The 48254-nt window shown below is 57.4% G+C and carries 47 protein-coding genes, 1 tRNA gene and 1 riboswitch; of the genes, 14 read left to right on the forward strand and 34 right to left on the reverse strand.

Annotated elements, in window-relative coordinates; genetic code table 11:
* Window positions 1-52: 52 nt before the first annotated feature.
* The gene (locus tag M7Q83_RS02610) at window positions 53-448 is read right to left on the reverse strand and encodes a VOC family protein (protein ID WP_298335072.1); all 396 of its coding nucleotides are present in this window, start codon (window positions 446-448) and stop codon (window positions 53-55) included.
* Between the two features lie 250 nt (window positions 449-698).
* Here M7Q83_RS02610 and M7Q83_RS02615 point away from each other — a divergent pair, with 250 nt between their 5' ends.
* The gene (locus M7Q83_RS02615) at window positions 699-1322 is read left to right on the forward strand and encodes a hypothetical protein (protein ID WP_298335074.1); all 624 of its coding nucleotides are present in this window, start codon (window positions 699-701) and stop codon (window positions 1320-1322) included.
* Here the strand turns inward: M7Q83_RS02615 and M7Q83_RS02620 are convergent.
* The 5 genes from M7Q83_RS02620 to M7Q83_RS02640 all read right to left on the reverse strand — a co-directional run bounded on the left by M7Q83_RS02620 (window position 1319) and on the right by M7Q83_RS02640 (window position 6271).
* On the reverse strand, window positions 1319-2329 hold the full coding sequence (locus tag M7Q83_RS02620; protein WP_298335075.1) for a zincin-like metallopeptidase domain-containing protein: 1011 nt from the start codon (window positions 2327-2329) through the stop codon (window positions 1319-1321). The two genes, M7Q83_RS02615 and M7Q83_RS02620, sit on opposite strands and share 4 nt — an antisense overlap.
* 428 nt (window positions 2330-2757) lie before the next feature.
* Window positions 2758-3579 (reverse strand): ECF transporter S component, encoded by an 822-nt coding sequence (locus M7Q83_RS02625; protein WP_298335077.1) that lies wholly within the window; start codon window positions 3577-3579, stop codon window positions 2758-2760.
* Window positions 3576-4925: an ABC transporter ATP-binding protein gene (locus M7Q83_RS02630; protein ID WP_298335079.1), complete on the reverse strand. Its 1350-nt coding sequence runs from the start codon at window positions 4923-4925 to the stop codon at window positions 3576-3578. Before M7Q83_RS02630 ends, M7Q83_RS02625 begins: the two co-directional genes overlap by 4 nt.
* 3 nt (window positions 4926-4928) lie before the next feature.
* Window positions 4929-5759, reverse strand: a complete 831-nt coding sequence (locus M7Q83_RS02635) for an energy-coupling factor transporter transmembrane component T (protein WP_298335081.1) — start codon at window positions 5757-5759, stop codon at window positions 4929-4931.
* On the reverse strand, window positions 5756-6271 hold the full coding sequence (locus M7Q83_RS02640; RefSeq protein ID WP_298335082.1) for a hypothetical protein: 516 nt from the start codon (window positions 6269-6271) through the stop codon (window positions 5756-5758). The genes M7Q83_RS02635 and M7Q83_RS02640 overlap by 4 nt, the downstream gene beginning before the upstream one ends.
* A 33-nt stretch (window positions 6272-6304) precedes the next feature.
* A riboswitch (cobalamin riboswitch) is annotated at window positions 6305-6490 on the reverse strand.
* A 755-nt stretch (window positions 6491-7245) separates the two neighbouring features.
* On the opposite strand from M7Q83_RS02640, the gene M7Q83_RS02645 reads away from it, so the two are divergent.
* Both M7Q83_RS02645 and M7Q83_RS14180 read left to right on the forward strand, forming a co-directional pair.
* The gene (locus M7Q83_RS02645) at window positions 7246-8373 is read left to right on the forward strand and encodes a YqaJ viral recombinase family protein (protein ID WP_298335084.1); all 1128 of its coding nucleotides are present in this window, start codon (window positions 7246-7248) and stop codon (window positions 8371-8373) included.
* Between the two features lie 71 nt (window positions 8374-8444).
* Window positions 8445-8648 carry a helix-turn-helix domain-containing protein gene (locus M7Q83_RS14180; protein WP_366526359.1) on the forward strand — a complete coding sequence of 68 codons (204 nt, stop codon included), beginning with the start codon at window positions 8445-8447 and terminating at the stop codon, window positions 8646-8648.
* An 8-nt stretch (window positions 8649-8656) separates the two neighbouring features.
* Here M7Q83_RS14180 and M7Q83_RS02650 read toward each other — a convergent pair whose 3' ends face one another.
* Window positions 8657-9136, reverse strand: a complete 480-nt coding sequence (locus M7Q83_RS02650) for a hypothetical protein (RefSeq protein WP_298335086.1) — start codon at window positions 9134-9136, stop codon at window positions 8657-8659.
* A gap of 80 nt (window positions 9137-9216) precedes the next feature.
* Between M7Q83_RS02650 and M7Q83_RS02655 the strand changes: the two genes are divergently transcribed.
* Window positions 9217-10926 (forward strand): UvrD-helicase domain-containing protein, encoded by a 1710-nt coding sequence (locus M7Q83_RS02655; protein WP_298335088.1) that lies wholly within the window; start codon window positions 9217-9219, stop codon window positions 10924-10926.
* A gap of 68 nt (window positions 10927-10994) precedes the next feature.
* On the opposite strand, the gene M7Q83_RS02660 is transcribed toward M7Q83_RS02655, so the two are convergent.
* The 3 genes from M7Q83_RS02660 to M7Q83_RS02670 all read right to left on the reverse strand — a co-directional run bounded on the left by M7Q83_RS02660 (window position 10995) and on the right by M7Q83_RS02670 (window position 12701).
* On the reverse strand, window positions 10995-11219 hold the full coding sequence (locus tag M7Q83_RS02660) for a helix-turn-helix domain-containing protein (protein ID WP_298335089.1): 225 nt from the start codon (window positions 11217-11219) through the stop codon (window positions 10995-10997).
* 151 nt (window positions 11220-11370) lie between these two features.
* The gene (locus M7Q83_RS02665; RefSeq protein WP_298335090.1) at window positions 11371-12507 is read right to left on the reverse strand and encodes a site-specific integrase; all 1137 of its coding nucleotides are present in this window, start codon (window positions 12505-12507) and stop codon (window positions 11371-11373) included.
* Between the two features lie 118 nt (window positions 12508-12625).
* Window positions 12626-12701, reverse strand: a tRNA-Gln gene (locus M7Q83_RS02670).
* 96 nt (window positions 12702-12797) lie between these two features.
* On the opposite strand from M7Q83_RS02670, the gene M7Q83_RS02675 reads away from it, so the two are divergent.
* A complete protein-coding gene (locus tag M7Q83_RS02675) occupies window positions 12798-12896 on the forward strand; it encodes an AURKAIP1/COX24 domain-containing protein (RefSeq protein ID WP_081901091.1) in 99 nt (32 codons plus the stop codon).
* Between the two features lie 42 nt (window positions 12897-12938).
* Here M7Q83_RS02675 and M7Q83_RS02680 read toward each other — a convergent pair whose 3' ends face one another.
* The 12 genes from M7Q83_RS02680 to kynU form a co-directional block, all read right to left on the reverse strand.
* On the reverse strand, window positions 12939-13769 hold the full coding sequence (locus tag M7Q83_RS02680) for a 4-(cytidine 5'-diphospho)-2-C-methyl-D-erythritol kinase (protein WP_298335093.1): 831 nt from the start codon (window positions 13767-13769) through the stop codon (window positions 12939-12941).
* Window positions 13753-14610 carry a 16S rRNA (adenine(1518)-N(6)/adenine(1519)-N(6))-dimethyltransferase RsmA gene (gene rsmA, locus M7Q83_RS02685; RefSeq protein ID WP_366526360.1) on the reverse strand — a complete coding sequence of 286 codons (858 nt, stop codon included), beginning with the start codon at window positions 14608-14610 and terminating at the stop codon, window positions 13753-13755. The genes M7Q83_RS02680 and rsmA overlap by 17 nt, the downstream gene beginning before the upstream one ends.
* Window positions 14611-15225 carry a septal ring lytic transglycosylase RlpA family protein gene (locus M7Q83_RS02690; RefSeq protein WP_298335095.1) on the reverse strand — a complete coding sequence of 205 codons (615 nt, stop codon included), beginning with the start codon at window positions 15223-15225 and terminating at the stop codon, window positions 14611-14613.
* Window positions 15226-15373: 148 nt separating this feature from the next.
* Complete coding sequence (locus M7Q83_RS02695) at window positions 15374-16162, reverse strand: TatD family hydrolase (RefSeq protein WP_298335097.1); 789 nt, start codon at window positions 16160-16162, stop codon at window positions 15374-15376.
* The gene (gene metG, locus M7Q83_RS02700; RefSeq protein ID WP_298335099.1) at window positions 16162-17661 is read right to left on the reverse strand and encodes a methionine--tRNA ligase; all 1500 of its coding nucleotides are present in this window, start codon (window positions 17659-17661) and stop codon (window positions 16162-16164) included. The genes M7Q83_RS02695 and metG overlap by 1 nt, the downstream gene beginning before the upstream one ends.
* A 39-nt stretch (window positions 17662-17700) precedes the next feature.
* Window positions 17701-18540, reverse strand: a complete 840-nt coding sequence (gene rsmI, locus M7Q83_RS02705; protein WP_298335101.1) for a 16S rRNA (cytidine(1402)-2'-O)-methyltransferase — start codon at window positions 18538-18540, stop codon at window positions 17701-17703.
* Complete coding sequence (locus tag M7Q83_RS02710) at window positions 18537-18854, reverse strand: hypothetical protein (protein ID WP_298335103.1); 318 nt, start codon at window positions 18852-18854, stop codon at window positions 18537-18539. Before M7Q83_RS02710 ends, rsmI begins: the two co-directional genes overlap by 4 nt.
* 5 nt (window positions 18855-18859) lie before the next feature.
* The gene (gene ychF / locus M7Q83_RS02715) at window positions 18860-19936 is read right to left on the reverse strand and encodes a redox-regulated ATPase YchF (RefSeq protein ID WP_298335105.1); all 1077 of its coding nucleotides are present in this window, start codon (window positions 19934-19936) and stop codon (window positions 18860-18862) included.
* Window positions 19937-20393: 457 nt separating this feature from the next.
* Complete coding sequence (locus tag M7Q83_RS02720) at window positions 20394-20687, reverse strand: hypothetical protein (protein WP_298335107.1); 294 nt, start codon at window positions 20685-20687, stop codon at window positions 20394-20396.
* Between the two features lie 61 nt (window positions 20688-20748).
* Window positions 20749-21231, reverse strand: a complete 483-nt coding sequence (locus M7Q83_RS02725) for a hypothetical protein (protein WP_298335109.1) — start codon at window positions 21229-21231, stop codon at window positions 20749-20751.
* A gap of 19 nt (window positions 21232-21250) precedes the next feature.
* Window positions 21251-22384 carry an aminotransferase class V-fold PLP-dependent enzyme gene (locus M7Q83_RS02730; RefSeq protein ID WP_298335111.1) on the reverse strand — a complete coding sequence of 378 codons (1134 nt, stop codon included), beginning with the start codon at window positions 22382-22384 and terminating at the stop codon, window positions 21251-21253.
* A 56-nt stretch (window positions 22385-22440) separates the two neighbouring features.
* Window positions 22441-23658, reverse strand: coding sequence for a kynureninase (kynU, locus tag M7Q83_RS02735; RefSeq protein WP_298335113.1), 1218 nt, complete (start codon window positions 23656-23658; stop codon window positions 22441-22443).
* A 320-nt stretch (window positions 23659-23978) separates the two neighbouring features.
* Between kynU and M7Q83_RS02740 the strand changes: the two genes are divergently transcribed.
* On the forward strand, window positions 23979-24977 hold the full coding sequence (locus tag M7Q83_RS02740; RefSeq protein ID WP_298335115.1) for a DUF4921 family protein: 999 nt from the start codon (window positions 23979-23981) through the stop codon (window positions 24975-24977).
* Between the two features lie 332 nt (window positions 24978-25309).
* Here M7Q83_RS02740 and M7Q83_RS02745 read toward each other — a convergent pair whose 3' ends face one another.
* From M7Q83_RS02745 to M7Q83_RS02755, 3 genes are all read right to left on the reverse strand, one after another.
* On the reverse strand, window positions 25310-26176 hold the full coding sequence (locus M7Q83_RS02745) for an ROK family protein (protein WP_298335117.1): 867 nt from the start codon (window positions 26174-26176) through the stop codon (window positions 25310-25312).
* Window positions 26177-27544, reverse strand: coding sequence for a glucose-6-phosphate dehydrogenase (gene zwf / locus M7Q83_RS02750; protein WP_298335119.1), 1368 nt, complete (start codon window positions 27542-27544; stop codon window positions 26177-26179).
* Window positions 27545-27695: 151 nt separating this feature from the next.
* Window positions 27696-29486, reverse strand: coding sequence for a glycoside hydrolase family 15 protein (locus tag M7Q83_RS02755; RefSeq protein ID WP_298335121.1), 1791 nt, complete (start codon window positions 29484-29486; stop codon window positions 27696-27698).
* A 129-nt stretch (window positions 29487-29615) separates the two neighbouring features.
* On the opposite strand from M7Q83_RS02755, the gene M7Q83_RS02760 reads away from it, so the two are divergent.
* Window positions 29616-30782: a hypothetical protein gene (locus tag M7Q83_RS02760; RefSeq protein ID WP_298335123.1), complete on the forward strand. Its 1167-nt coding sequence runs from the start codon at window positions 29616-29618 to the stop codon at window positions 30780-30782.
* Between the two features lie 24 nt (window positions 30783-30806).
* On the opposite strand, the gene M7Q83_RS02765 is transcribed toward M7Q83_RS02760, so the two are convergent.
* Window positions 30807-31811, reverse strand: coding sequence for an adenosine kinase (locus M7Q83_RS02765; RefSeq protein ID WP_298335125.1), 1005 nt, complete (start codon window positions 31809-31811; stop codon window positions 30807-30809).
* Window positions 31812-31862: 51 nt separating this feature from the next.
* Here M7Q83_RS02765 and M7Q83_RS02770 point away from each other — a divergent pair, with 51 nt between their 5' ends.
* Entirely contained in the window at window positions 31863-34556 is a 2694-nt protein-coding gene (locus tag M7Q83_RS02770) for a M1 family metallopeptidase (RefSeq protein WP_298335127.1), read from the forward strand.
* Window positions 34557-34696: 140 nt separating this feature from the next.
* Window positions 34697-35356: a class I SAM-dependent methyltransferase gene (locus tag M7Q83_RS02775; RefSeq protein ID WP_298335129.1), complete on the forward strand. Its 660-nt coding sequence runs from the start codon at window positions 34697-34699 to the stop codon at window positions 35354-35356.
* Here M7Q83_RS02775 and M7Q83_RS02780 read toward each other — a convergent pair.
* The 4 genes from M7Q83_RS02780 to M7Q83_RS02795 are packed head-to-tail and all read right to left on the reverse strand — an operon-like array spanning window position 35342 to window position 38766.
* Window positions 35342-36328 (reverse strand): hypothetical protein, encoded by a 987-nt coding sequence (locus M7Q83_RS02780; RefSeq protein WP_298335131.1) that lies wholly within the window; start codon window positions 36326-36328, stop codon window positions 35342-35344. The genes M7Q83_RS02775 and M7Q83_RS02780 overlap by 15 nt on opposite strands.
* Window positions 36325-36990, reverse strand: coding sequence for a class I SAM-dependent methyltransferase (locus tag M7Q83_RS02785; RefSeq protein WP_298335134.1), 666 nt, complete (start codon window positions 36988-36990; stop codon window positions 36325-36327). The genes M7Q83_RS02780 and M7Q83_RS02785 overlap by 4 nt, the downstream gene beginning before the upstream one ends.
* Window positions 36987-38216 carry a glycosyltransferase family 4 protein gene (locus tag M7Q83_RS02790; RefSeq protein WP_298335136.1) on the reverse strand — a complete coding sequence of 410 codons (1230 nt, stop codon included), beginning with the start codon at window positions 38214-38216 and terminating at the stop codon, window positions 36987-36989. The genes M7Q83_RS02785 and M7Q83_RS02790 overlap by 4 nt, the downstream gene beginning before the upstream one ends.
* A complete protein-coding gene (locus tag M7Q83_RS02795; protein ID WP_298335137.1) occupies window positions 38209-38766 on the reverse strand; it encodes a hypothetical protein in 558 nt (185 codons plus the stop codon). Before M7Q83_RS02795 ends, M7Q83_RS02790 begins: the two co-directional genes overlap by 8 nt.
* A 365-nt stretch (window positions 38767-39131) precedes the next feature.
* Between M7Q83_RS02795 and M7Q83_RS02800 the strand changes: the two genes are divergently transcribed.
* On the forward strand, window positions 39132-40379 hold the full coding sequence (locus M7Q83_RS02800; protein ID WP_298335139.1) for a CBS domain-containing protein: 1248 nt from the start codon (window positions 39132-39134) through the stop codon (window positions 40377-40379).
* A gap of 136 nt (window positions 40380-40515) precedes the next feature.
* Here M7Q83_RS02800 and M7Q83_RS02805 read toward each other — a convergent pair whose 3' ends face one another.
* Together M7Q83_RS02805 and M7Q83_RS02810 are read right to left on the reverse strand one after the other, a co-directional pair.
* A complete protein-coding gene (locus tag M7Q83_RS02805; RefSeq protein WP_298335143.1) occupies window positions 40516-42102 on the reverse strand; it encodes an NRAMP family divalent metal transporter in 1587 nt (528 codons plus the stop codon).
* A gap of 190 nt (window positions 42103-42292) precedes the next feature.
* Entirely contained in the window at window positions 42293-43027 is a 735-nt protein-coding gene (locus M7Q83_RS02810; RefSeq protein WP_298335145.1) for a class I SAM-dependent methyltransferase, read from the reverse strand.
* Between the two features lie 369 nt (window positions 43028-43396).
* Between M7Q83_RS02810 and M7Q83_RS02815 the strand changes: the two genes are divergently transcribed.
* Window positions 43397-44002, forward strand: a complete 606-nt coding sequence (locus M7Q83_RS02815) for an SOS response-associated peptidase family protein (RefSeq protein WP_298335147.1) — start codon at window positions 43397-43399, stop codon at window positions 44000-44002.
* Here the strand turns inward: M7Q83_RS02815 and dxs are convergent.
* Entirely contained in the window at window positions 43947-45848 is a 1902-nt protein-coding gene (dxs, locus tag M7Q83_RS02820; protein WP_298335149.1) for a 1-deoxy-D-xylulose-5-phosphate synthase, read from the reverse strand. The genes M7Q83_RS02815 and dxs overlap by 56 nt on opposite strands.
* Window positions 45849-46077: 229 nt before the next feature.
* Here dxs and M7Q83_RS02825 point away from each other — a divergent pair, with 229 nt between their 5' ends.
* The 3 genes from M7Q83_RS02825 to M7Q83_RS02835 all read left to right on the forward strand — a co-directional run bounded on the left by M7Q83_RS02825 (window position 46078) and on the right by M7Q83_RS02835 (window position 47331).
* Window positions 46078-46413 (forward strand): lycopene cyclase domain-containing protein, encoded by a 336-nt coding sequence (locus tag M7Q83_RS02825; RefSeq protein WP_298335151.1) that lies wholly within the window; start codon window positions 46078-46080, stop codon window positions 46411-46413.
* Window positions 46410-46727: a lycopene cyclase domain-containing protein gene (locus tag M7Q83_RS02830; RefSeq protein ID WP_366526363.1), complete on the forward strand. Its 318-nt coding sequence runs from the start codon at window positions 46410-46412 to the stop codon at window positions 46725-46727. Before M7Q83_RS02825 ends, M7Q83_RS02830 begins: the two co-directional genes overlap by 4 nt.
* A gap of 136 nt (window positions 46728-46863) precedes the next feature.
* Window positions 46864-47331 (forward strand): sterol desaturase family protein, encoded by a 468-nt coding sequence (locus tag M7Q83_RS02835; RefSeq protein ID WP_298335155.1) that lies wholly within the window; start codon window positions 46864-46866, stop codon window positions 47329-47331.
* A gap of 310 nt (window positions 47332-47641) precedes the next feature.
* On the opposite strand, the gene M7Q83_RS02840 is transcribed toward M7Q83_RS02835, so the two are convergent.
* Window positions 47642-48254 (reverse strand): zinc ribbon domain-containing protein (locus M7Q83_RS02840; protein WP_298335157.1); only part of this gene is annotated, 613 nt, incomplete at its 5' end.

Raw genomic sequence — 48254 nt, forward strand, 5'->3', positions numbered from 1 at the left:
TCTGGTAGCTATCAACGTACCTGCAGGGTGTGTATGTTATAGAGGCTAACTGCTAGAGGTTGGCGACGAGCTCGATCTCGAAGCCGTCGCTATTTTCGAGATAACTGGCGTGATTGTCGGCTCCCCCGGCACTGGGCTGGCCCTCGGAAAAAAGAAGCGTCCAGCCGTGCCGGGTGGCTCGTGCTGTGAGATCGGCAAGCTGGCCGAGGTCGCCAGCGTGAAACGCGAGGTGGTTGAGGCCAGGGCGGCATCGGTCGTAGTGGTCGCTCGTCAGGTCCCGTGATTGCTCAACAACGATGTAGGTGTCACCCAGTCGCCAGCTCTTGCCTTCGGCCCAGTCCTGATAGGGCGTGTAGCCAAGCGCGACAAGCAGCCAACCGAGGCTATCGACGGCTCGGCCGAGGTCTGGGACCCACAGCTCGACGTGGTGCAGCTCTCCGTACGTCATGCGGGCGTGGCCGGGTGCTCTAAGCACATAGCGGTAGGGAGCTCGACAAGGAGGGCTGGATGGGCGTCACGGTCGGCTTCCAATCCAGAACCCGGCATCGGCATCCGCTGGATCCCCTTCCGACTGATCTCTTCCAGGTCCACACTCAAGTCCACACGGACACCCTAAGGGTCGAGGCAAGAATAACTTCCCATTTTTGGGGATCCGGCCACCTGGGGCTGATGGTGTAGTTGCGGTTGGGCTGAGTGTCGTGAGGGCGGAGAGATGGACCCTTCATCTCCTTGTCGCTGACCTTGGCGCCTGTTGGATAGTTGATCTGGACAAGACGGGCGTCGACCCAGAGCGTAGATCTCTAGCGATTACCCTCGGCTCAACTCTGATTGAGTTCACCAATGCCTCGATGGTTGTCATGCTAGAACCAACTCAAAGGATCGCGGGCATCGAAGTAGCTAGCCTCGGTGACCTTCTCGCGATGAAACTAGCGACGATTACAAGACGCAAAGCGTTGCGGGACTACGACGATATTCGCGCCATTGAACAAATTGGCGGTCGGAGAGTCGAAGAGGGGCTGGCTTTAGCTGCCAGGCGCTACATGATACCAGACGACGCAGGTTTGCTAGCTATCGTAAGAGCGCTTGCCAAGGTTGATCAATGCAGCCCTGACCCACTTGTGCCTACATCGCACTCCGACCTCGTCGGATACTGGTCGCGCCGATTGCCAGAGATTACAGCATCGCTGAGCCGATGGGCGGTTCCGGAGTTATCAGATGAGATCGCTGCTGGCGTGCTGGACGATAATGTAGACATTGACGGATCGCATGAAGGCGAAACACCCTCTGTTGGCAATAGCAGGCGCAAGCCCCGCAGATTCTAAAGATGCATCATTACTCTGCCTAGCCCCCCTGCGGTCAAGACCTTCTCAGGATCGACCTCGACGGTTTCGGTCTCGTCCTCTGAGAGCGCGAGCCCGAGCACATAGTCGCTGATCTTCTGGGCAGCGCTGATTGCAGCCAACAGCTCCGTCTTTCGTTCTACCTCAGGCAGCGTACCAAGCCAGCTCTTGATGTAAGCGGCCTGGTTCTCGAGTTCGTCGCGATCTCCTTCGCACAGCTCACTTGGATCGATGGCGACGCCGAGCACGCACGCGCTCATCGATGCACCGATCTCGGCTTTCAACTCCTCCTTGGCGTAACCCTCGCTCCCAAAGGAGTGACCCTTAGGGCGGTTCAGTCTGGTCGCATGTCCGGTCGCATGCGCAATTTCGTGCAAGAGAGTCATGTTGTAATCAACCGCTGTCGGGAACGAGTCAGGCGGTGGGAGAACTATTCGATCCTGACTAGGGACGTAGTAAGCCCTCGTTCCCCGGTGGCTGAGAGGGACACCCATTCTCTCTACTGTGTCGACCAGCCGTTGGTCACGCTCGAACGAGGGCGAAGAGTCGAATACTGGAAGTTCCGGTATCCCCTCAATCTGGGATGCATGGAACACCGTGTAATAGCGCACGAACAAGTGGGGTTTCTCAAGCTCTACTCCATTCGTCGCGCCTACATCTTGGCCGTCTCTCTTTGCCTCACCGGTAGTCCCCCACTTCTCGATCGGTACTCCGTGCTCGCCCTTGCGTACACTCCAGCCCTGATCCTTTGCCTGTTTGAAGGTGCACCACCTGGGATCTGGCCCCGGCCGCAAGAGCGAGAGGCACCAGTAGTTGACTCCACGGTAGTTCTTGTTCGTCACGGCGTTCACCGGCGAGCCCTCATCATGGATCGGATCCCATGGCTGTTGCCAAGGTGCGGTGTCGGATTCGATACGGGCGAGGAGTTCCTCAACCAACCGCTCACGGATATTGATGCGTTCTGTCTGGGTTTCGGTTCTTGGTGCCATGTGGATGTATATGCATCGAGCGTGATGGACTCACCTTCGCCCCCCTGTCGGCACCGAAGAGGCAACGCGTTCGTGCATAGAAATAGACGATCACCAAGGAGGTCCGGATGCAGTTTCCAATCCGCTCGCAGAGCACAAAACCACGATTCATGGAGGCACCCCTCAACCCGCCTCGCATGAGTATCTACCCCGTAGCGGGAAAGGCAAGAGTGCCTTGGGATGAAGAACTGTCAGCGATGGCAAGGCACTGAGCAGAAGGCGTGCGCCCCTTGGCTCGCAAAGAGCCGACATCTTATCAAGACTGAGGAGACTGCCACCCCAATCCCTCAAGGGGTAGAGCTATTGCCATGCTCAAAAGGCCAACGCTCTGGGATCACTGCACGAACTGGCGCTCCAGCCCGTCCCATGCTTAACCGCACGTAACAGGGTTAATGAAACAACTCAGAGCTAGGTGTACCGATACGACTCTGGCTTTCCTTCCCGGGTGTTGATCGATGAACACGCGCTGACATCTGGGCCCTCAATCGTCCCAGCGCGATCAAGATCGGAGTTCCTAGAACCATCACCATCAAGGCATTCCCGCCCGCACGGAAAGAGTCCCACACAAAAGAGGTCGTCAAATAGAAACGAACGAAATGAGACAGCGCTAACGAAAGCGACATGCCTGGGTGGAATCCGAGTCCAGGAGCTGCCTGGTAATAGGTCCAGTCCCAGATATCCATCGCGATGCCAAAGCCATAGCCCGCAACAATCCCAATCATCGCCAAGATCGCGACGTCGCACCAGTCCGGCTTGTGGTCACGGCGGTGGGCGAAGAACCCCGCAAAGGCCCCAACCCAACCGGCGGCGAACAGCTGATAAGGGAGCCAGGGGCCAATACCGCCGGTGACCACCGCAGATACAAGCAAGGAGCTCGCTCCAACAAGAAACCCGTACCTTGCACCAAATACGTACCCAGCACACAAGATCAAGAGGAAAATCGGGCTAAACCCTCCGATCCCTGTCACGAGAAGAGCGCGAGCTGCAGCGTCGATTGACGAAAGTGCCACAAGAAGGGCAAAGGAGCGCACATCGAGAGACCGTGATCCCATCTCGATCAATATAAGCGCACCGCAGGTCCCAATACCGAGCGCCGCTATCGCTGCCACACTAGCATCGGATACAAAAAAGGGCCAAGCGAAGAGTGCGCACCCAATCCCTGTTGCCACCACCCAGCCGAGCAAGGTCAGAACGCGCCGCTGGGCTATCACGTGCTGTCCTCCTCCTCGGGAACGAGCGTACCGCCAGAGATCTTCCAGACGCGACGTGCCAGCTGATGAGCTAGCACCCGGTCATGGGTCGCAACGACGGTGGCAGTGCCGTAGTCGGCAAGCTGAGCAAGCATAGCGACAAGAGACATCCGTGCCCGTTCATCCATGCCGCGAGTCGGTTCGTCGAGAAGGGCAAGACGAGGCTGACCAGCTAACACAACTGCAAGTGCAGCGCGCTGGCGCTCCCCTCCCGATAGATCACGTGGATCGCGTTGCCCTAGATGAGCAAGGTCGAGGATCTTAAGGACATCGAAAGGGGAGGTCTCAAGGTGCAACCACTTAAGAGTCTGAGAAATTTCGTCGATCACACTTGCCCGGTGTAAGAGCACTCCGGGTTCCTGCGGAAGGTAGGCAATCCCCTTATCAGGGGCAAACCTCGTCCCTCCCGTCAGAGGGTGCAGCCCCCCAATCGCACGAAGCAGAGTGGTCTTTCCCCTACCGTTGGCCCCGGTGATGACCGTCATCTCACCCTTGTGGCCTACGAGATTGATATCGCTAAGCAACGGGGTCCCCTCTACCGAAATCGCGGCGCCACAAAGTTCCCAAACCACTTCGGCTGAGTCTGGAACCGGAAGCCTTGGAGGGACAACCATGGTGTTCATGGAGTCATCCTCCACGAGCACTCCCGCATGCATGCCAATGATACGATCGGCATTGAGGTAGCCCTCGAGACGATGCTCTGCAATAACGACACGCGTCCCTGACTTTGCAATCGCGACGAGAGTCTCTATCAAGATACGTGCTCCATCGTCATCGAGTTGCGACATGGGTTCGTCAAGAACCAAGGTGCCTGGGTTGGTCGCAAGTGCCGCCGCGACTGCTACCCGTTGTTGCTCGCCTCCGGACAGAGATCTGATACGCCGATCGATCAGGTGAGCTATCCCTACCGCCTCGAGAGACTCGGTAATCCTCGCACGGATCAAGTCTCGATCGAACCCCAAGTTCTCAGGGCCAAAGGCTATCTCGCGTGCCAAGGTTCCTCGCACAAAACCCGTCTCTGGCTCCTGGAAGACAAAACCCACCTGCTTTGCAAGTTCGCGTGTGGGCGTAGCTATTACATCACTCCCATTCACGGTGACTCGACCCGAAAAATCGCCCCCGTGAAAGTGAGGGATGAGTCCATTGATGAGGCGTAGCAGAGTCGACTTTCCAGATCCTGAGTCCCCGATCACAGCCGTGATACCATGACCGATTTCTCCGGAGACCCCATCAAGAGCCAACGCTGGTTCCACGCCCCAACCCGGGTAGCGATAACTGACATTCTCAAAGTTGATTCCAGGGTTCATCGTTTAACCTGGCGCAATTGCGAAAGCTGCCACCCCTAGCAGGATGGAGGGGATCCATACGAAGGGAGACAGCGAAGGAAGCGACGGAGTCGGATAGGGATACCAGGTCACTGGCATATGGGCGAGCCGAACGGCGAGAACAAGTCCACAGCAACCCACAACAACGGCTGCCCCAACCAGATTACGCCACTCGGGCTCTTGAACGACTAACTGGGTTCGGGGTCCGGTTCCAAACCCGCGTGCTTCCATGGACTCTGCAAGTCGAGCTGAGCGCTCAATAGCGCCAAGAAGTACCGGAACGATGATGTCAATCATCGCGCGAACACCTCTTGGGCGCCATCCACGGAACTGCTGGGCTTCCTTGATTGAACGGTAGCTTGCCGCCATCGCGGGAACCATGTTAAGAGCAGCGCCGAGAGCAGCACCAACGCGCGAGAGCGATCGAGGAAACGAGTCAGCCAGGTCGGTGGGATCCACCACCACCGAAAGGGTGGCTGCGGCTGAGATAGTCGCAATCAGTGCCAGCGCAATCGAGCCTCCTTGTAGGAAGCCTTCAACGGTGATGGCCCCAGAGACAAGCGGTACCCATGCTGGAACATACCCGATGACGGTCGCACCCTCGTGCACAAGAACCCCGTTGATCACCACCGAAACGATACCCATGATCGCGAGTCCAATGGCGAAGGGGCGGAGATGACGTTCACTCACGTGACGGCGTACCAGTACGCACCAAGACACCACAATCACGAGTGCCGACGACAGCGGGTTAGAGATGGTAAGCGCCACGATGAGCGCGCCTACAACCCAAACCAGAAGGGCTGTCGGTCGTCTCACAGCCTGCCTGGACCCGCCGGATTTGGCGGATTCTTCACGTTAGAAACGTACCGAAGGCCAAGCGACTCGCCTCGCGTCAACTGAATATCGCTAATCCCTACCGACGAGGAGACCCACTTGCCCTTTGCCTTAGCAACATAGACATTCCAATAGTCAGCGTTTGCAGGGAGGCACTCCGTATAGTGAGCCGGGACGTGATCGGCCTGACACAATGCGACCCCGAAGTTGTACTTCTGAGTCCCAAGCTCGATGTGTGCCTTCTTGAGTAACGTCAACGCTGCAATTGGAGATGTTCCTATCTCCGTGCAACCACTAATAACCTTGTGGGACGAGGGTTCCACCACAACCTTGACAGCTTTGGATGCCGGAACCTGAGCACAAGAACTAGAGCCCCCAAAATCGATCGTCGAGGCCAAACTCGACGATGCCGACCCACAGGCAGCGAGCCCAAGACCCGCACCCGCGACGATAAGTCCGTAGCGAATCCCTCGCGCCAAGACGCCATTAGCCATTCCAACTACCTCCTCTGGGGTGTCCACGCCCCATCTAAGCGAGTAAGCAGCGGTCAGTATCCTGACTCCGGATCAACACTTCTCTCGGTCTTCCAATCTCAACGAGACCGTGACCACATCTTGAGAGACGCTCCCCGTCCACAGTGGCGGCACCGTGCCGGATTTACACCGGCTTCCTGGTTCCGCTGCCCAGTATGCGCCTCTGAATCTAGCCCGTTTTTCCTTCGGCCATTCACTACGCACAAAATTTGATCGATGACCGGTCCTGTGGTTGATGAAAGGCTGAGCACTGGACCAAGGAACTGACTCGAACCCTTGAGAAGAGACGGCCTACTCTGGCAGAGCTGCTTCCCTCGTCTTGGTTGGCGAGGTGGCTCCCCAGCTGTTTGTGGCGGCGTTTATTGATCATTCTGCATAGTGAACCGCAATCCCTCTCTTACTCCGGTTCCTCCCGCGAAGCAGGCCTTTGCCGTTCTTCTAGGAAGAGCGGACTCGGGTTGCATCGCTGCGCAGCCGGTGGTCTTCTTTACGCTGTAGCAGGGACGGCCGCTATCCGATGCTTTGCTGGGGGCGCAGGTAGATTTTCCGTCATCAACTCCACATCCTTAGGACTCCCCACCGGATTTATTATCGTGGGTTCTCCATACAAGCGTTCTGATCGTTCAGGAGAGCCATAAGGCGACGTGGAGTACATCGCCTTATGGAACGCCATACGCGAGGTAGTGAGCGTCACCATCGCTCAGGACGTGATCACTTTTGCGCAGTACAAGAAACGCACTGGTTCATGGGGCGGAGAACATGGTGAGGGCAATCAAGGGCATGGACGAGGGCCAGGCACGAAGGTTTCGTCTGTAGACGCCAGGTGGTGCATACATATAGAGCAACGAGCCCGGGAGGTTTCATATGTCCGTTTTCATGGTATCCGACGCCCATCATATCGCTACAGAACTCGAGTTTGGCAGAGGGGTCCGGCCATGAACACAGTCTCTATGCGCGCACCAACCCAGCAATTGTTGGACTCCGATCTACAGACCCTCAAGATCGAAGTAGGCGACGACTGGGGCCTGGACCGCAGCCAGGGGATTGGAGGGTCGGAGTCAGGGTCGGTGCTAGGTCTCAACAAATATCGCGGCACTCTTGAACTACTGGAGGAGAAGATAACTGGCAAGGCACAAGAGTTCACCCAAGCCCAAGAGCTCAGAATGGCGTGTGGTCACGCGCTTGAGCTATTGACGTTACAGACCTTCGCGAAAGAGGTGTTGGAGGTCCCCTATTGCGAGAATCTTGAGGATCTTGACCACGCGGATGGCCTGACACGGCCTGATCGGTATCTGTACTTGAATCCACGGTATCCCTTTGCCTTCGCCCACATCGATGGGCTCTATCGCGCAAAGGGTGAGATCGGCATCGTCGACGCGAAGGTCTCCTTTCGTTCTCCCTGGTCGGAGGCTCCCGAGTACTACATCACTCAACTCGCCCACTACAGCGCCGTGCTCGGTGTGAACGTGGGTTACATAGCCGGGATGTTCATGGATCAGCCCTTCCCGGCTCCCCAGCATTATCGCATCGACTTCCTACCGTCCCAGCTCGAGTTGGTCATGAAGGCGGAGCGCATCTTTTGGAATGGCGTCACTGCGATTAGGAATGGGGCTGTGCCCTCGGAGTTGCGCCTCGGTGCCTTCGAGCAGAGGCTTGGCATGATGGGCGAGGAGTTCATGGCTGGAATCGAGGTTCCAACACTCGACGACAGAGCCAACTCCTCGACGGTCACTGTGAACAATGAGGAGCTTGCATCCCTACAGCGCTATGCAGAGCTCAAGAACCAGGTGCGCCTAGCGTACAGAGAGATCGGTGAAATCAGCGATGGGCTCAAAGAAGCTGTAGATGCACCCAACATCTCGTTCGTACTTGCCGACGGCACTCCTGTCGCGAAAAAGACGACGACCATCACCAACGTTCTCGACAAAGGAGCATTGGCCGAAGCGGGGATACCGGTTGACGCGTTCTACACACCCTCAGAGCAGGTGCGACTCACGACGACCAAGGCACTTACGAAACTAGAGCTCCAAACTGACGTAGCTCCGATGCGGATGCGTGCCTAATGAGAAGAATACCATGCGCGTCTGGGCAAGAAGAAAAACAAAAACCACAAACCGGCCTATATATAGCTTGCATGGAACCAAGTACACAAGCTGCCCTTACCTCCGAACCTCCTGCGCTCTTCACTTGCCGAGAAGCGTGTCAACTCCTGCGCATATCCAAATCAACGCTCTATCGTTTGATTGGAGATGGAGAACTTGTGCCAGCCCATATCGGGCGATCAGTGCGTTTCACACGCTCAGAGCTTCATCGCTTTGTCGCCGGGCTAGATCGCTAACCAATGTGTTACTCCTCTTCGTCGGCCCCAGCCGATGGACGACCCTTGTTGGGGGGATAGATGCCGGCCTTGATTAACACCCTTGCGGGAACACCCATCTCCCTCCATGATTCATACGAAATCCCACGGGTGTCGGAGAACACCTTCGCGATCCCGAGGAACTTGTTCTCCAGCTCATCAAAGGCCTCATTCTCGGCCCGCCCGGCGAGGATCTGTTCGAGTTTTCTACGGTTCTCAACAAGTACCAGCTTCTCGACCCCTGGGGGTGATGATGCAATCTTTGTGTTCAATTCAGCCAGCTCGGCCTTTATGGCCTCTGGGTCATTCTTGCGGGGTCCACGCTTATGGTACTTACCAGTCGCGATCTCGCGCAGATACCTCTCGACAACACGAGAATGTGAACGTCCCTCGGCCATGCGTTGCTTTTCTTCACTGGATAACTTACGCTCACGTCTCGCATCGCCATTCAAGTTGTGGATCTCACCCATCCTTATACTCCCTCATGTCCGACATGGCACCTCATTCGCCTCTAAGGCTACCCCGATCATAACCCTCTCATGGAACGTGTGTGTTGGTTAAGTCAAATATTGAACAACAAGCCATCCTGGATGCTGGAATGAGTGGAAAGGAGCGCATCCTAGCCATCAACGCATTGGCAGGCACTGGGAAGACAACTACCCTCACTTTGCTTGCGAATGGGCCACTTGCAAAGACGAACATCCACTACATCACCTTTAACGCACGAGCAGCAACAGACGCGCGCAAACGGTTCGGATCCAACACGATTGCTAGTACGGCTCATTCGCTCGCATGGCAGTCGCGCTGTCCAGGTACAACATCGCCAATGTCAGCGATCTTTGCCTCACGGTTGGTACACGGGGGCCTATATGGGGCCCTGGTGCAGGTGAGCGAGAACGAGACTCGCCTGCGTCAATCCTTTACCAACGTATCGCGAGCGTTGCGGCTAGAGCGATCTGGATGGCGTGGAGGGATCTCGCCGGTACTCCAGGTGATCGACGAGTTTACTAAATCTCCAGATATGGAGATTTCCACCAGGCATATCCCTAAACCGATTCAGATCCTTGCAAAGCGGATGCACGCTACGAGCCACTTAGACGTGTTGATCAAGGAGGCTCAGCGGTTATGGGAACGCCAGATCGACCCACAATCAACGATGCCCGTTTCGCACAGCGTCTATCTCAAACTGGCATCCCTTGATCCTGAACCTATCGATGCTGAGGTCGTCTTCTTCGACGAAGCACAGGACGCCTCTGCACCAATGTTGCGCATCCTTGAGGCCCATGCTGGCCGTGGTGGACGACTGGTGCTCGTCGGCGACAAGTATCAACACATCTATGGATGGGCTGGGGCCATGAATGCGATCGACGAGCTGGCGACCAAGTATCCTGATGAGTCACTAGTGCTGCCGCTCTGTCGATCATACCGATTCGGTCAAGACATCGCCGACTCAGGGAATGTCTTCCTCAATGCAATGGGGGCTGGCTACTCCCTCATCGGCATGGGACCTCCAGGGGAGGCCGTTGGGTATGCAGACACGACGACGGTCCTCTTCCGCTCAAACCTGCGGTTGATCATGGAGATTCTCTCCCTTGTAAAAGCTGATTCTGGGGTTAAGTTCCATGTGGTAGGTGGCACCAAGGACATCGGTTACATGTTGAACGATCTGGCTGGCCTCTTCGAGGGCAGGCTCGCCAAGAGCGGAGAGTTGTGCGGCTTTGCTGACTGGGAGGAGCTCACCGAGTTCAGCGAGACTCCGCTGGGGTCTGGATATCGCCCACTTGTCAATCTTGTAGAGCGCATGGGAGGAGCGGTTGGCGGTGTATTGCGAGTACTCAACATGAACGAGAGCAATGCAAAGAAGGCTGAAGTAGTTCTTGCGACCGCGCACAAGGCAAAGGGGGCACAGTGGGGATCCGTTACGCTCTCTCGAGAGTTTCGCAATGTCTGGGAAGCCTCGGTTTCAACACACGGCGATAATGTTGCCTATACACTCCCTGATCACGAGGAGATGGCCCTCCAGTACGTGGCTGCTACTCGTGCTGAGACTCTGCTAGCCGATTCTGGGCTTGTACCGTTCGTGAACGAACATCTCCGCCTGATGCACTTTGGAGGCACGCCAGAAGGCGCACGGATCATTCCAAAGGCTCGGCGCCAGCCAACTCATGTGGGGCAACCACGAGATTCACATACCACAGACGTGAGTGATTTGGCTAACGCCAAGACCAACAGGTACGCGGGTTCGTTGTTTGACGGCTAACTGTCCAACGTAGGACCACATCACACCTGCCGTCTGGAGACCGCAGATGTGATCTGTACTCTGGCTTATTAAGGAGCAAGCTCACCGGATCCAGTTTGGCTACCACAGAATTGGATCAACGAATCACGAGAGAAGCGCCATGCCTTGCCAAGTTTGACCCCAGGAAGTCGCCCAGCATGGGCAAGGCGTTCCACCGTCTTGTAGTGCAAGCCCAGTAGCTCACCGGCCCCGCGAGAGTCTAGTAATAGGGGGACTTCGGAAGTATTAGTGGCATCTGAAGGCATTGTAGTCATCTGGTGTAACCTCGTCTAACTCAGCGTCACACGTCATCCTTCGCGCGTAACATTCGCTCCTATAGACATACATAGGCCGATTCTTGGAGAACAATTGTTAGAAGATATATAAATCTTGATTCTCGTCCACATCACCACAGGGGCCATAGAGTCACGGCTTCAAAAGCCGTCCCATGATCTCCCCCGCCTCGCGATCCTTGGCCTCGAGGACATGACTATAGATTCCTAATGTCATCGAAGCATTGGCGTGTCCAAGCCTTCCGGAGACCGTGCGGATGTCTACCCCAGCAGCGATAAGTTGAGTGGCCGTGAAGTGTCGAAGGCTGTGAAAGTGGATACCCTCGATATCGAGTTTCTTGGCAACTCTCCGAAATGCAGCGCTGATACTGTCAGGGTGCAGAGGCTTTGACCCATCAACATCACCGAAAAACAACCAAGGGTTGTCAGCTCGCTTGATCATAAGCTTGGTACAAGCATCGGTGAGCATCTGCTGTTGAACCAAAACAATGCTGCTCCCAACACTATCGAGCAATACTCTACGCTCTCGCTTGGTCTTCGTTGGTCCGACCACAACCCCTGTTGCTGGCGTGTAGTTGAGGCCACGACGAATCCAAAGGAGGGAATGAGGGAGATCAATATCGTTCCAGTGCAAACCAAGCAACTCTCCACGGCGAGCCCCGGTAAGTGCGGCGAGTCCAATAATCGCTGTGAACTGGGGATTAGATTTGGCCATCTCTTCCATGATGGCCTGCAACTCTTCAACAGACGGGGCCGTGACCGGGGCTGGTGCTACACGGGGAAGTGTAGCCAGTCGTGCAACATTGCGTTCTATCCAACCCCACCGAATCGCCTGTCCAAGCGCAAGTCTAATAACGGCATGCGCGTGACGGATGGTCGACGCGGAGTAGCCCTGCGCATGCAATCCCGCATATAGGTCATCTAAGTCCTTGACCGTCAGAGCGTTTAGTGGAATACTGCCTATGGCGGGGATGAGCCGATGGTACGCATGCCACTGGTAATCGTCGTAGGTGCGTACCGCAAGGTCTTTACCTCTACAAAAGCGCAGCCACTCCTCCAACAGGTACTCCACTGTGGCCGAACTCGGAGTGGTAACTTCCTGTCCGACGCTAGAGACCATCTCGTTGAGAGCCTTCTCCGCCTGTCTACGCGGCCCGTGGAAGACCTTAGTCTTGCGCCGCTCCCTGCCAGTAGCGGGATCTTGACCTAAGTAAACCTGCAATCGCCAGGTATCCGGTTGGCCCTTGTGGGGAGTGATACTTCCGCGCATGTGATCACACTACCAGCAAGCAGTCGCTCCACGGATACCTATCCGTATCACATCCGTATCACGCAACCTTTAGAGCGTATAGTGCTCTGCGCAATACTGCCTCTGAGCTGGGGGTTTCTGGCTGGCGGGCCAGGGCTCGAACCTGGAACCTCCTGATCCAAAGTCAGGCGTTCTGCCGATTGAACTACCCGCCACTGCAACCTGATACCCTACCATACGCTCGAATCGATGCCGACCAATCCGCGACAGGAGACAGAGGGCTACGCCAGAGCGACTAGCATCTCTGACTCATGGGATCATTGATTAAGAAGCGCCGCAAGCGCATGCGCAAAAAAAAGCACAAGAAGATGTTGAAGAAGACGCGCTGGCAGCGACGCGCTGGTCGTTAACTGATTCACGGTTTAATAACCCCTCTAGCAATGCTAGAGGGGTTATTCTTTTGACGTCGTTGTAGCTCGGCGAAGGCGTGGCAATGTGTGGCATCCGATCGCTACCACCTCTCCCACCGCGCTCGACAACATTGTGGCATGTGCCGCGGGATCACCTCGCTCCGCCACAAGACCAAGCTCTGCAAAACTCCCCTCCATGAACAGCGTTGAGCCTGAGCCAGCGAGCAGGACCGGTCGAAGGAACCTCGCATGCAACTCCTCACCCAACGCACGCAGTTTCGGCTCTACTTCGCAGGCTGCCAAGAAGAGATCATTATCACCCCCATCGCTACCCACTCGATCAAAGGCCCCATAGACAGCAACCGTAGAGATCGAGAAATCGGGTAGAAAGAGGACATAATGTCGTTCAATCTCCTCTAGCGCTTCGACCTGGTCGCCGATCCCTCCCACACGCACATGTCCCCCGACCAAGGAAGGCGGGACATCGGCTCCGAGGCGCGCAACCTCACGAAGGTCCCCACGATAACCAAAATGGCGCAGTATGGCAGCCGCGTCACTGGAACCGCCACCCAAACCCGCCCCGTAAGGAATACGTTTGTTCACCACGACATGAGCCGACACGCCCAAGAAATCAAGGGCACGCACAACAGAATTCGTACCATCAACCCCGACCTCGTAGCGGCTGGCTCCACCCAAGAGAGGATCGGCAACCATCGTCACCACGCTTGGTTCTTGCGTTACGCAGATGGAGAGCCCGTCCCCAAGAGAGAGCGAGACCATATCGGCTTCCACTTCATGGTATCCATCGGCCCGGCGAGAGACGATTTTGAAGCGAGTCGTCAGCTTCGCAGGTGCCTCAAGCTGGAGCGCCAAGGCCAGCCTCCTCAAGGGCCCGTCCGATAGCGATCCACTCATCGAGGAGCAAGGACTCGGGACGGCGCGTCACCGCAATGCCTAGTTCCCCAACAACAGCTCCCTGTTCCGGGGTCAACACTCTTCGCAACATCTGACGACGATGACCAAAGGCCAGACGAACAACCCAAACGATGGTTGCATACAGCCGTGGATCGACTACTGAGAGAGGATCCCGCACTCGGTCGAGACGAATCACCTTCGAGCCCACCTTTGGTGGGGGCACGAAGACCGAAGGCGGTACCGTGAGCACCGCACGGGTGCTCGCCATGAGTGCCACGTGAACGCCAAATGCCGAGCAACTGCGGCTTCCCACGGGCGCCAACAATCGGTCGGCCATCTCGGCCTGCACCATCACCACCATCGACTCAACATACCATGCGCATTCGAGTACACGAAGGAGGATTTGGGAGGCGATATTATACGGCAGGTTGCCGACGACGACAGTTGGGAGAAGATCGATCCCCGGATGAACAAAGTCGAAAGCCAGGATATCACCGTTGATGACCTCAACGTTCGTGATTCCCCGCTCCAACAGTGTCGATTGCAACTCGGCCGTGAGTGCACGATCTGCCTCGATCGCCACCACTTGCTCAAAGAACTCAGCAAGAAAGACGGTCAACGACCCCGCACCAGGACCAACCTCAATCACCCGAGCATGCTGCCTTCGAGAGGACTCATGAGCTATCTTTCGAGCGATGTTGGCATCGACGAGGAAGTTTTGGCCGAGTGCGCGGGAAGGCTCGAAGCCTTGCGAGAACAACCGGCGATGTAGTTCAGATTTCGATACACCTGTGGTCAATTATGGCCAGTGTAGTACCGCCGGTGTGAGTCCTTGGCCAAGCGGCGCAATGTTCGCAAATGAGGCGGGAGAGAGATCAAGAATGCGACCACCCACGTACGGACCCCGATCGTTGACTACGCACTGAGTTGAGGCACCGGTATTGGCATTGGTCACCGTCACAACGGTCCCAAACGGCAAACCGGGCGACGCGCAAGTCCCCGCGGGTGAAGCATACCACGAAACAACACCTGTCTGGCTGTACTCAGGAGGAGGAGGTGGTGGTGGAGGTGGTGGAGGAGGTGGTGTCGCCACCGGCAGGGGAATCGGCGGCGGGCCGGGAGGTGGGGTTAGGGGTGCAACCAGCTGCGTCATTCCTGCAGTAGCATCTGCAATTGACCCCAAGCCGGCAACAACGGCCAGACCATTCTCATTCAAGAGTGTGACCTCAGATGTCGATGAATACAAAACTGGGAGCGATCCGCTGCCAACACTCGATGAAGTGTGAACAGTGGTTAGCTGGCGCCCAGCGGTGAGATCACTCGTCAGAGAATAACTCCCTGACGGCGTCGCAACCGCCCAACTGGTCGCGACAAGCGAAGCAACACCGACACCAATCGGCACTACCCTACTCACGCGAGCCAACTTCCTGCGAAGTCTCAGAGCGAAATCCTTCCACTCGGCAATAGGACGGCAGATTTGCCTAAGCGAATCTGCATGTAGCTCAAGAGCCTTGGTCAACCTAGCCTGAAGAAGTTACTCCTACGTCACTTCTCAGCTGATTTTATCGATCTTTGTGCTGTAATTGAAATACTTCTATGGTATTCTGCCACGTCCGGCCCGCGAATTTCGTGGGTTCGATGCCTCGAAGTTCGGCAAGAAACGAACCGGTGATCGCCACGTTGCCAATGTGATTCGGCCGGCCCCGAAGGGGTACCGGTGCCAAGTAGGGTGCATCAGTCTCGACCAAAACCCGTTCCAAAGGAGCGACCAAAAAAGCCTGACGGACGTCCTCGGCGTTCTTGAAGGTTGCAATCCCTGAGAACGACAGATAGGCACCATAGTCGAGCGATCTTCTCGCCTCAAGAGGGCCGCCAACGAAGCAATGCATAATCAGGCGGTCTGGAACGCCTTCATCATCGAAGATCCGGAATGTATCCTCCCAGGCATCGCGGGTGTGGATGACAAGTGTCCGATCAAAGCGTTTCGCTAGAGCGATCTGGGCCCGGAACGCCGCTTCCTGGTGTTGTGGATTCGAGTACTCATAGAACAGATCGAGTCCACACTCGCCAACCCCACAGACGATCTCGGAGTTCTCTTTGATCATCCCTTCGAGAGTCTCGAGGCTCTCCTTGCTCGCCGAGTCCGCATCGTGTGGGTGAATCCCCACCGCAACCCCGATGGTCAACTCAGGGTGTTCTTGGCGCAGTTCGCGGGAGAGCCGTACCATCTCCGTGGACGATTCGACCGAGGTGCCGACCGCCACGAAGCCACCTACTCCCTGTTCCCTCATTGCATCGAGTTCATCGCTCCAACCCTGGGCACTCGGGTGGGCGTGTGAATCGAACCACATCAACGAACTCCTTTGACTAAGCGCGGAAACAACGGTTCAGCACGCGCAAGTTCGCACACCTCTCCGCCAGTGATCCATTCGAGAGGTCCTAGCTCACGCCACCCCAACCGCACGAGCACTCCCGCGCTCGCGTCCGGGACTGCAGGCATGAGAAGCGCCGTGACGAGTCGAAGCGCCTCCCTGACCACACCGAGACACCATACACTTGCAGGGTCGTCCACAGGTTGGCGCCACGGCTCGTACTGCTCAAGCAACGAGTTGGAGAAGCGCACCATCTCCATAGCCGCACCAATGGCAGCGTTTGGACGGAACTCATTCCACGCAGCCACTCCTTCTAACCACATCGCTTGTAAGCGATCAATTCTCTCATCTAAGGCTGGAACGGGTGGGGTCCTGCCCCCCAATTTTTGCACAATCAGAGCGACCGTTCGTGAGACGAGATTACCAAGATCATTCGCAAGATCAGCGTTATAGGTCGCACGTAAACGCTCGAGTGAGACGTCACCATCCGATCCGAAACTAGTAGCAGAAAGTAAGTAATAACGAAGCGCATCAGAGGATAGCTCACGGACGACACTCAGTGGATCGATTTGATTGTGGCTTGACTTCGACATTTTCGCGCCATCCACTAAGAGCCATCCACTCACGAGCAGCTGTGATGGGGGCTCGATACCCGCCGCCAAACACATCGCTGGCCACCAGACAGCGTGAAAACGAATGATATCCTTACCTAACAGGTGATGAACCGCCGGCCACCAATCCGCGAACCGGGTGTCATCTTCTCCATAGCCGATAGCAGTAAGGTAATTAATCAGAGCATCATACCAAACGTAGAACACGTGCTGATCATCCCATGGTACCTGCACACCCCAGGTAATCGATGTCCGCGTAATCGAGATATCCTTGAGCCCCTGTCGGAGAAAACCAAGAACCTCGTTGACTCGAAATTCCGGTGTCACCTGAATCTTTCCCGATTCGTAGAGTGCAATCAACTTATCAGTAAATGCGGAGAGTTTAAAGAAGTAATTCTCCTCACTCATCTCGGAGACTGGTCGCTCGTGCACGGGACACCGGTTGCCGTCAAGGAGTTCGCTCTCCTCGTAGTAGGCCTCACAGGCAACGCAGTAGAGACCGACGTAGTAACCCTTCTCGATGAAACCATTCTCGTAGATAGCAGTCAAGAACTTTTGGACGGTCTGATGATGACGATCCTGTGTTGTCCGGATGAAATCATCGAAAGAGATCGCAAGCTCTTTCCACGCACCCACGAACCGGGTAGCGGTCTGGTCGACCCAGGCCTGCGGCGATATCTGGTGCTCCTCGGCTGACTGCTGAATCTTCAACCCATGCTCATCAGTTCCCGTCAGGAAAAGGACCTCGTCCCCGAGCAACCGATGCCAACGAGCAAAGGCATCTGCATTGATCGCGGCGTAGGCGGTGCCCAGGTGCGGATCACCGTTCACATAGAAGATGGGTGTCGTAATATAGAAGCGACTCATTCTGGCAATTCCAATCCATCGTTGCTGTCGAACGCTAGTTTAACTCGACCGCGTTCCATTGGATCGACTCGAGAGCATCAGTTGATAGGCATCCCGGTTGGGCACCGCTTGAACCTGCGCATAGATTGCGGCCGCCTCCTTGGTTCCCAGCGTCGATGCGGCGAGTGCGTGCAGCAATCGATCACCCTCGACTGCGGATGGTGCTACTGCTGGGGCCTCTTCGACTACAATTGCCCATTCCCCTTTGGGCTCCGTACCCGCGAGCCACTCCAGGGCTTCGGAGAGGGTCATCCAGTGCATGGATTCGTGCAGTTTGGTTAATTCACCAAGCAGCAGCACCTGGCGAGAAGGATCGTGCGCAGCAAGCTCCGTACATGTCTCGTGCAACCGTCGAGGCGATTCCAGGATGACTCCGACAGAGTGGGCCCTCATCACGTTTGCGACCATCTGCGACCGTTCCACGCCACGACGAGGGAGAAACCCATAGAAGCAGGCTGTACTCGCTATTCTCGGCCAAAGCGCCAATGCTGCGGTGAGCACCGACGCTCCTGGAATCACGCGAACCGTGCCACCATGACGAAGGGTGAGTTCCACGAACCCAGCTCCGGGATCCGACACACCGGGCATGCCTGCATCCGAGACGAGTGCCACATCACCGGTCTCCAGGGAGGCGAGAAACTCCACCTCTGTGATGTGCTGCCTGCCTTGATAGCTGCGGACCTCGCGGGGGGTGATCCCCACCAGATGACAGAGTCGACCAAGGACGCGAGAGTCCTCCGCTATCACAAGATCGACCGTGCTCAAGCACTCGCGAGCGCGCGGGCTGAAGTCTCCGAGATTGCCGATCGGAGTACCGACCACAAAGAGCGTACAACTCATGATTTGATCATCAGCCGATCCCCGATTCCTGGCGTCGCAACCGCCACTACATGCCGAGGCAACACAATAACCCTAAGGGATGAGACCATCAACCAGGGGCGCAGGGCACGTAGTTCACGCACACGACGAACAACTAAGTCCTTATCGAGAAAGAGTGCTACTCCATTGGTTGCCCTCCCTACTCCTGGCCACAGCACAACGCCTGCACCGAGATCGATGGCCATGTCAATTGCTGCGCGCATCGACCAGCTCATCGATCGTGCCAACATGAGCGAGGCGAGAACCTGACCACGCGAATCAAGTAACCACGCCATGGTCGTTACACGTTAAAACGAATCTCGAGGACATCACCATCGGCGACAAGATAGTCCTTGCCCTCCAATCTCAGCTTGCCCGCCGCCTTCGCCTTCGACCACGATCCGATCGCCAAGAGATCCTCCCAGAAGATAACCTCGGCACGGATAAATCCACGGGCGAGGTCAGAATGAATCACTCCAGCGCACGCCACCGCGTTGGAACCCGCACGGAAGGTCCAGGCGTGGGACTCCTTATCGCCAGTGGTGAAGAACGTACGCCGATCGAGGGCGCGATAGGCAGCCTCGGCGATACGATCAAGCGCCGGGCGCTCGATACCAAGTGCCTCTAACATCTCCTCTCGCTCCTCCTGGCTGAGACGAACCAGTTCGGATTCGAGTTTGAGACTTGCTGAAAGCACCACCGGATCACCGCCGAGTTGCGCCGCCACCTTTGCTTCGAGCTCTGGATCACCTTGTGGAGTCTCCTCGTCGGTGTTGATGACCGCCAAGACTCGCTTATTGGTCAGGAGAAAGGAGTTGTGCAAGATGGCGAGCACCTCGCCACTCAAGCCAGCTCGGTAAATAGGTGTCCCCTCCTCCAGTGCGGCACGAGCGACCTCTAGGGCTTCGATCTCTCCACCGAGGCTCTTATCAGCTCGCGCGGCACGTTTTCTCCGATCGAGGGTGCCCTCAATGCTCCCGAGATCGGCGAGCGTCAACTCTAGCTCGAGCGTCTCCAGACTCGACAGCGGGTCACTCTCCCCTGGTATCTGATCATCTTCAAAAGCCCGTAGGACATAGACAATGCCGTCGACTTCACGAATCTGGCCGAGAAAGCGATTGCCTAATCCCGCACCGGTGGAACTCCCTGAAACAAGTCCCGCGATGTCGGCGACCTGGATATGGGCATAGACGAGTTTCTTCGACTCATGTAACACCGCGAGCTTGTGCAGCCGTTCATCAGGCACAACCGCCTCTCCCACCACGCTCTCCGTGGTCGAGAAGGGATGAGGCGCCACCAAGGTCGCCGACCCCGTGAGCGCGTTATAGAGGGTCGATTTGCCAGCGTTTGCGAGGCCAACCAGGCCGAGACGTTCCATACCCCAAAGCCTACCGCTCAATACCACTTCTCCGAAGGGTGGCGAGACCAGCCCTTGAGGCCGACTAGCCTGTCTCACCTATGTCAAAGAGAACAGTCAAGAGAAAACTGCGGGCCAAGAAGAAGGCGAACCATGGGAAGAAGCCAAACTGCGGCCGAGGCTAATAACGTCCTCGAGATCCCTACGCTGTTCACGGGTTGATCGCCTCACTCTGGGATGACTGGAGAATCTTGCTGGCCTACACAATGATTCGACCCTGTCGCAGAGCAGGTTTGGCCCTGCCAAAGGCAGGGATATTCGGGTACGTCGAGAGTTGACAGACGAGGTAGCCTCGCTCGCCCTATCCCGAATTCGACACCAAATCGGTTCTTTAGTTGCCCAACGCAAGATCGCTGGTGTTCGGGTAGGACGAAGGAGCGTGGCCGTAACAAGGACCACGACCAATTGATAGCTGCGTTCACGCATCAAGCACACTCACCCGCAGGTACGACTGCGCTACAGGTACGAATGGGTAGTCGGAGCGGACCACCAGTCTTGACAGCGTGGCACCTCCTTGACAGCGTGGCACCTCCTTGACAGCGTGGTATCCCCTTGACGGCGTGGCACCTGCTCGACAGAGTGGGACTTGCGGGGTCGCATCAGCCATGACCAACATGCGTGTCCACGATCCGGTCATCTCATCAACCATATGAAAAGTGCTGAAGGAATCGTCTCTACCGGCCCGGGTCGTTGGCGTCTCCTCTTCTGCCACTTCGACACGTCTTTGGATCCAGGTGACGAAGGGGCCGCAGGCACGCAGTAACGATAGCGCGTTAAGGCTTAAAGAGCATCAGGTAAAAGGCGACGAGATACAGTACTACCACAACCTGTTGGGTCCGTAGGACGATGAGGCCTTGTGAGTGGATCTCAACATCGCTACCTCCTACAGCACCTACCTCCGGTGCCGATGCCAAGAGCGCACCCAACTTGCGCTGAGCCGGCCAGCCGCGCGCGGTCAAGAGCCCAAGGGTGATCACCCAAATCGTGACCGCTGCCAAGAACCAAATCTGGCTGATGTCTGCGGCATCACGGACCACCAGCAGGCTAATTCCAAAGACTGGCACGAGGATAACGCACCATTGCGCCAGTGATATCTTCCCATCAAAAAACCGCCGTACCGACTCGCTAGGTCCCAAGTGGGCAGCGTCACGGGCAGTCCATCCCGCCATCGCGTTGGAGCCAAATCCAATCAGTCCTATTCCAACGTGACAGATGAGGAGTACAACATAGAACGGGTTGTTGATCGCTAGATGCACCAGAACACCCTTGAATGCCTCACCTTCGCCATAGCTTCCCTGTCACTTCAGTGACTGCATCGAGCGCATAGTCGATATCGGCGGCATCGAGCGATGCCGCGTAGGAGAAGCGCACCTGGCTCAACGCCTCTTCACGAGCGTAACCAAGGGCGCGCAACACATGCGATGGCTGCATCGCTCCGGAAGCACACGCCGCTCCTGCGGAGGCATAGACGCCTTGCTCGTCCAAGAGAAAGAGAATGTCCTCCGCGCGTAGGCCACGAAAGACTGCACTGGTCATTCCCACCCGGGACTCCTCAGAGCCTACGATGGTAATTCGCTTATCGAGAGCGATTAATCCCCGTTCCAGCCGCTCCTGAAGCGATCGACAGACCTGTCGATGGCGCTCGCTCTCCCTCTCAGCGGTGAGCAACGCATGAACGCCCGCCACTGCAAGTGGGACCGACACCGTTCCAGCGCGCAGGTCATACTCCTGGGCGCCCCCGACCAAGAGCGGTGTGATCTCAACCCCACGTCGTCGAAGCAGCACCACACCCACCCCGACTGGACCGCCTACTTTGTGGGGGCTCAGCACGCCAAAATCAACCCACTCTATCGTCTCTGCGATCCCACCCCAAGGTGCAAGCGCGACAAGGTCAGAGGCCACGAACGCAGAAGGATTGAGTCGCTTGACCAGTGAGCTCAACGCACGAACGGGCTGAATGACCCCCGTCTCGTTGTTCGCTCCCATGATGATCAAGGCGTTAATGGTCTTTGGCGAGGCCTTCAAGGCCTCCATGGCCGGTACTAGATCGACGATTCCTGATGGGGTTATCGGGAGCCAAACGACCCGATCACCCAAGCGCTTCAGTGGTTCCATCGCACAGCTATGTTCAATCGGTGTGGCAAAAATTATGCCAGGTCGCTCGGCAGCTACACGGACTGCCCAGTTCATCGATTCTGTCGCACCAGAGGTGAAGAGAACTTCGTCAGCCGCCACGCCAAAAGCGTGAGCGGCTCGCGTACGGGAGAGTTCAAGCTGATGCTTCGCAGCAGCTCCAGCAGCGTGCCCGGAGGCAGGATTCCCAAGAGTCGCACGCACCGCGTCGACGTACGTCGCTACGACTTCTTTTGACATCGGGGAGGTCGCCGCATGATCGAGATAGACTTCCACGTCTCCTGAGTCTACGGATCCAACCAGCACCGTTACGCTGTAAGCTCAGCCTCTACTCATCGAGTCGCCACCTCGCGAAGCGCCATCACGCCTTCGTAGACCTGTGCGAAACTGGTATAGAGCGGAGACGGAGCAAAACGGATACGATCGGGGACGCGATAGTCCACCAAGACTCGATGATCGACAAAGAGAGCGTGCGAGAAGGCAAGAGCATCGGGGTGCTCGAAGGTGAGATGTCCACCCCGTTGTGCGACCTCGCGCGGCGATGCGAGTCTGAAGCCTTCTGGCGCCAGATAGTCATCGAAGAGCTCGATGGCCAGCTGCGTTTGAGCCATGGACTTACTCCGAAGCCGTTCGATGCCCGCATCACAGACCACACCGAGCGCACCCTTGAGCGCCTGGAGCTGGAGCACCGGGGGCGTGCCGACCAGAAAGCGTGCTATCCCAAGGGCAGGTTCGTATCGTGGCCCCATCTGGAACTGATCGAGGGCAGAGAACCACCCCCAGATTGGCTGGGTGAGCTCACTCTGGAGACGTGCTCGCGCATAGAGAAAGGCCGGTGAGCCTGGCCCTCCGTTCAGATACTTATAGGTACAGCCAACAGCGAAATCGACATCGTCATCGTCCAGAGCAATCGGTACCGCACCGACCGAATGAGAAAGGTCGGCGACCAACATCCCACCAACGCTGTGGATCGTATAGGCGATGCGAGCGAGATCGTTCAGTGCACCAGAACGGTAGTTGACCTGCGACACAACGACGAGCGCCACGTCATCGTCGAGATAGGGTGCAAAATCGTCGACCGAGATCGGATCATTCATTGCGGTGGCCATCAGGCGAAGTTCAAGGCCATGGGCTGCGGCGATCCCCTCAAGGATGTAACGATCCGTAGGGAAGTCATTAGCATCGACCAAAAGCGCACGACGATTTGGAACGAGCGAGAGGGCTGCAAGAATTGTCTTGTACAGGTTCACCGAGGTCGAGTCAGAGACGACGACTTGCCCGGGTGCGGCACCGAGCAGCTCTGAGCCCAAAACGTCACCCAGTTGGGAGCTGAGTTCCGTCCAGTGCTCCCAACCCCGAATCAACTCTTGGCCCCACTCGTCGTCGATAGCAGAGAGTATGGAGGCTCGGGCATCGTGGCTGAGACGACCAAGCGAGTTCCCATCAAGATAATTGATGCCAGGCGTGTCGGAGACGAATCGACCTCGAAACTCTGCAAGCACATCTGACTGGTCGAGCTGGTCGATTCGCTGCGTAACCTCCGCCACCATGAGCCACCCCTCTCTTCAAAGGATCTACCCTAGCGAGACAGCAGCCCGCTCCCCACCTCGCTCGAATCGGCCCTTGTCGTTAGCACCACGCACCCACTCGACACGCCAACGCCTCCGCTAGGACGATTGAGATCACAATGATCGACACCTGCCTTCTCTGTCCTATGCACCGTGCGCGTTGCTGTCAACAGCATGACAGCTTCTCTGCTCGTGTAGCGAACCGAGACGGAACATCTCAGTGAACTCTCGGTTATACCTAGCACAACAATTCACGAAACTAGGGTCACGAGCTGCTAGCTTGAGTGGATAAAGGAGCGCCTGTGGATGCACATCAGTTGAGACTCGATCCCCTCACCGGTCGATGGGTAGTTGTCGCCGAGGGGCGACGATACCGACCAGCCGCAATCTCCCTCTCTTCGGAGGTATCACCAGAGGATCAGACCCGTCCCTGTCCGTTCTGTCCGGGGAACGAAGAGGCCACGCCTCCCGCGCTCGAGACCTATGGACCCACGGGTTCCTGGCAGGTCAGGGTGGTCCCAAACCTCTACCCGGCCTTTCAAGGGGATGCCCCGATGGTCAGTGTCAGCCACGGACCCGTCTTCACCCAGGCACCCGCCGCCGGGATACACGAAGTACTAATTCTGTCGCCAAATCACGATGCAAAGTGGAGTGACTTCGATCCAGAACAGTCACGTGTCGTGATGTCAGCCATCCGGGATCGAACGGAGGCGCACGCTCACTCCAAATCGATTCGCTACTCACAGGCCATCGTCAACCAAGGACGTGATGCTGGTGCATCCATGGCGCATCCCCATGCACAGCTCCTCGGCATGTCCTTCGTTCCCCGAGAACTCGCAGATGAACAGGCGGGGTTTACCCGATTTGTTGGCGGTTGTCTCCTCTGTACGACCGTTGCGCTTGAGGAGTCCATCGACTCACGGATTCTCTTCGCCAATGACCATCTCGCCGTCATCGCACCGTACTGGTCGTCGATCCCGTTCGAGCTCCTTATCATCCCAAAAGAGCACGGTCCCTACCTGCACTTGGCGGGTCCAGACGCCCTCTTTGGCGTCGGAGAAGCGATCACCGCTTCACTGGCGACGATCCGCAAGAAAGTTGGACCCGTCGCCTACAATCTGGTTTTTCACTCCTCCCCCTATCGCGCTTTTGGCAACTTCCATTGGCACGCCCATGTCTATCCGAAGCTTTCCACGCTTGCTGGCTTTGAGATGGGTACCGGGGTGCCGATCAACATCGTCTCGCCAGAGCTCGCCATCGAAGTCCTAACGGACGGGCCGCGTCACCTCGCCGTTGGGTAGTGCGGTTTCGACACCGCCACTCACTCGTCGGTTTCTCCATGACCGGGCCTACACTCTGTATTCCCGCTGCGGCAAGCGGGTAGTACCACGATCGGGCAATTGCGCTTGAGAGAACGAACTCGCGTCCTTGCTACGAACCGTACCGATCGCCCTCGCAAGCTATTACGTCCGAACCTGACCGGCAACGAATCACGCAGCCGGCCAACGACTGGGCTTTCTTCGGAGTGGTAATTGCGTGGTCATGGCCCACCAACACCAGCGGCCACGATGAAATGGCTAATCCGCGAGGACGCATCGAACAGCCGAATCCCCAGCGATCTCGCCCAAGACCACTACGTCGTGGCGAGTGCACTCTCGACGAAGGCCGCTCCTCGCAAACCTGCATCATCACCAAGCTCGGCAGGACTCAGCCGCAAACCTCTCAGGTACTTTGGAACACTTCGGTCAAAAACCTGCTGAGTGAGCTCAAGAACAAATGGATCCGAGAGACCAAGTCCCCCACCAACGACGATCTTGTCCGGTGCCAACAACCAGGCAAGGTTCGAGAGGAGGATGCCAAGTGCCTCAGTCACCCTGCTCAGCACCTCGCGCTCCATACCAGCGTTTGCGGCAGCTGACTTCACCAATCCAGGATTATCGACCACCAGACCAGCCTCCTTTGCCATCCGCGCTAGTGCGGTACCCGAGGCGAGTGCCTCAGCCTCATCCATCGCCTCAAGTCCAAGACGGGTGTGACCAGCCTCCATTGTCGAGAAGTGTCCTCGCAGGAGACGTCCGGCATGCACAACTCCTGCGCCGACCCCAGTGGAGCAGGTCAAAAAGACAACGGTCGACCCGCCCTTGCCAGCACCGAGCTCTGACTCTCCGAGTGCCGCCATGTCTGCGTCGTTAACGAGGATAACCTTCTTGTTCAGCACCTTCTCTAACGCCGCGACGCTCAGCTCACTGAGAAACTCCTGATCAAGGTTCGGGGCATAGACGACGTGACCCTTGGAGTAGTCGACCACACCTGGTGCGCCAAAGACGAGGGTCGGAACCTCTTCGCCCTCAACCAGGGATACGAGCTGTCCAAGTCCCTCACCTACGGAGGTCGCCTCTTTGGTGCTCAATACCGCACGTTTGACGATGTCGCCTTCGCTCGAGACGCGCGCCATCCGGAAATTCGTTCCGCCTAGATCAACCGCTAAAACCTCGCCCATTTAACACCAACCTCCAAACTCGCTGACTAGACCGTCTGCCTCCCTTGGGCCACCGGTGCCTGCGCCGTAGAGGAGAGAAGCTGGCTGATCAAGTAGTGGTGATACTACCCGCCACGCCGCTTCAACCGACTCCTCGGATGCAAATCGCGACTGATCGTTGCGGGTCACATCGTCGATCAGCTGCGCGTAGGGCTCTTCTCCCTTCACCTGACCGCCGGCACGACCCACCTCCAAGGAGACCGGAGCGGAGCGGAGATTGGGACCGGGCACCTTGGCCTGCATCCGCAGATCGATCAGATCCTGGGGCTTGAACTCAAAGATCAAACGATTCGGTTCCGGCTGGTGGTGGGTGTCATTTGAGTCAAAGATCAGCGTCGGCGGCGACCGAAACTCGATGATCGCATTCGTCTTGGTCTCATCGACCGCCTTCCCAGCCCGGATAAACACTGGCACGCCTGCCCAGCGCCACGAGTTCAAACGGACACGAACGGCTACGAAGGTAGGCGTCGAGGAGCCAGGGGTCACACCCGGTTCGTTCATGTAACCGCGATACTGTCCAAGCACTGACTCGGCCAAGGAGAAGGGCTCCATCGAGGAGAGTACCTTGACCCGCTCCGAGGCAACCGCATCAGAACTCATCGACAGCGGAGGTTCCATTAACAGCAGGCAGAGGAGTTGGAGGAGGTGGTTTTGCACGACGTCTCGCAGAACGCCGACGCCATCATAAAACGCTCCTCGACCCTCAACCCCAAAGTCCTCAAGCATGTTGAGTTCGATCCTCGAGACATAGTTGCGATTCCATAGCGGTTCAAGGATAGAGTTGGCGAACCGAAATACCAGCAGGTTTTGGACCGCCTCTTTACCGAGAAAATGATCAATCCGATAGATCTGAGTCTCACTAAATGCCTTCGTCAGGACGCTCGAGAGCTGGCGAGCGTCAGCGAGGTCTCGACCAAAGGGCTTCTCGACCATCACCCGTCCTGTCTCGGCAAATCCGGCTGCCTCAAGACGATCGACCACGACCTCAAAGAAACGTGGAGGTATCGCAAGGTAGAAGATCGGCTCCGCATCCGACTCGATCACCGTTGCTAACTCCTCGTAGAGATCTTCCGCGCCGTAGTCACCCCGGACGTAGGCCACGTCACCAACGAACTCATCGATCTGGGCCTTGTCGAAATGGCCCGAGTCGGTCAAGAGGGCCGAGATATACTCGCGGAAACTCTCGACGCTATGATCGGTATCGGCTACACCGACTACCTGGAGGCGATAACCTTGGTGATCACGAAAGACCGTCATAAGGGCTGGCAACAACATCTTTCTTGCTAAATCGCCAGTGGCTCCGAACAGGACGAATGGTATTTTCCTCATCGCACTTCCTCTCTCAATCACCCTCAATGGTGTTGGCCATCGTGACACAACACGCCTCAACGCCACACCTCAACATCATCGATGAAGTCCCAACAGTCTGGGCAGTCGCCGAACGAACACGCCGAAGCGCAACGCCGTACCAAGCCATCCGTTATGGTTTGAGCTCGTGAGCATGTTGTCGCGCGTGCACAACTCGCTGAACCGCATTGACGAGACCCACATGGGTAAAGGCTTGGGCAAAGTTGCCCAACATCTGCCGTTGCGTCGGATCGTACTCCTCGGAGTAGATCCCGAGAGGATTCGCGACACCGATCAGTTTCTCCAACATCTCCTCGGCCTCATCCACCCTACCCTGCATGGCCAGATTCTCCACCAACCAGAACGAGCAGGGCAAGAAGACCCCCTCTGGCTCATCGATCCCATCGACACCAGCATCGGGTTGATACCGGAGGATAAAACCATCAGCGGAGAGATCTTTCTGAATCCGATCAACCGTCGAGACCATGCGTGGGTCCTTCGCATCGATGAACCCCATGATCGGCGCAAGCAACACCGATGCGTCGAGCCGATCTGAGCCGAACGCCTGCACGAAGGAGCCAAGCTTCTCGCTGTAGCCATCACTGAGGATCCGCTCTGCTAGGCGGGTTCGTTCCCGATCCCAGAGTATGCGGGGGCCATCGTAGCCGAGGAGATCGAGGGTTCGGATGCCCCGGTCGATCGCTACCCAGGCCATGATCTTTGAGTAGGTGAAGTGTTGTCGGTCGCCACGAATCTCCCAGATGCCATCATCAGGCTGTTCCCAAACCGAGACCACATGGTCGGTCAAGTACCGTTGAATCTCCCACGCATTCTCATCAGGCTTGATGCCGTGGTTCAGCATCTGATAGAGCACATCGGCGACCTCACCATAGACGTCGAGTTGGAACTGCCCCGATGCCGCGTTGCCGATACGTACCGGACGAGAATCACGGTAGCCCTTTAGCCAATCGAGCTCAAGTTCTGGGATTCTTCGTTCGCCGGCGACGCCGTACATGATCTGAAGCTGGTCGGCGCTACCCGCGATCGCCCGCAAGAGCCAGGACCGCCAGGCGCGGGCCTCGACTGGATGTCCGCGTTGCAGGAAGCCGTAGAGCGCAAAGGTGGCATCCCTCAACCAGCAGTAGCGATAGTCCCAGTTGCGGCTGCCTCCGATTTGTTCGGGCAGTGCCGTCGTCAGCGCCGCCACCATCCCACCAGTAGGAGCATAGGTAAGCGCTTTGAGGGTGATCATTGAACGGCGGACGACGGCATCGTAATGACCATAATCCTCCTTTGCCTCCGCTATCCAACCTCGCCAAAACGCACGGGTTCGCGTCAACTCCTCGCGTGGGCGAACCTGCCTGGGGATCTTCTCGGTCGACCCATAAAAGACGAGGACGAAATCCATCTCCTGACCTTCGCGCACACGGAATTGACCAACCGACATCATGTCCTTGCCTTCGAGTTCGACAGCTGACTCCAACAGCACGGCGTTGGGACCGAGAACGAACGACAGGCCCCGCTCGATATGGCGAACCCATGGAATCGCAACCCCATAGTCAAAGCGCAACGAGAGAGTGGCCTTCATGTCGACGTAGCCAGTCAGACCCTGGACGATGCGCACAATCCGCGCATGTTCCTCGCGAATCGGCATAAAGTCGAGGAGCCGAACCGAACCCGTCTGGGTGGAAAACGTGGTGGAGAGCACAAGAGAGCCCTTCTCATACACCTGTTCCGAACGAAATGCCGGCGCATCAGGCGCTATCTGGAAAAAGCCGTTACTGTCATCGCCAAGCAGGCGTGCAAAACACGCATCAGAGTCAAAGCGCGGCACGCAAAGCCACTCCACCGCCCCCTCATTCGAGACGACTGCTCCGGTGTGAAGATCCCCGATTAACCCACACTGTTCCAACCCGAGCGACATCCACCACGTCCTTTAGGAACCGGTCGCGACAAAATCGCGGCGTAAACTTACAGGCATTCCCACCGGCACAGCAGAAACCCCCTACCAAACTAGCCCAGACTTGATGAAAAAACGAAACGATCAGCCATCATGAGCGTCCCAAGTGATCGATCCACCTACCTCCGTTGGCTCCTGCCTGCGAGCAGCTTCCGCCTGCCCGTTGCGCTGCTCCCCCTCGTCATCGAGTACGCCATCGGATCAGGAGCAAATTTTCGTTTCGCCTCACTCGTGGTTGGCGCGCTTGGGGTGGGGGAGCTCTCCGTCGTCGGAATCGTCGCTACACCCCTTGGCGTGAGGGTCGGTCGACTCAGAACCCGATCGACCCTCACACTCCTCGCGCTGGCCGATATCGCGTTGGTTCTCGCCAGTCGCATCCGTCCACTGCTGTGGGTGAGCCTCCCCGGGGCGTTGTTGTCCGGCGCTCTCACGGCCCTCGGCAGTGGCCAACTGCGTGAGATGTTGACGCTTCGGCTTCAGTCCCAATCGCTCCAACGGTACCTCTCCTGGGATGCGGTTGCGCTCGAGTTCGCCTACCTCCTTGCCCCGCTACTGGTCTCGCTGCAGGTGGTCCTCCTAGGCTCGCATGGCCTGCTCATCACGCCTGCCATCCTCGCCATCGCCACTCCATTGCTTGTTGGAAAGAGCCCTCGCGCAGTGACCACACCGACAGGAGCACCACATCTCAGCCTTCGTTCGTGGCTCTGGATCCTCAGTGCAGCCGAGGGAATGGTCGAGGGAATGGTGGTCGTTTCAATCGTCCCCATCAGTACGGATCTCATCCGCCACCCACCCTTTGGGGCAATCTCCATGGCCTTGCTTTCGGTCGGATCCATCCTTGGGGGCACCCTCTATGCCCACCTTGGGACGCGTTCAATCGGCATCCGGCCGCTGCGAAGAATAGCCCTGCTCCTCATCGGATTATCGGGATGTCTCATCGCGAGTACCCTCGGCGACCACCGCGAACTTTTCCTTGGGGGGCTTCTCTTCGTCTTTGGCGGCTTTATCGCTCCAATCAACGGTCTCCGCAGCTACGCAGCGACGCATCAGTTTGCGACGCATCTCCATGGTGCCGCTTTTTCGATGGTCTATGCCAGTTACTCCGTAGGAAGTGTCGGAGCCGCCATCACCTTCGCAATCCTCGACCAGACGCTACCGATCGCTGACCTACCGGTGATCGCCGCAGTCGTCGCCATCAGCATCGCACTCGTGTACCTGACGCTGGATGGGCGCCGAACCGCATCGAATACCGCTCGCTAGTGCAACCGCAGGAGGACTTCCTGCTCAGGTATTGGCCAGATCTGGCTCATGTTCGCTCAGCCAGTCACCAAGGTCCACGAGTGGGCGTGCCCCTGGATGGGCGATCACCTCGGCCGCCAACGATTGTCCCAGTCGCAAGACGTCGAGTGGACACAACTCGTGAACAAGTCCGGCGATAAAGCCGGCAGCGAACATGTCGCCTGCGCCAGTCGTATCGACCGCCAAAGCATAGTCGGGTACCTCAAGGTACTCATAGGCATCTGAACCGAAATAGACGGCCCCGTGATCACCAAGGGTAATTGCACCGGAGAACCGCATACCGGATAGCACCTCCACAATCTGGTCAAGGTCGCTCCGTTGACTGAAGGCACTCGCCTCCTCGCCGTTGGCGAGAAGATAATCGATGCTCGCCGGAAGCAACCGCTGGAGACTTTTGCGATGTCGTTCGACCAAGCTGGCGTCTGAGAGACTGAAAATAACCTTCGTGCCATAGCGGCGGGCCGTTCGAGCCACCTCAAACAGACGATCGCCAAGGCCAGGAACGTCAAGAAGATACCCCTCGATGAAGAGGTACGGCGTACCCGTTGCAACCTTGAAAGGAAAGAGTTCTGCCGTCAACTCCTGGGAGGCACCTAAATAGGTCAACATCGTGCGCTGCCCATCCTCTGTGACGAGTACGACACAACGACCAGTTCCTTGTGCGTATTGCTGCTCGGAGAGAACGACCTCTACGCCGAGCTCGCTGAGATCCTGCGCGAAAAGCGAGCCGTCATCATCCTCGCCAACGGCGGTATAGAGCGCACTCTGAACACCGAGCAGCGAGAGACCCACAAGTGTATTGGCGACGGAACCACCCCCATGACGCTCCCACTCCCCCGGAAGGCCCGCAATGATATGTTGCTGCTCCTCTTGTGTCGCCAGGCGCATCGACCCCTTGGTCAGCCCGAGCTGGCGGAGCTGTGTCTCACCAACAACGGTGGAGACATCGACGATGGCAGATCCAAACCCCAAGACAGTAACTGGTTTCACGGGGTCCTAGCCTAGGAGCACCCAGGGGCGAGCCACTCCCCGCAACGAGCAATGGCTCGCCTGGGAGTGCGCGCAAGCCCAAGAGTACGCGTCGTGATCGCACCCTCTCACCATGATTGCGACGCAAAAAACCGTGCCGATCGACGACGTTTCCTCGTGCTGGGCTCGACCCTCGCGAGGATCTCGGCTATCGTAGTTGAGGTGAGAGATGATAACCCATACCGCTTAACCCGTTCCGTCGAGCCAATCCACTACGACCTTTTTCTCCATATCAACCCCGACGAAGAGGGTTTCTTTGGAGCGGAGACCATCACTGTGCGCGTCAACGATGGGACCGCCACCGTCGAGTTGAACGCACTCGACCTGACGATCTCAGCCGCACGCCTCAACGGAGAGCCGGTGTCTGTGACGGTCGATCCCGCCCACGAGATCATCCAGCTCCAATGCGCTACCCCATTACCGGCTGGGGTTGATGCCGAGATCCAACTGGAGTTCGCTGGTAAACTACGCGCCGACCTGTCAGGTCTCTACCGCTCCACCTACAACGACGAGCATGGGGTCACCCACAACATGGCGACCACGCAGTTCGAGTCCACTGGCGCTCGGGAGGCCTTCCCGTGCTTTGATGAGCCCGACATGAAGGCGACCTTTACCATCACACTGGAGACACCGACCTCGCTGCAGGCCATCTCGAACTATCCAGAGCACGAAACGAAGCCAAGTGAGGCTGCGGGTTTCACGAGACACCTCTACGAAACCACGATGGTGATGTCGACCTATCTACTCGCCTTCATCGTTGGCGATCTGCGCATGACGGCTCCGACTGTTGCAAACGGGGTGCCGATCCGAGTGATTCACACGCCGGGCAAGGAGGCGCTCACCAGTTTTGCTATCCGTGTTGCCAACCACGCCATCGCGTACTTCGAGAATTGGTTCCAGATACCCTATCCTGCGCCAAAGCTGGATCTTCTCGCCATCCCCGATTTCGCCTTCGGCGCCATGGAGAATCTTGGCGCCGTCACCTTCAGGGAGACTGCGCTCCTCGTCGACGAGACCCGGGCCGGCCAGACAGAACTGGAGCGTATCTGTGATGTGGTCTGCCACGAGATCGCACACATGTGGTTTGGCGACTTAGTAACCATGAAGTGGTGGAACGGAATCTGGCTCAACGAGGCCTTTGCAACTTTTATGGAGACAAGTGCCTCCGATGCCTTCAACCCTGACTGGCACAAGTGGGACTCCTTTGGCATCGCTCGGCTTGGCGCCCTCAATATCGACGGTCTCCCTTCAACACGACCGATCGAGTTTCCAGTGATCGCACCGTCAGACGCGGAAAACATGTTCGATCTGCTCACTTACGAGAAGGGATGCTCAGTCATCAAGATGATGGAGCAGTACCTCGGTGAGGAGACCTTCAAGAATGGCGTGCGACGGTACCTGAACAGCCATCTTCACGCGAACGCCGAGACAGAGGACCTTTGGAAAGCGCTCGAAGAGGCGAGTGATGAGCCAGTCACCGAGATGATGAACACCTGGATTCTCCAGGGCGGCCACCCACTCGTGAGCGTCGATGCACTGCCTAGTGGCGTGCGACTCTCGCAGACCCCTTTCCGTTTCCTCGGAGAGGAGACTGATCCCATTGGCGAGATCGGAACGAGTTGGCTGATCCCCGTGGTGAGCCGTGAGTTAGACGGCCGCGAGCACCGAACTGTCCTCGGCCAACAAGACCACGTGATCAACGCTGACCGAGGTCCGATTATCGTCAACGCCGGTGGCATCGGCGTCTATCGAACGCGTTACTCCCCCCAGGTACTCCCTGAACTCTGCGAACACTTCGGCGATCTGCAGATGCTTGAACGCTTCAACCTCATCGCAGATACCTGGGCGATGGTTCTCTCTGACCAGGCAAGCCTCGCCGATGCTATCCAACTCTTTACCTATTGCATCAGCGAAACCGACCCCAACGTCCTCCAGGTCGTCTCATCCTCCCTTGGGCTTTTGCAACGTATCGCCAGGGACGAGGAACGAGCCACCCTGGTGCAACTGACCAGATCGATCTTCACCCCGGTCATCGAAGCTCTCGGCATGGAGCCCAAGGAGTCGGACACGCCACTGACAAAGGTCGCACGTTCGGTCGCTTTCACTGCTCTTGGCACGATCGCCGATGATCCAGAGGTCCGTGCCCAAGCACTGCAGTGGTTCCGCGAAGAGATGAGCGGCGTTGGGGGACCAAGCGGTGATCTCGCCTCTGCCGTGCTTGCCACCGTCGCCAGACATGGCGACGACTCAGAGTTTGCCTTTATGCTGGATCGCTATCGCAACCCACTTGACCCGCTTGACGAGCGACGACACCTCCTCGCTTTGGCTGACTTCCGACAGCCGTCGCTGATCAGTCGCCTCCTGCCAATGATTTTGACCTCGATTCGCTCACAGGATGGTGCCTTTGTGCTCAACAGAGTGATCGCCAACGAAGCGGTCGCCGAGCTAGGGCTTGACTTCGCCTTCTCGCACTTCGATGACCTCCTTGCGCGGCTGCCCGCAAACAGCTATGACCTCGCCTTTGGGTCGCTTCCAACCTTGATTTCGCCGACCACCTATCAACGCTCTGCCCAGATCTTCTCGTTCTTCGATACCCATAAACTCCCAGCAGGGGAACGATTGCTCACGCAAACACTGGAGCGTTACCGGGTCAATCTGCGTTTCCGCGACCGTTATGCAGGTCGGTTGAATTCATTTTTGTCGTAGGGAGTCCCCCACGACAACGCTATGGGTGAGACGATGGACCGGACCAGGGTTGGGAACCGCCCAACTGAGGGACGATCCAGTCGCATGCGTTCCCGACCAGGCCCACGAGCCAGGATACTGCCTTGGATAAGGATGCCGCATTGGACCAGCACGATAGGGATCGACGGTTGGCGCTCGCGTTTGCGTCAACCGCACCTGGTTACTTCTCCCCAGACCAGCTAGCAGTTCTCGCCCACTTCACCGAAGACGCGATCGCCAGATCCAGGGGACCGCTCCTTGAGATTGGGAGCTACTGTGGCCGGTCGACAGTAGTCATTGGGACGATCGCGCAACGTCACCATCGCCACTTCATTACCGTTGATCGCCATCTAGGATCGATCGAAATGCAGCCCCCGTTCCCCTACTTCGATCCCGCAATCATCGACAGCGTCCATGGACGTCTCGACTCACTCACCGTCCTCATGGACACACTCGAACTCGCTGGGCTACGTGACTCGGTAACGGTCATGGTCACCACAAGCCAGGTGCTCGCGCATCTGCTACGCCCCGGATTCTCGATGATCATGATCGATGGCGGCCACGATGCGCTCTCCGCATGGACCGATTATCTCTGTGCCATTGAACTGCTCGCCGACGACGGAACCCTCGTGGTCGACGACGTCTTTGAAGATCCAAGCCTTGGAGGTCGCCCACCCTTTGAGGTGATGACCGCTGCGCTCCACTCGGGCTTTACGCTCGCGGAACGCAGTGGACCTCTCGTCGCGTTACGACGCACCACAGCACCCTCATTCGCGCGCTAAGATGCCCTCGACCAACCCTAGAGGTCTCCCGAGCCCTAAGAGGTACCGGGCGATGATGACCGCGGCCGCTGAATAGGCACTCTCCTCACCCGCTGGGAAACTCACCCGATCGGGCCATACCCAACCCGTCAGATAACCGCCATCGCTACGTCGTAGGGCCTCAACATCATCGAGCATCTGTCGTGCTTGATGCAGATCCCCCAGGCGAATCATGGCCATTGCCGCCTCTGCCGTCTCCGCAGTGGTGACCCAAGAACTGCCTGCGATGGCCTGCACACCAGCTCCCAAAATATAATGTCGCTCCAAGAACTCCTGCATACGGTGCCTCGCATCAGCGTCATCGAGGACGCCAGCGAGGATCGGATAGTACCCGTCCATAGCCCAAGCATCCTTTGCGAGAAAACGACTCGTAGGGTCGCTGATATAGGCGCCGAGTGCAGCGCTCGCCTCCTTGACGTGTGGGCGATTCCTGCCGAGCAGCGTATCAAGCGCCTCAATCGCTTCAAACGAGAGCACCATCGCCGACGAACCAGCAAGCAAGGAGCCCGCAAGTGGTGTCCGGTCCGGTGCAAGCGCCCAGGGAAACGAACCATCGCTGCGCTGTCGTCGCAGCACAAAATCGACCGTCACATCAAAAGAGATCGCAAAGTCACGGACGCTAGCGACATCCCGGGAACTCACCAGATATGCGAGGGCTCCAACCGCTGGATAAAGACAATTATTGAGATCAATACGTGGCTCAAGCACGGCTGACGTCGTAAAGAACTGGCAGTATGACCCATCCCGATTGACCACGCGCGTCAGCCAACCAAGACCACGGCGGGCAGCATGGTACCGACCACCAAGTGCCAACGCGATAACCGCTTCGGTGTGGTTCCACGGGTCCGCATGGTGACCAGCGGCCCATGGAATCATCCCGCGGTGGTCCTGCAGCGCGCAGATAGCATCCAATGTCATCTCGAACTCGATCATCGGTCATCGACTCTCAGGTACAGCACGATACTTTTGCCGAGCACTGGGTTCATCGCACGCTCCATCCGGGTCAAGAACGGAGATTGGCCCATGAGTTCCCGTACCAGCGATCGCTCATAACGTTGCACAACCCAGACCGTGCCAGAGTGCGCAACGCCAACATAGGACTTAAGCCACCAATACGGGCTGTGCAGTCCATGGCTATGGTGCATCCTCTCCACCGTCATTCCCGCCCTGCGGCTGAGCTCTCGCAGCTCGTGCCGCGTAAAGATGTGGATGTGGCCACCAGGGACGCGGTGATACTCAAGTGAGATCAGCCAATTGATCACCTCGGGGCCACAGCGTGGTACCGAAACGATGACCCGTCCACCTGGACCGACGATTCGTGCACACTCGCGGAGAACGAGAAGAGGCGCTGGAACGTGCTCAAGCACCTCCGATACCACCACAAGGTCAAAGCTAGCATCACGGAAGGGGAGGTGATGCGCATCGAGTTGGACCACTCCGCCCGATGCCGCATGGACCTCCGGCCGGAGATCTCCCGCCACAACCCACGCCCCACGAGCGTCCAATGCTCGCAGATGCCGACCAGTTCCAGCACCGAGGTCAAGAACCTTGGTGCCCTGGACATCGCCGAGCGCCTCCCAGCGAAAACTAATCAAGCTCTTGACCTCAAGAGCTCTCGATAGTAACCAACCGTAGCCGTAGCCGTGCTACGCCACGAAAATCTCGCGATGGCTCGCTCTCTGGCGTAGAAACCGCGTTCCAACGCAACCGCGCCGGAGGCAAGCACCGACTCGATCGCCTCGGCAAGCGAACGTGCTGAACCCGGCGTTGTCATCGCTCCCGCATCCCCGACAACCTCAGGCAGCGCACCACCGCGTGAAGCGACTAACGGGACTGCACAGGACATCGCCTCGACTGCGGGCAACGAGAAACCCTCATAGAGTGATGGGACCACTGCCACACTTGCTCGGGCGTAAATCTTGACCATCTCCTCGCGTGAAAGGACTCCCGTCACCGTGACTCTGTCTTGGAGCCCGAAGCGAGCGATCAACAGGGGCAGTTCCGTCGAATTCTGATGCGGCCCCATGATGATCAGCCTGGTATCTTGCAGGAGACTGATCGCCTCGATCAGATACCGCAGCCCCTTGAGAGGGACGTCCGCGCTTGCCGTAGTGCAGACCAGCCCCCGCTCCCGATGGACATCGGGTTGGGGGGCGTAAAGGTCGGTGTCAACCCCAATCGGGACGATCGCGATCCGACGCCGGTCGATTCCCAGTTCCCGCGCCAGATCACCAGCCGATGAGGTCGAAACCGTCAGAATGCGCGGCAGCTCTCGTGCCACCGCTACCTGCATGGGGATAAAACTGTAGAAACGACGGAGTCCCACCCGTGCCTTCATCGATGAAGCCGCTGCGAGGGCGAGCCGACGGTCGACACTGATAGGGTGGTGAATCGATGCGAGCACTGGCGTGCCCGATCGAGCCAACTTCGCAAGTGTCCAGTTGAGCGATTGGTTATCGTGGATCACATCAAAATCACGACGTAGCTCGTCAAAGTGGTGCCACAAGCGCCACCCGAAACCCTTTGGATCGGGAAAGGCCCCGATGCTCATCAGCCCCACCTCTAGCAGGTCTTCGACGCTGCGATATTCAGAGGGTCTTGGAATACGAAAGGGGTCCGGTTCGCGTAGCAGATCAAGACCAGGCACCTTACGCAACACGACTCGCGCATCGAGCTCAGGATACGGAGGGCCCGAAAAGACCTCGACGTGATGACCTAGAGCAGCAAGCTCCCTGGTAAGGAAGGCTGTATAGACGCCTTGTCCGCCAGAATGGGGATTCCCTCGATAGAGGGTAACGGCGATTCGTAACGTGTTATCCATGGGCGACAAGCGCCACTCCATCAACCCCGCACGCCCAGCCACCTTGAGCAACAGACCCCCAACGCTGGCACAGCGCTTGTACACGTCTCTCGCTACTCCGTTGTGCAAGAGAGCACGCCCCCAAAGGAGGTGGAACTTCCTTGTTCCCGGTTTTTCTGGCCAAGACCACTCGCTTGCTATTCTCAGTGGCCTGATGGGTAGGGAGCATGCCAGCTACCGCCACACCGCCAACAACGGGCTTTGTCGATGGCATCAATGGCCCTTGGGGCACCTCTAGCGTCGACTCTCCACGCGCGTCGCCGCCTCCGTAGCGACTCCTTGGATCCGCCCGAACAAACCCCACCTGCTTGCGTATCGCAGATGGCGCAACTTCGAGGGTGCACCTACCGATACACGCAACACTGTCCCTTTGGGGGTGATCCCACCCTCGATCCAGGCGGTCGCCACGAACCGGTGGGGCAAAGAGGTATTTGACGATCGAGATGCCAACGCTAACGGGTCCCTCCTCGGTCAGCTGGTTCTTGCGAGCGTCCTGGCTGGCGAGAGGCATCGCGCACCAATGGGCTATCGCTCGGGGTGCGATCAAGCCAGAGGTTTGGCCTCTCGTCGTCGACCAGGCATCTGATGCATCAAGGTGGCGATGACCACTCGGTGGGTATTGGTTCGCTAGGCATTTGTAGGGTCGCTCGCATTGCGTTATCCGCTGTTGGGTGGTCAACCTCCCATCCCCTTGCCAGCTGGTCGATGCCAAAGCAGTCGTCCACCATCCTCACCCGCAACAGATAAGAACGGCGCACCCAGCAGTCGTTGTGGGTCCCACCATCTCATGAACCACAGCTTACCGGACGGTAGCCTCGTCAGCCGGTCAAGGAATCTGCCCTAACTACGGTCCTAGGTGCTACACTTAACCATCTAATGGAACAACTCCTATGGTTTACCGAGGTTGTCCGCAATCCCGTCTTTGTGCAGGGATCAGAGATTGGCAAGGTTGAGGACGCGGTCCTACGGCTTGAAGAGTCAAGATACCCGGTCCTCACTGGATTTCTCGTCTCGGTCAACGACGCCTCCATCTTCATCTCCAGCGACAAACTTGAGCACCTCTCCGACGAGTCGATCTCGACCAATCAGGCCCTCGCCGAGTTCTCTCCGTTCGAGCGGCGCCCACAGGAGATCCTGATCGAGCGCGATCTGCTCAACCATCACCTCATCTGGGCGAAATCCAAGCTCCGTCCGCGCTTAGTCACGGCAAAGGATGTCGGATTCGGCCGCCAGGGGGCCTTTTGGCGAGCGATCTCTATCGATGTGGCAACGGCGCACCGGAGTCGGTGGCTCAAGGCGAAGCGATCCGCCAGGGATCACTCTCTTGTCGACTGGCTTGACCTCGTGCCGCTCGTTGGTCATGTCCCAAGCGCACGCAAACGTCTTGAACTACGTAGCATCCGTAAGCTCCACCCCGCCCAGCTCGCAGACCTCCTTGAGGAAGCGTCCGAGGTTGAGGGTCAAGAGATTCTCGGTGCGCTGCAGGCAGATCCTGAGTTCGAGGCCGATGTAGTCGAGGAGCTCGCCCCTGCAAGGCAACGCGACGCCATTCGCCATCGGACGGATGCTGAGGTTGGCGAGTTGCTCAGCGAGATGGAGCCTGACGACGCGGTCGACCTCCTCTTAAGTCTCGACCAGGAACGACGCGAAGGCGTGCTAGCCGCGGTGCCCGAACCCGCTCGCGAGTCGATCAATCGCCTACTCAACTACCATCCAGAGTCCGCCGGTGGCCTGATGACCACCGACGTTATCACACTCAACCCTGGTGCCACCATCGCCCATGCCTGTGACGACCTCAGGAGTCGGGAATCACTCCCCCACAACTTGTGGTCAATCTTTCTCACCGACGACTCCGGCTGTCTCTTTGGCCAGATTCCGATCTCCGCCCTCATCAGTGCAAATCCAGAGGATACCCTCGCCCAGCACGCCGAAGCAGATCCTCCGGTTGTGCGACCCGACTCGGATCTCAGCGAAGTAGCCGTGCTGATGGCCGACTACAATCTCGCTGCGTTGGCGGTGGTTGATGACAGTGGGCTGTTACTCGGATCGGTGACCGTCGACGACGTCCTCCCACGAACTATCGCACCGGCCTGGCGACGGCGACAAGAGGCGCTGAGCGAGTAGCGACTCCCGTCATCAACGGCGAGAGTACTACCCGGATCGAGGGCCACGCACGACTCCAGCTGCGTTATCGCGGCATGACCATCGTCTGGTAACCCACGAGTGCGAGCGCCCCTTCAGCATGAGCGCCCAGAGGCAATCAGGATCCGAGACGGAAAAAACTGACGACCATCAGCACGACAGCGATAATGAGATACACCCGAACAAAGAGAAGAATGAGACTCCGACCTCGTGACTGAACTGGACGGTGCAACAAGGCAGCTGCAGGCATCGACCAACTCAGACGGGCCGCCTTGTCGATCTCTTCTCGTTCACGCACCTTGAACTGGTAGTAGGCCACCCCAACCGTCACGGCGACGACAGGGATAAAGGTTCCCACAAGCAGCCCCGTAACCGATATGGTAGGGAACACGGTGACAATGGTCAGAATCAGCGACAACTGCAAGAGCAGCGAGACGATAAAGGTCGCCAAGACGTTCAACCACGGAGGGTTGATCCAAGGTCCCATGATTCCCTTGTCATTACAGAGCAGAAGGAGAAAGAGCAACGCACTCGGCAACAGTACGCCTGCCAACACCTGTACGGCGAGGTTGACCAGGCTCAGTGGCAGCGAAGGAATCAGTACCACACCGGCCGAGATGGCGACGAGTATCACGTAGGAGGCATAGAAGCCCTTGGCTTCTCGCACTGGAGTATTGAGCGACTGGTCAACCCCAAAGAGGTCGCCGAGTGCATACGAGGTCGAGAGTGTCACTGTTGCGGCCCCGATCAGCGAGGCCTCGAGCAAGATGATCGCAAAGATCACACCGGCGATGGAGCCAGCATGCTTGGCGAACCCCTCAGCAAGGACTCCCGCATTCTGGAAGGCTCCCACCTTAAAGCCGACGAACACCGCCGCCGCCGCCACCATCACCAAGGCGCCTGCCACGTTCGTGACGATGGAGCCAAGGAAGGTATCCGCGCGTTCGTATTTGATCCAGCGGGGGGTGATCCTCTTGTCGACCACGTTCGACTGCTGGAAGAACAGCTGCCAAGGGGCGATGGTGGTCCCCACAATACCGATAATGAAGATCGTCGCCGTCGAGGTAATCCCGCCCTTGACACCGGGGATCAGCATGCCGGTTGCAATACCTCCCGCGTGCCAAGGTGTGAGCAGCACTAACGGCACCACGAGAAGGCTCACGAGGACGAGAATGAGCATAAAACGCTCCCAGCGTTCGAATCGCCCACTTGCCACCGCAGCCACCAACACGATGCCCATCAGTGTCACGGCGATCGCAGGAGGGACTCCAAAATACCCAAGCGCATAGCGGACGCCGATGAACTCAGTAATGAGCGTTAACAGGTTCAGGACGAATAGATCAACCACGGAAAACGCGGCCCAGAACCTACCAAAGCGCTCCTTGAGGAGCTTTCCATGCCCTACACCGGTCACTGCCCCCAACCGGACCACCATCTCCTGGGAGACGGCAAGGACAATGACAAGCACCGGCATGAGCCATAGCAGCGAGTAGCCATAGGCTTGACCCGCCTGAGCATAGGTGGTGATCCCCCCTGCATCGTTATCGCCCACCATCACAATGATGCCGGGGCCGATGACCGCTAGGAGGGCGAGTAACTTGCGTTTGAACGAGGGTGATGAGCGAAGTTCGGTAAAGGTAATCTTGCCAAGGCCACCACGAATCGCCGACTCGTCGTTATCCACACGTGGATCGAGGTTTTGCACAACAGAGACCTCCTTCTGCTAAGGAAGATGCGACTTTGGAAGAGAAGAGAAAACGGTCCGCTAACTGCGATCCGCAAACAGATGAGGAGTGGTACTTGGGGGTTCAGATTGCACCAATACCTCCTCTCCAAAGCTCCTGTGCCCCGAAGGCCTGTCATTCGATTATTCTGCACGCATTACGGCAACTACCCTAGTCGCGGTGCACGTGGTCTCCTGCCACGCCGGGCTTATCACCAACAACCACACCTGCTTCACTGACGACGCTGTCGAGGTGAACACCGGTAAATCCAGCTGCCTGCAGGAGCTGTATCCAGCGATCCTTAGCGATCGGCTTCTCCTGGACTCTCAGTAAGTAACGCAGGGCATTCTTTGCAATGCGCCAGTAGCCGCCAACTCCCTTGGCAGCGAGAAGTTTCACCTTTTCAAGGATCACCTGCCGATCCTCTGTCGTCCCGCCTCTTCCAAACATCATATCGCCAACAACAAGGCGCCCTCCTGGTTTGAGCCAACCGTAACAGAGATGGACGACCCGTGCTTTGCCATCATCATTGAGGTGATGAAAGACGTAGTTCGACACGATCAGATCGAGAGAGCCAGCGGGGACCTCTAAACGCTCAAGCGCTGAGACCTGTCCGTTGACATGGTGATACCCCTCAACCTGCGCACGTTCCAACAGACGTGCAACCATCCGTTCCGAGATGTCGACTCCTGTAATCTCGGCCACCGAAGGAGCGAGTCGCAGGGTTACTTGCCCCGACCCACAACCAAGGTCAAGCACACGCATCCATTTCTTGGGTGCAGCTTGTGCAAGGACTGCATCGATCACTTTGTCAAGGTTGGGCGATGCCTCATGCTCCCAGGACTCCACTCTGCGTTGCCAAACGTAGTGTTGGATGCGGACCGTCAGGTCCTCGAAGACGCTCATAGTTGCCCCAGTCTACGAGTTGGGATGACCCCTTAGTCCTCTCCTGCCCAAATCTGAACTCCATCCACTGCACCGTAGTACATGCGCAAGATAGGATGGGACAAGAGAGAATCGGCAACCAAAGCGCTCAGTGTTTCTCTACCATCACCCTCTCGTGTGAGCGTCATGCCATCCTCGGACTCTGAGTGAACGTGGTCGCACCCAGGCGGACCGTCATGCCGACCCGGACCGCGCATGAAATCCACCGCCAGATGAAACGACCCCCAGGGGGAAACGCTCGTCGGCCTAGCTGGCGCCCTGCCACCTCGGTCACACACGAACCTCAACATAGGCTAACCTTGACCCAGACGCAGCGACAGGGGTAGAGGTATGTGTGCACGGTTTGAACAACAGATCGGTCCAGCTCAGAACCAGGAACTCTTCCTTGCACTCGGCGTAACCGTCACCCCATCAGCGACTGGCACCGACCCGACGATTCACCCGACCGACAGGGCTCTCGTCGTTGCGCAAAGTGGGGTTCTTCTTGCTCGCTTCGGTCTCCACTGGACGGGACGACCAATGGTCCTCAACGCCCGTTCTGAGACGCTGCGAGAGCGCCCCACCTTCAGTCGACTGCTCCATAGGGGTCGAGCCATCGTGCCGCTCAATGGCTTCTACGAAAAGTCAACGCTCTTTCGTGGTCGAGACACGGCACGAGCGACCCTACCTTTGCTTCTTGGGGCTGCCCTTGTCGACGATGCGAGCGATTCCTTTGTCATCCTCACCCAACCTGCGGATGAGATCGTATCGCCGATCCATCCAAGAATGCCGGTGCTCATGGGACCTCTCGGAGCGACGCAATGGCTCACCGACGGGACGCTAGTCCACGAACGGATCGCCGTCGAAGTCGTCCCTGCGCTGCAACCACCAGCCCGAACGACTAGCGCTCGACGCGTCGTGCAGAATCCTCTGTTTGAGCAAGGAAGGCTCGACTAGCACCCGCGATCCCGAGGCCGTCAAGGCCTAGTTCCGTCAGAAGCCTGTCTACATTCCCATGGGGAAGGTACTCAGTCGGGATGCCAAGGTTACAGAACTCCACCTGGGGATTGATCCGATGTACCGCTTGCGCAATGTACTCACCAGCGCCTCCGTGGATCAGACCATCCTCGACGGTAATGACGCGACGAGCAATGACAAGCCGCTCGATCAACTCAGCAGGACATGGCCTAATCACCCTGGGATCGATCACTGCCACGTCATAGCCGTCCGCCTCAAGAAGATCGGCGGCCAGCAAGGCTGGCACCAGCATCTTGCCGATCCCAAGAATCACCTCAGTCCCGGATCCCTCGCGCACCACCCTGGCATGGAGACCCTCACCAACACCTCCGCGCACCACTCGAGGGGCGAGCGACTTTGAAAATCGCAACGACGATGGGCCCTCTAGCGCAATAGCCGTACGCAACTGTACGCGAAGTTCCTCAACCGAGGAGGGCACAAAAACGCTAAGGTTGGCTACCGACAACATCTGGACGAGATCAAAAATACCGTGATGGCTCGGACCATCATCACCAGTCACTCCGGCACGATCCATCACGAACGTCACGCCAAGACCATGAAGGCCAACATCGAGATTCACCTGATCAAAGGCTCTCGACATAAACGTGGAATAGATCGCGACGACTGGATGCAACCCTGCCATGGCCATACCGGCTGCCGAGGTCACCGCGTGTTGCTCAGCAATACCAACGTCAAAAAACCGATTTGGGAACGCCTCCTCGAACGGAAGAAGACCGGTCGGTCCCCCCATGGCAGCGGTGAGAACGACGACAGACGGATTCTCCTTCCCAATCTGGACAAGTTCCCTGGAGAATGCCTCGGTATAGGAGGCTGGGGTATCGCCTTCGATGTCAGCAAACACCTGTGGCACCTTCAGATCATGCAAACACTGCAGCTCGTCCTCTTCCGCAGGTGCGTAACCCTTACCCTTCTGGGTGAGAACATGGACGACGATCGGCCCGTTCCACTCCTTCGCTCCTGCGAGGGCATACTCGAGTTCAGAGATGTCGTGTCCATCGATGGGACCGGTATAACGCACACCGAGCGCCTCGAAGAAGACCCTTGGCTCGATCGCCTCGCGCAGTGCTGAGGTCATATTCGCAAGCGAACTCACCGCACGATTGCCCACCCTTGGAAGATCGGTGATGACTTGCTTGATCCGATTTCGGGCCTGAATGTAGGACGGATTCAGCCGTAGTTTCGTCAGCGACGATGAGAGCCGTGAAATAGTCGGCGCGTAGGAACGTCCATTATCGTTCCAGATGATAATGATGGGAAGACGACGATGACCGATATTGTTGAGCGCCTCATAGGCCATCCCACCCGTCAATGCGCCATCACCCACGACAGCTACTACCCTTCGGAGCGGCAGCGCCGAGGGATCGTCGGCAGCCAACTGAAACGCGGCTGCCATGCCGTAGGCATAGCTCAACGCAGTGGAAGCGTGCGAATTCTCGATCCAATCATGTTCGGACTCTGACCTGTTCGGGTAGCCAGAGAGACCTCCTCGCTGACGCAACGAATCGAAGTCGGCATTACGACCGGTGAGAAGCTTGTGGGGGTAGGCCTGGTGTCCAGTATCGAAGAGGAGAACATCACGTGGGGAGTCAAAACTACGGTGGAGAGCGAGCGTGATCTCAACCGACCCCAGGTTAGAGCCAAGGTGCCCTCCATTTTTCGAGACCGTGCTAACGATCCTCTGTCGAATCTGGTGAGCGAGCTCTTCAAGCTCGACGTTGCTCAACTCCGCAAGATCACTCGGACCCTTGACGTTCTCTAAATCCATATGCTGTACCGACTCCAACCGCTCTGCGACGCTGCAAAGAACTACCTCAATACTATCGCAACAGACGTCTCTCATAGCCAACCACAGACCCGGCTTCAGGATTCCATCCGCTTTGCGTTTGCTCCTCTTACCCTTCTGGTCTGATCATCACCCTCTGATGCACAAGGAGATCGATAGACGGTCATACCGGTCGCCATAATCCACCAAGGCGCGTTAGGCTAAGGTTCCGATGGCACATCTCCAGTACCTGATCCTGATGGCACTCTGCCTGGTGGTTACCATACCGCTAGAGGTGCTTGGTGCTCGCGTTTGGCGTCAACCCTTCAGACTCTTCGCCACCGTCGTACCGGTTGCAGTTGTGTTTTCGCTCTTTGACGCCCTCTCTATCAAGCAGGGATTGTGGACCTACGCCCGTCGCTATACCACGGGAATCAAAATCGCCGGCGTGCTGCCCATCGAGGAGATCGCCTTCTTTATCGTCATTCCGATCTGCGCCCTACTCACCTTTGAAACAGTCCAGCATCGCCACCAGATTATCGCACGACTTCGGCGGCGGGGAGCCTGATGGGTCTTTACACGATTGAGGCACTCACAGCTGTCATCATCGTCGTGGCGATCGACCTCGCGGTCACCAAGTCCAAAGCCGTCAAGACTCTGAACTTCTGGATTGCCTGGATCATCGTCGCGCTCTTCCAAATCCCCGTCGATGGCTGGCTCACCAAACTATCGAGCCCTATTGTGATCTATAACTCCCACGACTTCTCCGGGATTCGCTTTCCTCTGTCCATTCCGATCGAAGATTTTGCCTACGGCTTCGCCTTGACACTGCTGACCATCAGCATCTGGCTGCGCGTTCAACCCACCGGTAACCGCCGGTGACCGTCACCCTGACCCGGTGACCAGTTAAGCCCTTGCTGGAGACAACCACCGCCACCGGAAAGCTACCCAGGCTGAGGATGGAGAATAATTAGCGCGAGCACGGTGTTAGAATTAAAGCAATCACAAGGAGAGCCCTATGACGTTTATTGCGATTCTCATCGCTACCTTCATCGTGATGGAGCCAGTCGCCTATCTCGCCCACCGGGCGATCATGCACGGTGCGGCCTGGTTGCTTCATGCCTCACATCATCGCCCCCGCGAGACGACCTTCGAGGCGAATGACCTTTTCCCGATCGGTTTTGCCTTACCTACGATCGTCCTCTTCTGGTTTGCGACCTCACACCCAGTCTTGCTGCCAATCGCTATCGGCATCACGCTATACGGCGTCGCCTACAGTTTCGTACACGACTTCTACATCCACCAGAGGCTTGGGGTGATTCCCAAGGTACGCTATCTCGAGTACCTCAAGCATGCTCATGCCCTCCATCATCTGTACAACGAGGAACCCTACGGTATGCTCGCTCCAATCCTACCCGCCCGGTTACGGCCGATGATGGAGCTTGAAGTTGTACAAAACTGGAACCCGAGTTCGGTAAAGCCCTAACACAGGTTCACCCATCACGACGGCAAAAAGATCTCAGCGGCGGGGCTGAGGGCGCCTGTCGCACGCACTCGCCCACCTACTCTCGCCGGGGTGGGATCGTTACCCTCATCAGGGACAAGTGCGAACACTGCGCAACAAGCCGATGGTTGTACTGAGCGTGCACCACGGCTGGTATGGTGCTTGCTGGGTGAACCGAGTACGGGCGCCTTGCACCCCTAGCGGCGGCTTTGGAAACGGTGCGGTGTTGACCATGGTTCTCTGTCACAGTTAGCGATTTCATGGTAGTCCATTCCATCGCCTCGCAAGACCGCTAAGCGGCTTGCTCCGGGGCACCTGCAATGCCCGGAACCGCTCCGTCTATCGGCAGTCCCCACCGTTGCCGGTGTCTCGTGTCGAGTAGTTGGAGGGTGTTCTTACGCGAGCGTGGGCCAGTGTGATCCGTGGTTTGTCGAGAACGTCTCGACAGGATCACTCGGGCAGCGTTCACGTCCGCGTGAAGTCTTAGTCCGCAAAAGCCACACTTGAACCGTGCACTATTGCGGTTGTTCTTGTTGGTATAACCGCACCCTGAACATTCACAGCTTGTCCAAGGACTCGGCACCTCAGTGACGGTGATACCATGCTTGGTGGTGAGCGCAGCTAGTCGCGCTTTAATAACAGCCCTTCCTGTGCGCGTCAGTATGCGGTTCATTCGTTTGGATAGTCCGCCACCACGAAAATCGAGCTTTTCTACAACCAGCTCGTGGACGGACTCTTCACCGTAACGCGCAGCAAGACTGTTGAGTAGTCGCCCAATCTCGTTGGTGACGTAGCCGGTGATGCGTGACTGTAACTGTCGGTAGTAAGGATCGGTCTTCAACCTGATACCACGTCTTTGTAGATCAGTGGTATACGGCTCAAGGATTGAGTCAAGTTCTCTTAAC

This window comes from Ferrimicrobium sp. (assembly GCF_027364955.1).
Lineage (GTDB): Bacteria > Actinomycetota > Acidimicrobiia > Acidimicrobiales > Acidimicrobiaceae > Ferrimicrobium.

What these genes read in the sequence shown, in the direction of transcription:
- M7Q83_RS02610 (WP_298335072.1), bottom strand. Translation starts at nt 448, where the DNA reads ATGACGTACGGAGAGCTGCACCACGTCGAGCTGTGGGTCCCAGACCTC.
- M7Q83_RS02620 (WP_298335075.1), bottom strand. Translation starts at nt 2,329, where the DNA reads ATGGCACCAAGAACCGAAACCCAGACAGAACGCATCAATATCCGTGAG.
- M7Q83_RS02630 (WP_298335079.1), bottom strand. Translation starts at nt 4,925, where the DNA reads ATGAACCCTGGAATCAACTTTGAGAATGTCAGTTATCGCTACCCGGGT.
- M7Q83_RS02640 (WP_298335082.1), bottom strand. Translation starts at nt 6,271, where the DNA reads ATGGCTAATGGCGTCTTGGCGCGAGGGATTCGCTACGGACTTATCGTC.
- M7Q83_RS02645 (WP_298335084.1), top strand. Translation starts at nt 7,246, where the DNA reads ATGAACACAGTCTCTATGCGCGCACCAACCCAGCAATTGTTGGACTCC.
- M7Q83_RS14180 (WP_366526359.1), top strand. Translation starts at nt 8,445, where the DNA reads ATGGAACCAAGTACACAAGCTGCCCTTACCTCCGAACCTCCTGCGCTC.
- M7Q83_RS02650 (WP_298335086.1), bottom strand. Translation starts at nt 9,136, where the DNA reads ATGGGTGAGATCCACAACTTGAATGGCGATGCGAGACGTGAGCGTAAG.
- M7Q83_RS02660 (WP_298335089.1), bottom strand. Translation starts at nt 11,219, where the DNA reads ATGACTACAATGCCTTCAGATGCCACTAATACTTCCGAAGTCCCCCTA.
- M7Q83_RS02665 (WP_298335090.1), bottom strand. Translation starts at nt 12,507, where the DNA reads ATGCGCGGAAGTATCACTCCCCACAAGGGCCAACCGGATACCTGGCGA.
- M7Q83_RS02675 (WP_081901091.1), top strand. Translation starts at nt 12,798, where the DNA reads ATGGGATCATTGATTAAGAAGCGCCGCAAGCGCATGCGCAAAAAAAAG.
- M7Q83_RS02695 (WP_298335097.1), bottom strand. Translation starts at nt 16,162, where the DNA reads ATGTGGTTCGATTCACACGCCCACCCGAGTGCCCAGGGTTGGAGCGAT.
- metG (WP_298335099.1), bottom strand. Translation starts at nt 17,661, where the DNA reads ATGAGTCGCTTCTATATTACGACACCCATCTTCTATGTGAACGGTGAT.
- rsmI (WP_298335101.1), bottom strand. Translation starts at nt 18,540, where the DNA reads ATGAGTTGTACGCTCTTTGTGGTCGGTACTCCGATCGGCAATCTCGGA.
- M7Q83_RS02710 (WP_298335103.1), bottom strand. Translation starts at nt 18,854, where the DNA reads ATGGCGTGGTTACTTGATTCGCGTGGTCAGGTTCTCGCCTCGCTCATG.
- ychF (WP_298335105.1), bottom strand. Translation starts at nt 19,936, where the DNA reads ATGGAACGTCTCGGCCTGGTTGGCCTCGCAAACGCTGGCAAATCGACC.
- kynU (WP_298335113.1), bottom strand. Translation starts at nt 23,658, where the DNA reads ATGGTGGCGGAGGTTACGCAGCGAATCGACCAGCTCGACCAGTCAGAT.
- M7Q83_RS02745 (WP_298335117.1), bottom strand. Translation starts at nt 26,176, where the DNA reads ATGGGCGAGGTTTTAGCGGTTGATCTAGGCGGAACGAATTTCCGGATG.
- zwf (WP_298335119.1), bottom strand. Translation starts at nt 27,544, where the DNA reads ATGAGGAAAATACCATTCGTCCTGTTCGGAGCCACTGGCGATTTAGCA.
- M7Q83_RS02755 (WP_298335121.1), bottom strand. Translation starts at nt 29,486, where the DNA reads ATGTCGCTCGGGTTGGAACAGTGTGGGTTAATCGGGGATCTTCACACC.
- M7Q83_RS02760 (WP_298335123.1), top strand. Translation starts at nt 29,616, where the DNA reads ATGAGCGTCCCAAGTGATCGATCCACCTACCTCCGTTGGCTCCTGCCT.
- M7Q83_RS02770 (WP_298335127.1), top strand. Translation starts at nt 31,863, where the DNA reads ATGGCTCGCCTGGGAGTGCGCGCAAGCCCAAGAGTACGCGTCGTGATC.
- M7Q83_RS02780 (WP_298335131.1), bottom strand. Translation starts at nt 36,328, where the DNA reads ATGATCGAGTTCGAGATGACATTGGATGCTATCTGCGCGCTGCAGGAC.
- M7Q83_RS02790 (WP_298335136.1), bottom strand. Translation starts at nt 38,216, where the DNA reads ATGGATAACACGTTACGAATCGCCGTTACCCTCTATCGAGGGAATCCC.
- M7Q83_RS02795 (WP_298335137.1), bottom strand. Translation starts at nt 38,766, where the DNA reads ATGCCTCTCGCCAGCCAGGACGCTCGCAAGAACCAGCTGACCGAGGAG.
- M7Q83_RS02800 (WP_298335139.1), top strand. Translation starts at nt 39,132, where the DNA reads ATGGAACAACTCCTATGGTTTACCGAGGTTGTCCGCAATCCCGTCTTT.
- M7Q83_RS02810 (WP_298335145.1), bottom strand. Translation starts at nt 43,027, where the DNA reads ATGAGCGTCTTCGAGGACCTGACGGTCCGCATCCAACACTACGTTTGG.
- M7Q83_RS02815 (WP_298335147.1), top strand. Translation starts at nt 43,397, where the DNA reads ATGTGTGCACGGTTTGAACAACAGATCGGTCCAGCTCAGAACCAGGAA.
- dxs (WP_298335149.1), bottom strand. Translation starts at nt 45,848, where the DNA reads ATGGATTTAGAGAACGTCAAGGGTCCGAGTGATCTTGCGGAGTTGAGC.
- M7Q83_RS02825 (WP_298335151.1), top strand. Translation starts at nt 46,078, where the DNA reads ATGGCACATCTCCAGTACCTGATCCTGATGGCACTCTGCCTGGTGGTT.
- M7Q83_RS02835 (WP_298335155.1), top strand. Translation starts at nt 46,864, where the DNA reads ATGACGTTTATTGCGATTCTCATCGCTACCTTCATCGTGATGGAGCCA.